The sequence below is a fragment of the Stenotrophomonas sp. FR010 genome (genome assembly GCF_047520755.2).
Classification (GTDB): domain Bacteria; phylum Pseudomonadota; class Gammaproteobacteria; order Xanthomonadales; family Xanthomonadaceae; genus Stenotrophomonas; species Stenotrophomonas sepilia.
In genome coordinates this window covers 167158-213697 of the sequence record NZ_JAXBQT020000006.1, presented here as the reverse complement: position 1 = coordinate 213697, position 46540 = coordinate 167158, and the positions used below count along the sequence as shown (strand labels likewise).

The window sequence follows — 46540 nt, the reverse complement described above, 5'->3', positions numbered from 1 at the left end:
CCACCCGATCCCATCCCGAACTCGGAAGTGAAACGCAGCTGCGCCGATGGTAGTGTGGCTCAAGCCATGCGAGAGTAGGTCATCGCCAGGGTTTACACCCAAAACCCCGCTGCTCGCGCAGCGGGGTTTTTCTTTGGGCGCAGGAATACAGGTAGTGCCAGCCGCTGGCCGGCAACCCGATGGCGTTACATCGCCCGCTAGATCCACGCCCTGCGTGGATGCCCTCTGCGAGGAAGCATGGCGCCAACCAAGGTTGGCCGCTACCAATCGATTGCCGGCCAGCGGCCGGCACTACCGGCAGATCCACACCAGTCGTGGATCTGCCGCCGACGGTATGCAAAAGAAAAGCGGCGCCCCGTGGGGCGCCGCTCTGCTCTCAACAATGCTCAGTCGAGCATGGCCCGACTTTACTTGACCGAAGCCTTGTCCTTCATCATCGCGTCGCGGGCCGCCTTGAACGGGTTGCCTGCATACCAGTTCGGCCAACGATCACCACCGGCCAGCTCCTTGCCGACGCCGTACATCAGCTGCAGGTCTTCGACGGTGCCATCCAGCTTCCAGGTGGCCGCGTCGAACTCGTCCTTCGGGCCATGGTAGCGGTTGGCGCCGTAGTCCGCCGCGGCCTTGCGGCCCGCTTCCACGCCACCCTCGCGCAGGTCCTCGCCGCCATCGGCGTACAGGGCCGGCACACCGGCCTTGGCGAAGTTGAAGTGATCCGAGCGGAAGTAGAAGCCGCTTTGCACCGAGGTCTCACCGTGCAGCGTACGGTCCTGGGCGGCCGCCAACGGCTTGAGGATGTCCTCCAGCTCCGAGCTGCCGAAGCCGGTGACGGTCACGTCCTTGGCACGGCCGGCCACCGACATCGCATCGATGTTGATCACGCCGGCGATCTTGTCCAGCGGGAAGGTCGGGTGGGCGACGTAGTACTTCGAACCCAGCAGGCCGGATTCTTCCAGGGTCACGGCTAGGAACACCACCGAACGCTCCGGCTTCGGGTCCTGGTGGGCCATGGCTTCGGCCACTTCGAGAATACCGGCGACGCCGGTCGCATTATCGACGGCGCCGTTGTAGATGTTGTCGCCGGTCTCGCCCTCATGCTTGCCCAGGTGATCCCAGTGCGCCATGTACAGCACCGCCTCGTCGGCACGCTTGCTGCCCGGCAGCACGCCGACCACGTTGCGCGACTGCTTCTGTGCGATCTGGCTCTTCAGGTCGACCGCAGCGGTGGCCTTCAGCGGCACCGGCTTGAAACCGCGCTTGCTGGCGTCCTTGTAGGCCTGCGCCAGGTCCAGGCCGGCACCGGCGAACAGTGCCTTGGCCGCGTCGGCGCTCAGCCAGCCCTGCACCGGGATACGCGCTTCCGGATCATCCTTGGCCGGCAGGTCGTACTGCGGGCCCGCCCAGGAATTCTTCACCACGTCCCAGCCGTAGGAGGCGCCGGCGGTATCGTGCACGATCAGCGCGGCGGCGGCGCCCTTGCGGGCGGCTTCCTCGAACTTGTAGGTCCAGCGGCCGTAGTAGGTCATGCGCTTGCCGTCGAACAGCTTCTCGTCCTCGACGTGGAAGCCCGGGTCGTTGACGAACATGACGACCGTCTTGCCCTTCCAGTCCTGGCCGGCGTAATCGTTCCACTTCTGCTCCGGCGCATCGACGCCATAGCCGACGAACACCAGGTCGCTGGCATCGACCTTTACCTCGGCCTGGCCGGTGCGGGTACCCACCACCATGTCGGTGCCGAACTTCAGCTCGGTGGTCTTGCCGCCCTGGGTGATCTTCAGCACGGTCGATTCGTCGGCCGTGGTCTCGGTCATCGGCACATCCTGGAACCAGCTGTCGCCGTTGCCGGGCTGCAGGCCGATGCGCTGCATCTGGTCGCGGATGTAGTTGACCGTCAGCTCTTCGCCCTTGCTGCCCGGCGCGCGGCCTTCGAACTCATCCGAGGCCAGCGTCTTGACCATCTCGGCGAAGTCGCCGGCATTGATCTCCGGGGAGAACGAATGGGCGGCCGGCTTCGCCGCAGGGGTGTCGGTGGCCGGCGCGGCGGCGGGCGTGTTTTCGCCTTTGCAGGCACTGAGCGCGGCCGCGGCGGCCAGGCACAGGAGGAGTTTGCGGGGCATCGTCGATTCCTGGAGAACAAAGGGCGGCCGCACCTGATGCGCGACCGGTAACAGTGAGTATTACCGAACCGGCAGGTCCGGCGGGTTCAGTCCGCCGGGGCGGTATCGGTGTCGAACGGGATTGGCTCGGCGCCGGTCACCGGGCCGATGCGAGCGGAGCGATGCACGTACAGCACCACTTCGCGTTCGAACTGCAGGGGGCCGGTGACCACCGCATTCGGGCCGATGATCACGCGCGGCTTGCGGCTGGCGGTCAGCGAGACACTGAAGTTCGGCTTGCGCACATGCACACCGCCGTTGACCTGCGAACCGATACCGACGGTGATGTCACCATTGACGGTCTCCACGTCCTTGCCGACGCGGCTCTCGACCAGGCCGATGCCGCCGTTGACGGTCTCGACGCCGCCTTCGATCTGGCTGCCGCGATCGGTGAAGATGCTGCCGTTGACGGTGCTGACGCCGCCACTGGCGATCACTTCACGACCCAGGCGCACACCACCGTTTACCGTTTCGATCTTGCCGGTGCGCGCGCGGTCGGCGACCTTCACCCCGCCGTTGACGGTGTCGATGCTGCCGGTCTCGACGCCCTCGCCGACGCGGATGCCGCCGTTGACGGTGTCCAGCTTGCCGTAGCGTTGACCGGGTTCGGCGCTGATGCTGCCGTTGACCTTGCTGATGTTCTCCTGCGCACAGACCGGCCCGGTGGCCAGCAGTACGCCCAACAGCAGCGGAATGGAAAGAGTTTTCATGGCGACCTCGATGGATGTGCGGCTGGCAGGCCGCGTGCGGAGATGTCACCATTCCCCGGTAGCCCCCGCAACTGCCTGAAGTCACTGGAAAGCCCTTGCGCGACAACGCCTTCCCATCACGCCGACATCACATCGCCGCTGCCCGCGGCGGTCGCTGCCTGCTGCTGGGGCTGGCGTTGGCGCTGGCCCTGCCGCTGCCCAGCGGTGCGCAGACCACCCGCGAGACCGAGCGCAAGCTGCAGAAACTGCGTACCGAACTGAAGGGCGTGGCGCAGGAGCGACGGCAGATCGAGGGCCAGCGCGGGCAGGCGTCGCGGCAGCTGCGCGAGGCCGACGAGAAGGTAGCCCGCACCGGTCGTGCACTTGCGCAGACGGAAGCCGCGCTGCGCGAGCAGGGCCGCGCCCTCGCCGAAGCCGAGCAGCGCCGCAGCACGCTGCAGGGCAACCTGGCCCAGCAGCACCGCGAACTGGCCGGGCTGTTGCGCGCGGCGTATCAGTTGGGCAACCACGCACCGCTGAAGCTGCTGCTGTCGCAGGACACGGTGGCCGATGCCAACCGCGCCCTGGCCTACCATCGCTACCTGCAGCGCGAGCGTGCGCAGCGGATCACCACGCTGACCGCCGACCTGAAGGAACTGGAAGCGCTGCAGGCGCAGATCGCCGAGCGCAAGCAGAAGCTGCAGGGGATGCAGCAGGACCAGAAACAGCAGGCAGCCGCCCTGGAAGCGGACCGCCGCGATCGCGCAAAGACCGTTGCCTCGCTGGAAGAGCGCTTCAAGGACCAGCGCGAGAAGGAACAGGCATTGGGCCAGGACGCCAAGGCACTGGAAACGCTGCTGGCCAACCTGCGTGCCGCTGCCGCGCGGGCCGAAGCCGAGCGGCGCGCCGCTGCACGCCGGGCCGCTGCCGAGAAAGCCGCTGCCGAGCGCGCCGCACGCCAGGCCGCCGCGCAGGGCCGTCCACCGCCGCCCACCAAGGTTCCACCTGCGGTGGCGTCGGCACCGGCGCCGAAGGTCGGCGGCCTGGGGTGGCCGTTGTCCGGCAACCTGCTGGCCCGCTATGGCGGCAAGCTGCCCGATGGGCGCACCAGCAGCGGTGTGCTGATCGGCGCGCCAGCCGGCAGCACGGTCACGGCCGTGGCCGATGGCACCGTGGTGTTCTCCGACTGGATGACCGGCTACGGCATGATCCTGATCGTCGACCACGGCAACGGCTACATGAGCCTTTACGCGCATAACGACACCCTGCTGAAGGATGCTGGCGCGCGGGTCAGCCGCGGCGATGCCGTGGCCAAGGTCGGCAATTCCGGCGGCCAGGGCGTCACCGCGCTGTACTTCGAGCTGCGCCGTGGCGGGCAGCCGGTCAACCCGGACAGCTGGCTGCAGCGGCGCTGAATCCTGGCCCGCCGGATGCGGTCCGGATTCAACGGGAATTTAGCTGTGCTTCGCGCATAATCGGTGCATGTGCCTTGGGCACCATGCCACCGTCGACAGGAGTGATCCATGCGCGCAGCCCGTACCGCCACCCTCTTGCTGGCCCTGTTGCCAGCGCTGTCCTGGGCGCAGCAGACCGCGCCCGCCCCAAGCCAGGAAACCAGCGGGCAGGCAGCGAACAGCGAGGAGGCGGTGACCTCGAAGGTGCCGCTGGAGGAAATCCGCCGTTTCGTGGCCGTGTACAACGCGGTGCGCGCCGCCTATGTCGACCCGGTCGATGACAAGAAGCTGATGCAGTCAGCCGTGCGTGGCCTGCTGCTCGACCTTGATCCGCACAGCACCTACTTCAACAAGGAAGACGCGCAGGCCTTCGACGAGCAGGCCAACGGTGCCTACGAGGGCATCGGCGTGGAGCTGCAGCAGCAGCCGGACAACGCCAGCATGAAGGTGATCGCGCCGATCGACGACACGCCGGCAGCCAAGGCCGGCATCCTTGCCGGCGATTTGATCATCGCCATCGACGGCAAGCCGATCAGCGCGATCGATGCGAGTGAACCGCTGCGCGGCCCGGCCGGCAGCAAGGTGGTGCTGACCATCGTGCGTGACGGCAAGCCGAAGCCGTTCGATGTCAGCCTGACCCGCCAGACCATCCGCGTGACCAGCGTGCGCAGCCGCCTGCTCGAGCCGGGCTATGGCTATATCCGCCTGAGCACCTTCCAGGCCGATACTGGCTCGGACTTCCAGAAGCACGTGCAGCAACTGCAGAAGCAGTCCGGTGGCCAGCTCAAGGGCCTGGTGCTGGATCTGCGCAGCAACCCGGGCGGCCTGCTGACGGCCGCCGTGCAGGTCGCCGACGATCTGCTCGACAAGGGCAACATCGTCAGCACCCGTGGCGGCATCAGCATCAGCGATGCCCGGTTCGACGCGACCCCGGGCGACCTGCTGAAGGGCGCACCGGTGGTGGTACTGGCCGATGCCGGTTCGGCCAGCGCCTCGGAAGTGCTGGCTGGCGCGCTGCGCGACAACAAGCGCGCACGCGTGGTGGGCAGCCGCACCTTCGGCAAGGGCTCGGTGCAGACCGTGCTGCCGCTGGACAACGGCGATTCGGTGAAGCTGACCACCGCGCGCTACTACACGCCCAGCGGCAAGTCGATCCAGGCCACCGGCATCGTGCCGGATGTTGAGTTGAAGCCCGCCGCCACTCCGGCGGAGGATGCCCTGCCGGCCAGCCTGAGCGATTACAGCGAAGCGACACTGCCGGGCCATCTGCGCGGCGATGACGAAGGCACCGAGGGCTACCACGCCGGTGCGGTGCTGCCGGGCGACGGCCCGATCAACGACGCGCTGGCCGAGCTGAAGAACCCCGGTTCGGTGGCCGCACGGTTGAAGGCCGAGGCCGCGAAGGCCGCTGCGGTGAAGCCCGAAGCCAAGCCGGAGGCGAAGGTCGAACCGAAGGCAGACAGCACGCCGGAAGCCAAGCCCGCTCCTGTGCCGGCCAAGCCTTGATTCCTGGTCTACGAACGAGCGGGTGAGCGTGGAGCCGGCCAGCGGCCGGCTCTACCTGGATCAGAAGCCGTGCCGCTTGCGCAGGCGGCGCGCGATCGCGGCGCGTACATAGACCCCGTACACGACGCCGAACACAAAGCCGCCGATGTGCGCCCACCAGGCCACCATGCCGAAGCTTGGGCCGATGTGGGCGAACACCACTTGCAGCGCCGCCCAGACGCCGATCAGCAGGTACGCCGGGGCGCGCACGAACTCCAGGAACAGGCCGAGCGGGATCACCACGCCCAGCCGCGCGCCCGGGAACAGGGCCAGATACGCACCGATCAGGGCCGACACCGCGCCGCTGGCGCCGATGATGATCTGGTCCGGGCTGCCCATGGTGTAGATCGCGACCAGGTTCGACACTGCGCCGCCGACCAGGAACAGCAGCAGCAGCCGCCACGGCCCCAGCACCCGCTCGGCGGGCAGGCCGAAGATCAGCAGGAACACCAGGTTGCCCAGCAGGTGCGACCAGTCCGCGTGCAGGAACAGGGCGGTGAACAGGCGCAGCACGCTGCCGTCCTGCAGCGTCGCCCACCAGTCCAGCGGGTGGGTCAGGCCGGTGGACAGGGCGCCCCAGTCCAGCCAGAGGCTGCCGCGGGCATCGTCCGGACGCGAGATCGACCACAGGAACGCCAGCCACAATGACGCGAACAGCACGGGCGTGGCCCAGCGCAGGGCCGCCTTCTTGCGGGACGGGAGCGAGACGAACATGCCAATAGCCTAGCGTGCGGCCACTTTCAGTGGGGACGGTCCTGTTCAGCTTTTGAGACGAAAAAACCGCCTGCGCTGTTATTGTTTCATTAACAGCTCTGGGTAATACTCGCATACGGCGTCGTATGTCGGGAGGGGAATCCGGCGCGCTCCGATGGGTCCCAGGACCCGGCGGGCGCAGGCGCACTCAGAGCACCATCACCGCTTACCGGAGAGAGAGAACTACGATGCAAACCGCTTCCACCATTGCCCGACTGACCCTGCTGGCCGTCGGCGTTGCCGGTGCGCTGGCCGCCGCCGATGCCAATGCTGCCGCCTTCCAGCTGAAGGAAAACAGCGCCAAGGGCCTGGGCCGCGCGTTCGCCGGCTCCACCTCGACCGAAGGTGACGCCTCGGTCATCGCCACCAACCCGGCCTCCATGCGCCTGCTCGACGGCACCCTGGTCCAGGGCGACGTCAGCGCCATCAGCTTCGGCGCCAAGTTCCGCGGCCAGGGCCAGTACGGCAACGGCGCGCCGATTTCCGGTGGCAACGGCGGCGACGCCGGCATGATCGCCCCGGTTCCGGCCGCGTACTTCCACGTGCCGTTCGGCGAGAACGACAACATGCACTTCGGTGCTTCGCTGACCGTGCCGTTCGGTTTCAAGACCGAATACGACCGCGACTGGGTCGGCCGCTACAACGGCGTCAAGACCGAGCTGCAGGCCATCGACCTGGGCGTGGCGTTCTCCTATGACGTCAACCCGTACCTGTCGTTCGGTGCTTCGGTGTTCGCCGAGCGCCTGAACGTCGACCTGACCAGCGCTGTCGATACCGGCACCGCGATCAACGCCACGGCCCAGCGCACCGCTGCGGCGCGTGTGCTGGCTGCAGGCGGCACCGCAGCCCAGGCTGCGGCGGCGTCGCAGGCCGCTGCACGCCAGGCCGCCCAGCTCGGCTTCTCGCCGGGCACCGCCGATGGCTACCTGCGCATCAAGGGCGACGAAGTGTCGGTCGGCTACACCCTGGGCATGACGGTCACCCCGGTGGAAGGCACCAACATCGCCTTCAGCTACCGCTCGAAGGTCGAGCACAAGATCACCGACGGCAAGGCCGACTTCACCATCCCGCAGAACGCTGCCGCCTTCCTGGCCACTGCCGCCCCGGGTACCTTCATCGACAGCAACGGCCGCGCCACCATCACCCTGCCGGCCAGCGCCACCATGGGCTTCACCCACCGCGTGAACGACCAGTGGCAGATCATGGCCGAGGTCACGCGCACGGCGTGGAGCAAGTTCGACCAGGTCACCGTCGACTATGACTCCAACCAGCCGGACAGCGTGCTGCCGTTCCACTACCGCGACACCACCTTCGCGTCGATCGGTACCGATTTCCGCGTGAACGACAAGCTGACCCTGCGTGGCGGCCTGGCGTACGACCAGACCCCGACCACCGACGCCCACCGTGACGTGCGCGTGCCGGACACCACCCGCAAGTGGCTGTCGCTGGGCCTGACCTACGCCGCTTCGGACAAGATGGAATACAGCGTGGGTTACACCCACCTGTTCACCAAGGATCCGAACATCACCTCGACCTCGGCCACTGCCAACACCGTGACCGGCAAGTACAAGGTGAGCGGCGACGTGCTGGCGGCGTCGATGCAGTACAAGTTCTGATTCGGGCGATTGCCTGAAGCAGTACGAGGAGAGCCCCGCGCAAGCGGGGCTTTCTTTTTGCGGAGGGTATCCACGCATGGCATGGATCTGCTGGTCCGACGACGCAGGGCGTGGATCTACGCGACAATGGTGCGATGAACCTGTCCGACCCGAACTTCCAGCTGGAGCTGGCCGCCAACATCGCCGTCGCCGGCTCGATCCTGCTGGCTGGTCGCAACAACGTGCACACCTGGTGGCTGGGCATCGTCGGCTGCGCATTGTTTGCGGCCGTGTTCGAGCGCTCGCACCTGTATGCGGACATGGTGCTGCAGTTCTTCTTCATCGCCATCAGCGTGCTGGGCTGGTGGCAGTGGCTGCGCGGCGACCATGGCGCGCCGCTGCCGATCACTGCGCTGCGGCCGCGTGCGTGGGCCTGGCTGGCGCCGCTGGCGATGGTGGCCACGTTCGGCTACGGCTGGATGCTGACCCGACTGACCAACGCCTATGCGCCTTACATCGATTCGGCGGTGCTGGTGCTGAGCGTGATCGCGCAGATCCTGATGATGCGGCGCAAGCTGGAATCGTGGTGGGTGTGGCTGCTGGTGAACACCGTGGCAGTGCCGCTGTACTACAGCCGTGGCCTGCATCTGACCTCGATCCTCTACATCGGTTTCTGGATAAACGCGCTGGTCGCCCTGCGCCATTGGCGCCATCTGATGCGGACCGAGGCCAAGGCAGCCGATGCCGCCGCCTGAGCGCGTCGCGCGGGGGTTGGTGGTGGGCAAGTTCTGCCCGCTGCACCTCGGCCACGAACGCCTGATCGACTTCGCCGCCACGCGCTGCCGGCAGTTGCTGGTGATCGGCTGGTCGCAGCCGGGTTTTGCCGGTTACAGCGCTGCTCGCCGCGAACGCTGGTTGCGTGCGCGCTTCCCCCGGGCAACGGTGGCGGTGCTGGATGATGCGCGGTTGGCAGCGCTGTGTGCCGAACATGGCGTGCCGCCACGCGTGTTGCCGCACGACAGCGACAGCGAGCACGTGCAGCGCGAGTTCACCGCCTGGCTGTGCCAGCACCTGTTCGGTGGCCCGGTGCAGGCGGTATTCACCGGCGAGGACTACGGTGACGGCTTCGCGCAGGCGCTGGCCACGCACTTCGGTGCGCCGGTACGCCATGAGCGGCTCGAACGCGCATTGGACGCCGGGCAGGCGTGCGGCACCCAGCTCCGCGCCGATCCGCACGCGCACCGCCATGGTCTCGCACCGGAGGTGTACGCCGGATACGTGCAGCGCGTGGCCTTCATTGGTGGCGAGTCCAGTGGCAAGACCACGCTGGCGCGGGTGATGGCCGAGCGCCTGCAGACCGCCTGGGTGCCGGAGTATGGCCGCACGCTCTGGGAGCATCAGGGGGGCGACCTGATGCCGGACGATCTGCTTCGCATCGCAATGACCCAGCCGCAGCATGAAGACAAGGCTGCGCGGCGGGCGCATCGCTGGCTGTTCTGCGATACCACGCCACTGGTGACGCTGGGCTACAGCGGCTGGATGTCTGGTACGGCGCCGGAGGCACTGCGGCAGGCTGCATTGCGGCCGTATGACCTGCTGTTCCTGTGTGCGCCGGATATCCCTTTCGATCAGGACGGCACTCGGGTGGGCGAAGCCTTCCGGGCGCAGCAGCATGCGTGGTACCTGGAGCAGCTGCAGGCAGAGGGTGTCGAGTATGTGCTGCTGGAAGGCGACCTGGAGACGCGCATCGCGCGCGTGCAGGGCGAGCTGGTGAAGCGTGCGGACAACCGGTTCAGTGTCGCCCAGCCTCTGTAGCGCCGAGCCCACGCTCGGCTGCGCCGGAAAAGCCGAGCATGGGCTCGGCTCTATAGGAAGCAAAGCACAAAAAACCCCGCATTCGCGGGGTTTTTTGTTTACTGCATCAAGCAGGCGATCAGTCGCCCAGGGTCAGCAGCGAGGCGTTGCCGCCGGCGGCGGTGGTGTTCACCGTCACCGTCTTTTCGGTGGCAAAGCGCAGCAGGTAGTGCGGGCCGCCGGCCTTCGGGCCGGTGCCGGACAGGCCCTGGCCGCCGAACGGCTGCACGCCGACCACCGCGCCGATCTGGTTGCGGTTGACGTACACGTTGCCGACATGGACGCCGTTGCTGATGCGGTCAACGGTCTCGTCGATGCGCGAATGCACGCCCAGGGTCAGGCCGTAGCCGGTGGCGTTGATCTGGTCGATCACCGCGTCGAGCTGGTCGCCCTTCCAGCGGATTACGTGCAGGACCGGACCGAAGACTTCCTTCTGCAGCTGGCCCAGGTCCTTCAGTTCATACGCGCGCGGTGCGAAGAAGGTGCCATTGGCGGCTTCGGCGGACAGCTCGGCGGCGGCGATCAGGCGCGCTTCGCGGTCCATGCGCTCGGCGTGGTCCTGGAGGATCTTCAGCGCGTCGGCATCGATCACCGGGCCGACGTCGGTAGACAGCAGGCCCGGGTTGCCAACCTTCAGCTCCTTCATCGCGCCGGCCAGCATGGTCATCACCTTGTCGGCGATGTCGTCCTGCACGAACAGCACGCGCGCGGCCGAGCAGCGCTGGCCAGCGGAGGTGAAGGCCGAACCGATCGCGTCCTTGACCAGCTGTTCCGGCAGCGCCGAGGAGTCGGCGATGAAGGCGTTCTGGCCGCCGGTCTCGGCGATCAGCACGCCGATGGCGGCGTCACGCGCGGCCATCGCGCGGTTGATCGCACGGGCGGTCTCGGTGGAGCCGGTGAAGGCCACGCCGGCCACGCGCGGGTCGGCGGTCAGCGCCGCACCCACGGTGGCGCCGTCGCCCGGCAGGAACTGCACCACCTCGGCCGGCACGCCGGCATCGTGCAGCAGCTTCACCGCGTAGTAGCCGATCAGGTTGGTCTGCTCGGCCGGCTTGGCGATGACGCTGTTGCCGGCGGCCAGGGCAGCGGCGACCTGGCCCAGGAAGATCGCCAGCGGGAAGTTCCACGGGCTGATGCAGACGAACACGCCGCGGCCATGCAGCTGCAGTTCGTTGGACTCGCCGGTCGGGCTGGGCAGCTTCTCGGCGTGGCTGAACTGCTCGCGTGCCTGCTTGGCGTAATAGCGCAGGAAATCCACGGCTTCCCGCACTTCGGCGATGCTGTCGGGCAGGCTCTTGCCGGCTTCCTTCACGCACAGCGCCATGAACTCCGGCATGCGCGCCTCCAGCTGGTCGGCGGCGTGCTCGAGGATGGCGGCGCGGCTGGCGGCCGGGGTGCGGTTCCAGGCCGGCTGCGCAGCCACGGCGTTGGCCAGGGCCTTCTGCACGGTGGCGGCATCGGCGGCCAGCCACTGGCCGACCACCTCGCGGGTGTCGGCCGGGTTGGTCACCGGCAGCGCGGCGCCGGCCGGGTTGGCACCCGGTACCAGCGGCGAGGCCTGCCACGGCTTCACGGCGGCGTTGAGCTGCTCGGCCAGGGCGCGCAGTTCGTTGTCGTTGGCGAGGTTGGCGCCCATGGAGTTCTTCCTGTCGTGGTTCTGGCTGCGCAGCAGGTCAACCGGCAGCGGGATCTTGGGATGCGGAATCGATTCGAACGAGGCGACCATCTCGACCGGATCGCGGATCAGGTCGGCGATCGGCACGCGCTCGTCGGTGATGCGGTTGACGAAGCTGGAGTTGGCGCCGTTTTCCAGGAGGCGGCGCACCAGGTACGGCAGCAGGTCTTCGTGCGAACCGACCGGGGCGTACACGCGGCAGGGCAGGTTCAAGCGGTCGGCCGGCACCACTTCGGCGTACAGGTCGTCGCCCATGCCGTGCAGCTTCTGGTGCTCGTACACGCCGCCGTTGGCGATGTTGCGCACGGCCGCGATCGTGTGCGCGTTGTGCGTGGCGAACATCGGGTAGATCGCGTCCGCATGGGTGAACAGCCGCTTGGCGCAGGCCAGGTAGGACACGTCGGTGTTCTGCTTGCGGGTGAACACCGGGTAGCCCGGGTAGCCTTCGATCTGCGCACGCTTGATCTCGGCATCCCAGTAGGCGCCCTTGACCAGGCGCACCTGGAGGCGGCGACCGGCACGGCGTGCCATGTCGGCCAGGTGGTCGATTGTGTACGGCGTGCGCTTCTGGTAGGCCTGTACGACCACACCGAAGCCATCCCAGCCAGCCAGAGAGGCGTCGGAGAACACCTGCTCGATGATGTCCAGCGACAGTTCCAGGCGGTCGGACTCTTCGGCGTCGACGGTGCAGCCGATGCCGTAGCTCTTGGCCAGCTGTGCCAGTTCCAGCACGCCCGGCACCAAGTCCTTCAGCACGCGCTCACGCTTGGCGTGCTCGTAGCGGGGGTACAGCGCCGACAGCTTGATCGAGATGCCCGGAGCGTTGTTGACGTCGCCGTCCGGGCGGCCGCCGCGGGCCTTGTGATCACCGCCGATGGCGTGGATCGCGCGACGGTAATCTTCCAGGTAGCGCAGTGCATCCTTCATGGTCAGCGCGCCTTCGCCGAGCATGTCGAACGAGTAGCGGTAGCTGGCGTTGTCGCCCTTGTGCGAGCGCGACAGCGCTTCGCTGATGGTGCGGCCCATCACGAACTGGTGGCCCATGATCTTCATCGCCTGGCGTACGGCCAGGCGCACCACCGGCTCACCGACGCGGCCGACCAGGCGCTTGAATGCGCTGGGCGCATCGGCGCGCGTGGCGTCGTTCATCTGCACCAGCTTGCCGGTCAGCATCAGGCCCCAGGTGGAGGCATTGACCAGCACCGAGTCGCTGCCACCCAAGTGCTTTTCCCAGTCGGCATCGGCCAGCTTGTCGCGGATCAGCTTGTCGGCAGTGTCCTGGTCCGGAATGCGCAGCAGGGCCTCTGCCACGCACATCAGCAGCACGCCTTCTTCGCTGCCCAGGTCGTACTGGCGCATGAAGGCTTCGATCGCGCCCTGGTCCTTGGCACGCACGCGCACGCGGCCGACCAGGTCGGCGGCCAGCGCCTGCACCCTGGCCTGTTCCTCGGCGGGCAGGCGCGCCTGCGCCAGCAGCTCGCGGACGTGGCTCGCCTCGTCCTTCAACCAGGCATCGGTGATGGCCTGGCGGAACGGGTTGGGGGGCGCCGGCAGTTCCGGCGACAGCAGCGCGCCCGGACGCGGGGCGTCGTGGGCGGCAGGGGAGGAGGTAGGTGCGTTCATGCCGGTCCGGCCAGTGGAAAACTTGGCGATTTTAATCATTTTTGCGGCCTTCGGAAGTGCCACGCAGACACCTTCATGAGGGGCTGATAGCCACTAACGGTGGTGGATTCGGCGTGTTCAGCAAACCCGGCGAGATTTGTGCTGAATTCGTCATCCGTGCCGCCGACCGCATGCTGTGTTGCAGCATCGGAAAAAGTGTGAATGCACCCTTGCTACCGGCGAGAGGGCGGGGCTACCATCGAGACGTTTCCCGCGGCAGGAACGCGGTTGCGACATGATCGAGGTGCTTCCAGCTCCGGATGGGTCAGGTACGCAGCTGCGGCTGCGTCCCCCACGGGCGCTCGATGCCCGGCAGTTCGTCCTGTTGTTCACCGTGTTGTCGGGTGCGATGTGGCTGGTGTCCGCCCTCGGGTGGTGGGCCGGCAATGCATTCGCCCCCCTGTTCGCGCTGCTGTACAGCCTGGTGCTGGCAGCGGCGCTGCGTGCCTTGTGGCGCAGCGGTGAACGGCAGGAGGAGATCCGGGTAGTGCCGGCGTACGTGGAGGTCATCCCCGTACCCGGTGGATCGCCGGTGTTCCGGGCCCACCCGCACTGGGTGCGCCTGCTCACCGACGATGAGAGGGTCCGGCTGGCATCCAGCGGCCGGCAGGTGGAGGTGGGGAGTTTCCTCGCGCCGGCCGAACGCCAGACGCTCGCAGAGACACTTGAAAGCTTGCTCGCCGCCAGCGATGGCGGCAACCGACGACGCTAAGGGTCTAGGCAATGAAGCAAAGCAGCAGGTGGGGCACGAAGTGCGTGAACGCGGTTGCCGCGATGCTGGCGACCGGGGGACTGATTCCGGCGTTGGCCTGGGCCCAGGCGGCCGATCCCAAGCCGTGGCAGCTGAACATGGGCAAGGGGGTGACCCAGACCTCGCGCCTGGCTTGGGAATCGAACAACCTGTCATTGATCATCTGCACGGTGATCGGCGTCATCGTATTCGGCGCGATGGCCTACGCCATCTTCAAGTTCCGCAAATCCAAGGGCGCAGTCGCCGCCACCTTCAGCCACAACACCAAGGCCGAGATCATCTGGACGGTGATCCCGGTGATCATCCTGATCGTGATGGCGTGGCCGGCCACGGCCAACCTGATCAAGATGTACGACACCCGCGATGCCGAGATGACGGTCAAGGTCACCGGCTACCAGTGGATGTGGAAGTACGAATACCTCGGCGAGAACGTCACCTTCACCAGCCGCCTGGACCGCGAGTCCGACCGCGTGCGGCAAAGTGGCATCGTGCCGACCCGTGAAAGCCATCCGCACTACCTGCTGGACGTCGACAACCGGCTGGTGTTGCCGGTCGATACCAAGGTGCGTTTCGTCATCACCTCCGACGACGTGATCCACGCCTGGTGGGTACCGGCGCTGGGCTGGAAGCAGGACGCCATCCCCGGCTTCATCAACGAAGCCTGGACCAGCATCGAGCAGCCCGGGGTGTACCGCGGGCAGTGCGCCGAGCTGTGTGGCAAGGACCACGGCTTCATGCCGATCGTGGTCGAGGCGGTGTCCAAGGAGGACTTCAAGCAGTGGCTGGCGCAGCGCAAGCCTGCACCGCCGGCCGAGCCCGCCCCCCCTGCGGCACCTGCAGAACCGGCTGCCCCTGCGGGCGAAGCACCGGCGGCACCTGCTGCAGCCGAAGCCGGCAACGCACCTGCGGTTGCGGCCAGCGGCGCGTGATGTAAAGCCCGCGGCCGCTCGCGGCCGTGGTGACAACCGATTCTGAGAGGTGTTTTGCAATGGCGCACTCGGCAGTTGGGCACGACGATCACCATCACCACCAGAGTTTCTTCGAGCGTTGGTTCTTCTCGACCAACCACAAGGACATCGGCACGCTGTACCTGGGTTTCAGCTTCATCATGTTCATCATCGGCGCGGCGATGAGCGTGGTAATCCGCGCCGAGCTGGCGCAGCCGGGCCTGCAGTTCGTCAAGCCCGAGTTCTTCAACCAGATGACCACCGTGCATGCGCTGGTGATGATCTTCGGCGGCGTGATGCCGGCGTTTGTCGGGCTTGCCAACTGGATGATCCCGCTGCAGATCGGTGCGCCGGACATGGCGCTGCCGCGCATGAACAACTGGTCGTTCTGGCTGCTGCCGGTGGCCTTCAGCCTGCTGCTGCTGACGCTGTTCCTGCCCGGTGGTGCACCGGCCGGTGGCTGGACGCTGTATCCGCCGCTGTCGCTGCAGGGCGGCTACAACGTGGCCTTCAGCGTGTTCGCCATCCATGTGGCCGGCATCAGTTCGATCATGGGTGCGATCAACATCATCGCCACCGTGCTCAACATGCGCGCGCCGGGCATCGACCTGCTGAAGATGCCGATCTTCTGCTGGGCGTGGCTGATCACCGCCTTCCTGCTGATCGCGGTGATGCCGGTGCTGGCCGGTGCGGTGACCATGCTGCTGACCGACAAGTTCTTCGGCACCAGCTTCTTCAATGCCGCCGGTGGCGGTGACCCGGTGATGTACCAGCACATCTTCTGGTTCTTCGGCCATCCCGAGGTCTACATCATGATCCTGCCCGCCTTCGGCGTGGTCAGCGAGATCATCCCGACCTTCAGCCGCAAGCCGCTGTTCGGCTACCAGGCGATGGTGTACGCCACCGCCGCGATCGCGTTCCTGTCGTTCATCGTCTGGGCCCACCACATGTTCACCGTGGGCATGCCGCTGGGCGGCGAGATCTACTTCATGTTCGCCACCATGCTGATCTCGATCCCGACCGGGGTGAAGGTGTTCAACTGGGTCAGCACCATGTGGCGGGGCTCTCTGACGTTCGAGGCGCCGATGCTGTGGTCGGTGGCCTTCGTCATCCTGTTCACCATCGGTGGCTTCTCCGGCCTGATGCTGGCGATCGTGGCGGCCGACTTCCAGTACCACGACACCTACTTCGTGGTTGCGCATTTCCACTACGTGCTGGTGACCGGCGCGGTGTTCGCGCTGATCGCGGCGGTGTATTACTGGTGGCCGAAGTGGACCGGGCGCATGTACAGCGAGAAGTGGGCCAAGGTGCACTTCTGGTGGTCGATCGTGTTCGTCAACCTGCTGTTCTTCCCGCAGCACTTCCTCGGCCTGGCCGGCATGCCGCGTCGCATTCCGGACTACAGCGTAGCGTTTGCCGACTGGAACCTGATCAGCTCGATCGGTGCGTTCGGCATGTTCGTCACGCCGTTCATGATGGCCGCGATCCTGCTGTCCTCGCTGCGCAACGGCGAGAAGGCCGAAGCACGCAGCTGGGAAGGTGCACGCGGGCTGGAGTGGACGCTGCCATCGCCGGCACCGGCGCACACCTTCACCACGCCGCCGACCATCCGTCCGGGGGATCTGGCGCATGACGACATCACGCATTGAGGTGGGGCATGCATAACGAGAGCCCACTGCAGACCTGTAGAGCCGAGCCATGCTCGGCTGACGAAAAGCAGCCGAGCATGGCTCGGCTCTACAACTACGAAGAGCAGCCGACCAGCGGTCGGCCCTACCAGGGCGGAAGCATCGAACAGCAGCGCCAGCGTGCCCGGCGCACGGCGATGTGGGTCGGCGCCATCGCGGTGCTGGTCTACGTCGGCTTCATCCTCAGCGGGGTGATCGGCCGATGAGCGAGGCACCGGCCAGCACGCGGTCACCCAGTGCCGGGCTGCCGCGCCTGATCGGCGTGGCAGTGGCGGTGTTCCTGCTGACCTTCTCGCTGGTGCCGCTGTACCGCATTGCCTGCGAGAAGGTATTCGGCGTGCGCCTGGAACGCGGCCCGGGTGGTGAAGCCAGTACGGGTGCCGCAGCTGGCAAGCGCACCGTGCGGGTGGAGTTCGATGGCGGCGTCAATTCGCGCCTGCCGTGGTCGTTCCATCCCGAGCAGCTGACCATGGATGTGGTGCCCGGCGAACTCAACGAGGCGCTTTACTTCGCCCGCAACGACAGCCAGCAGGCAGTCGTTGGCAGCGCGGTGCCTTCGGTGGCGCCGGCACGCGCGTCGGGCTTCTTCAGCAAGACCGAGTGCTTCTGTTTCACCGCGCAGACGCTGCAGGCCGGCGAGAAGCGCGACATGCCGGTGCGCTTCATCGTCGATCCGGACCTGCCGCCGGAAATCAAGACGATCACCTTGTCCTACACCTTCTACCGCAACGACGCGTTGTCCGATCGGCTGGCCCCGGCCGCCACCTCGGACGGCGCGCACGCCGCACCCTGACCCGGATACCGACATGGCCCAGACACCGACCGACGCCAACGTGTACTTCGTCCCGGCCCAGAGCAAATGGCCCTTCGTGGGCTCCATCGCGATGATGGTGACCATGGTGGGCGTGGCCAGCTGGCTCAACGATGCCAGCTGGGGGCGCTGGACGTTCTACATCGGCATCGCGATGCTGGTGTTGACCCTGTTCTGGTGGTTCAGCGACGTGGTGCGCGAATCGCAGGCCGGCAGCTACAACCACCAGGTCGATGGCTCGTTCCGGATGGGGATGATCTGGTTCATCTTCTCCGAGGTGATGTTCTTCGGCGCCTTCTTCGGCGCGCTGTTCTACACCCGCAACCTGGGCCTGTCGTGGCTCAGTGGCGAAGGCCGCGGGGTGATGACCAACGAGCTGCTCTGGCAGGGCTACTCCGCCGGATGGCCGACCAATGGCCCGGCGGCGATCGGTGGTGCCTTCCAGACCATCCCGGCGTGGGGCCTGCCGCTGATCAATACGCTGATCCTGCTCACCTCAGGCGTGACCCTGACCATCGCCCATCACGCGTTGAAGGCCGGCAACCGCCGCCAGCTGCTGATCTGGCTGGGCCTGACCGTGGTGCTCGGCCTCGGTTTCCTGACCCTGCAGGCGGAAGAGTACATCCACGCCTACAAGGAACTGAACCTGACGCTGGGCTCGGGCATCTACGGTTCAACCTTTTTCATGCTGACCGGCTTCCACGGCGCGCACGTGCTGCTGGGCACGATCATGCTGATCGTGATGTGGCTGCGTTCGGCCAAGGGACACTTCACCCGCGACAACCATTTCGGTTTCGAAGCCGCCGCGTGGTACTGGCACTTCGTCGACGTGGTGTGGCTGATGCTGTTCCTGTTCGTCTACGTGCTTTGACCGCGCACGCATCGGTGGCCTCAGCCGCCGACGCCGTGCGGCTTGATCCAGCCCATGTAGATGCTCACGATCACCAGCAGGATCAACGCGACCGACACCGCGATGCGGCGTGTCAGTGCGTTGACCGTGCGCTTGGTCTGGCCGCGGTCGACCAGCAGGTAATACAGGCCGGCGCCCAGATTCCAGACGATGACGATCAGAAACGCGATTACCAGCAGGGTCTTCAGCGAATCACTCATGCGCGGCTCGAGGGCAGGGTGGATGTGCCTATCTGACCGCGTTTGCGCGGACTTGTCATGATGCGCCAGCACACGCGCGTGCTCGGATGGCTGCTGGCCGTGCTGGCCATGGCCGGTTTCACCGCATTGGGGCTGTGGCAGCTGCAGCGCATGCATGCCAAACAGGCAATGTTGGATGCACAGGGTCCAGCCGTGGCTCAGACGCTGTCGCTGGCCCAGGCGCTGGCAGCGCCCGGTGCGTTGCACGGCGTGGCCGACCACGGTCGCTTCCTTCCCGGCGTGGTGCTGCTGGACAACCAGATCCGGCATGGCCGCGCCGGCGTGAAGATCTATCGCCCGTTCCGCAGTGACGAGGGCAGCGTGCTGCTGGTCGATCTGGGCTGGCGCGCGCTGCCGCCGGATCGCACGCTTCCTGAGGTGCCGTCGCCGCCTTCGCCGGTGGCCGTGCGCGGGTTGCTGGCGCCACCGCCTTCGGCGGGGCTGGTACTGGGTCCGCCGTTCTCCGCCACCGGTGAGGCGGGGCGCTGGCTGGCCAGCCGCTTGCCGGCCGAGGGCCTCGCCGCAGCGCTGGGCCTGCCAACACTGCCCGAGCGGGTCCTGCGACTGGACCCGGCGCTGCCCTTCGGCGACGAGCGTGACATGGACCTGCTGCCAAATACGCTGCCACCGCAGCGACACCTGGGCTACGCCGTGCAGTGGTTCGGCCTGGCCCTGACCGTGCTGGTGGTGGCGCTGGTGCTGGAGCGGCGCAGGAGACGGCCCATCGCCCGGTAGTGCCGGCCGCTGACCGGCAATTCCCGGATTCCCGGATGCCGGCCAGCGGCCGGCACTACCGGCATCGTTTACCCAACCATGAGAAAATGCCCCACATGAACACTGCTACGTCCCCGCAGGCGCGCGGCTCCGGCCGCCGGACCCTGGTGCTGCTGTTTGCCGTGTTCTTCGGGGCGATGGCGCTGGCCGCGGTATTGCGCTTCTCCGGCTGGCAGCCCACCGGCCACCGCAATGCGGGACAGCTGCTGAAGCCGCCGGTCGATCTGCGCCAGCAGACGCCGACCCTGGCCAGTGGCCAGCCCTATCCTTGGAACCCCGAGGCCCGCACCTGGCGCCTGCTGGTGGCACCGGCCGGTGCCTGCGACGAGCAGTGCGTCACTTTGTCGCAGGGACTGGGCAAGGTGTGGCAGCTGTTCGGCCATAACGCCGATAATGTCGAGATCCTGTGGCTGGGTACGCCACCGGCGTCGATCGCCTCGCTGCCCGCGCTGCGGCCGCTGGCTCCGTCGCCAGCCCTGCGCGCGGCGTTGCCGGGCGTCGATGATCCGGCGGGACTGCCGGTCTACGTGATCGATCCGAACGGCTTCGTGATCATGCGCCATGCCCCGGGTTCCGACCTGGGTGGCCTGCGCAAGGACATGGCCACGTTGCTGAAACTGAAGTGAGTCCCGTTTGATGAGCCTTTCCGCGCGTCCGGCGCTGCACCGCAATTTCCACCGCCTGGCGTGGTTCGCCATGATCATGACCGCGAGCACGATCATGTTCGGCGCGTTCGTACGCCTGTCCGATGCCGGCCTGAGCTGTCCGGACTGGCCGACCTGCTATGGCCAGGCCACCTGGCCGCAGCACGTGGAAGAGACCATCGGCCACCCGGCGGCGGAGATCCGCCCGCTGGAGACCCACAAGGCCTGGCGTGAGCAGGTGCACCGCTTCCTGGCCGGCGCGCTGGGCATCGAGATCCTGACCCTGGCCCTGCTGGCCACGCGCAAGCGCCGCTTTGGAACCACGGCAGTGGTGACCGCCTGCGTGCTGGTGGCCGCTGGCATACCGCTGTACATGATGGGCTGGCATGGCACCGCCAGCGCATTGGCTCTGGTCGGCGAGGCGATCCTGCTGATCGCCGCGCTGCGCTGGAGCAACATCGACCTGGCACGCGCTGCACTGCTGACCCTGGCGGTGGTGATCTTCCAGGCCCTGCTGGGCATGTGGACGGTGACCCTGCTGCTCAAGCCCATCGTGGTGATGGGGCACCTGCTGGGCGGCATGCTGATGTTCGCGCTGCTGGCTTGGATGGCGTGGCGTGCCACGCACATGCCGATCACCCTGGCCGAGGCGCCGAAGCTGAAGTGGCTGCTGCGCATCGGCCTGGCCGTGCTGGTCACCCAGATCGCCCTGGGCGGCTGGGTCAGCGCCAACTACGCGGCGCTGGCCTGCGGCGGTGGCAGCGCCTCGCTGGACAACTTCCCGCGCTGCGCCAACCAGTGGTGGCCGCAGCACAACTTCGTCGAAGGCTTCACCCTGTGGCGTGGCATCGGCGTGGACTACGAAGGCGGCGTGCTGGATGGCGCCTCGCGTATCGCCATCCAGATGGCGCACCGCTTGTTCGCGGCGGTGGTGGCCATCTACCTGCTGTGGCTGGGCGTGCGCCTGTTCCGGTTGCCGAGCATGCGCGGCTGGGCCAGCGCGCTGATCGCGCTGCTGGTGCTGCAGGTCACCCTCGGCATCCTCAATGTGAAGCTGGCGCTGCCACTGGAAGTGGCCGTGGCCCACAACGGCGTGGCCGTTGCCCTGTTGTTCGTGCTGGTCAGCCTGCTGGCCCGCCTGCGCGCCCCGGACTGATTCCATGTTTTCCAACTACCGCCAGTACTGGGACCTGACCAAGCCCAAGGTCGTCGCCCTCATTGTCTTCACTGCCCTGGTCGGCATGGTCCTGGCTGTCCCGGGCGTGCCCAGCTGGGAGCAGGTGCGCGCCGGCCTGCTCGGCTTCCTCGGCATCTGGCTGGCCGCTTCGGCGGCCGCTGCGATCAACCAGTTGCTGGATGCGCACATCGATGCGCAGATGGCACGCACGTCGTGGCGCCCGCTGGTGGTCGGCAAGGTCAAGCCATGGCAGGTGCTGGTGTTCGCCGGCGTGCTGATCGTGCTGTCGATGACCATCCTGGTGCTGTGGGTGAACCTGATCACTGCGGTGCTGACCTTCGCCTCGCTGATCGGCTACGCGGTGATCTACACCGTGTACCTGAAGCGTGCGACCTCGCAGAACATCGTCATCGGTGGCCTGGCCGGCGCGATGCCGCCGATGCTGGGCTGGGCTGCGGTGACCGGCATGCAGGGCTCGTCGGACTGGGCATACTCGTCGCTGCTGGTGCTGATCATCTTCATCTGGACGCCACCGCATTTCTGGGCGCTGGCGATCTTCCGCCGCGAGGACTATGCCAAGGCGGAGATCCCGATGCTGCCGGTGACCCACGGCGTGGCGCACACCCGCAAGCAGATCATGGTGTATTCGGTGGTGCTGGCGCTGGTCTGCCTGTTGCCCTACCTGGTGGGCATGAGTGGTGCGTTCTACCTGGGCGGCGCGATCGTGCTCAATGCCGTGTTCCTCTGGTACGCCTGGCGCATGCTCGACCCACCGGATGAGCTGTTCTCGATGAAGATGTTCTATTACTCCATCGTGTACCTGATGGCGCTGTTCGCCTTCCTGCTGGTCGACCACTGGATCCTGCCCTGGTTGTGAAGCACCACCTGTAGAGCCGAGCCCATGCTCGGCTGAGGGGGGATTGGAAGAGCAGCCGAGCGTGGGCTCGGCTCTGCACTTGATCTCTTCCAGCGGCGTCGCCATTGCTGTTCCTGACCTCAAGGAAAGGAGCGAGCAGGGATGCATACGATCTTCCGTTGGACCACCGCGCTGATTCTGGCGCTGGGCATGGCCGTGATCGCGCATGCCGACGACACCGCCGCGCAGATCCACCAGCACGCCGGTGATCACCGCCTGCTGGAGCTGGGCGAATTCCATGGAACCCGCGAGACGCCGCTGCTGGTGCGGCAGCTGGTGGATGACTACAGCCGCACCGGGCCGGTCCTGCTGGCGCTGGAACTGCCACGCGGGGAAACCTCCACGCTGCGCGATTACCTGGCTTCCGATGGCGGGGAGAAGGCACGCCAGCATCTGCGCGGGCGTGCGTTCTGGACCGTGCGCGATGACCAGCATGATGGCCGTCGCAGCCGCGACATGCTGGCAATGATCGAAAGCCTACGCGTGCTGAAGTCGCAGGGACGTGTGATCGACGTCGTTGGCTATGACGTCAACGCCAGCAAAGGCGGCAACCAGGTACGCGATGACCTCATGGCAGCCGAGTTGCGGCGGCTCTATCGAGGCCTACCGGCCAATGCGCGCATGCTGGTGCTGACTGGTAACGTGCACGCGATGCTGCAAAGGCCGCAAGGTGTGCCGCCAGAAATGCAGATGCATCCGATGGCGTCGCAGCTGCGGGACCTGGATATCTACAGCGTACGGTTGGGCGCGCAACGTGGTCAGACGTGGGGATGCGCGGGCGGTTGCATGGCGCGGCCACTTCGAGAGCAGGTTGCCACGGGGCCGCGGGTCGCTGCCGGTGCGGAACGGCCGTACGACCTATGGGTATGGATGCCGGAACTGAGCGTCGGGACGCTGGTGGATCCGTAGCGTCAGGCAAACCATCCACGCATGGCGTGGATCTACTCCGGATCACAGGTGTCAGCCGAGCGTGGGCTCGGCTCTACAACAGATCCACGCCATGCGTGGATGTCCTCCCGTCGGGTCAGGGCGCGCGCTTCGCGTACCGCTGCGCGATCACGCCGCAGACGATCAGCTGGATCTGGTGGTAGATCATCACCGGCAGCACGATGGCGCCGAGGCTGCCGCCGGCGAACAGCACCTTGGCAATCGGCACGCCGGTGGCCAGGCTCTTCTTCGAGCCGCAGAACACGATGGCGATCTCGTCCTCGCGGTTAAAGCGCAGGCGGCGGGCGATGAAGGTGATCAGCGGCATGGCGATGCCCAGCAGCACGGCGGCCACCACTGCTACGGCCAGCAACGAGAGCAGCGGCGTCTTGCTCCACAGTCCTTCGGTCACCGCCTCGCCGAACGCCGAATACACCACCAGCAGGATCGTGCCCTGGTCGGTGTAACGCAGCAGCGCGCGCTGCTTTTCCACCCAGCCGGCAATCCACGGCCGCAGCAGGTGGCCGGCCACGAACGGCACCAGCAGCTGCAGCATGATGCCGCCGATCGCATGCAGCGGGTCGTGCACGCCGCCGGAGGTGCCCGCCAGCGCGGTCAGCAGCAGCGGGGTCAGGAATACGCCGAGAATGCTCGACAACGAGGCACTGCACACCGCTGCGGGCACGTTGCCATGCGCCATCGAGGTGAACGCGATGGACGACTGCACGGTGGAGGGAAGGGTGCACAGGAACAGCACGCCCAGGTACAGCTCCGGGGTCAGCAGCCAGCCCGATAGCGGCTTGAACATCAGCCCCAGCAGCGGGAACAGGAGGAAGGTGCAGGCCAGGATGGTCAGGTGCAGCCGCCAGTGCAGCATGCCGCCAATGATCGACTCACGTGGCAGGCGCGCGCCATGCAGGAAGAACAGTGCAGCGATGGCGACGGTGGTGACATCGTCCAGGACGATGGCGGCGGCGCCCTTCATCGGCAGCAGGGAGGCCAGGCCGACGGTGCACAGCAGGGCGAGGGTGAAGTTGTCCGGTCGCAGGCGCGACCACCAGCGGGTCATGGTGGGCAGAGTCCTTGGTGCGGAGGGTTCAGGGCGAGGTGACCGGCGTGGCCAGGCGTTGGCGGGTGGCGGCTTCCAGCGAGGTCAGGCCAGCACGCGGGCCCAGCTGAAGGGCCTGTTCGGGGCTGGCATGTTCGTAGCGTGCGTTGACCAGGCCGAGCACGGCGCCAGCGCGGTTGCCGGACGCACAGTGCAGCAGCACAGGCCCCTGGCTCTGCCGCAGGGCCTGGTGCACGGCGCGCACATTGGCCGCATCGAGGCCCTCGGCACCGGCCACCGGAATGCGCACGTAGCGCAGGCCCAATGATTCGGCAACGCGCGTTTCATCGAACCCCCGGTCCTCGCCGGGCTGGCGCAGGTCGATCACGGTGCGCACGCCCTGCGCGGCAAGTTCGCCCAGTTGTGCGGCGGAGGGCTGGCCGCCGGCATACAGGCCCGGCCGGACTTCCCTGAGCGGGCCATCTGCGGCCAGGGCCGCCAGTGGCAGGCAGAGCGACAACAACAGCAGGCAGGTCAGGCGCAGCAGCATGGTCCTCTCCGTGAAAACGTTCTGCCGCTACAGGCGCAGCCCGGCGCGGGCCTTCAGCAGCTCGCGCAGTTCGTATTTGTCAGTATCATCCAGGCCCTGCTGGCGCTGCTTTGCCAACAACTCCTCCAGACGTTGCACCAGCAGCTGTTTCTCCAGCTGTGCCACCGCGTCGTGCAGTTCCTGGGTCCAGCTGGCCTCGGTGCCAGGCAGCGTCTGTGCCGCCAGAGTGTGCAGCGACGCCTGTTCCTCGCGGCCGTCGAAGTGTTCCAGCAGGGCGCCGGTGCTGATGTCCGGGCGCTGTTCGACCAGCCCCAGCAGTTCCAGCAGCAGCTCCACGCCCGGCAGTCGCAGGCCCTGGAAGTGATGCTTTCCGCCCAGGGTCAGCGCCAGCGACGGCTGCTGCAGCAGCACGGCGATCGCGCCGCGCACCAGGCTGCGCTTGGCCACCGGCTGGATCGTCCGCTGTGGCTGGCGTTGCGGCATCGGCGCGCGCGTGGCCTGGGCAGTGCCGCCCAGGCCGGTCAGCTGCGCCAGCTGCTGCTTCATCAGGTCGCCGAAGGCACCGTCGGGAATCTGCGCCAGCATCGGCTTTGCGCGTTCGGCCAGGCGTGCCTTGCCGTCCAGCGTGCCCAGGTTGATCTCGCGGGTCAGTTCATCGAAGAAAAACTGCGACAGCGGCGTGGCCTGCTTCAGGCGCTCGTTGAAGGCCTCGGCGCCTTCCTTGCGCACGATGCTGTCCGGGTCCTCGCCATCGGGCAGGAACAGGAAGAACGCCTGGCGGCCGTCCTTCATGCGCGGCAGCACCGACTCCAGGGCCTTCCAGCCGGCGCGGCGGCCGGCGGCATCGCCGTCGAAGCAGAAGAACACGTCCGGCGCGTTGCGGAACAGCAGCTCGGCATGGTCCGGCGTGGTCGCCGTGCCCAGCGTCGCCACCGCCTGGGTGACCCCGAACTGGAACAGCGAGACCACGTCCATGTAGCCTTCGACCACGATCAACCGCTCGATCTTCTGGTTGGCCTGGCGCACCTGCCACAGGCCGTACAGTTCGCGGCCCTTGTGGAACAGCGCGGTTTCGGGCGAGTTGAGGTACTTGGGGCCGTCGTCCTTCTCGAACACGCGCCCACCGAAGGCGATCACCCGGCCACGACGGTCGAAGATCGGGAACATCACCCGGTCGCGGAACTTGTCGTAGACGTGGCCGCGATCGTTCTTGGAGAACAGGCCGGCGCGGTCGAGCAGCTTCATGCGGCGCTCGTCCTTGCCCAGCGCATCGCGCAGGCCGCTGTAGCCATCCGGTGCGTAGCCGATCTGGAAGCGCGCGCGGTTCGCTTCGTCCACGCCACGGCTTTCCAGATACGCGCGTGCCTTCTCGCTGCCATCCAGATTCTTCTGGAAGAACCTGGTGGCGGCGTCCAGCGCCGAGTACAGCTCGCGGCTGTCGTCCTGCTGCTGGGGGCTGCGCGGGTTTTCGTTGCGCGGCACGTCCATGCCGGCACGCTTGGCCAGTTCATCCACCGCGTCGAGGAACTCGAGGCGGTCGTAGTTCATCAGGAAGCTGATCGCGGTGCCGTGCGCGCCGCAGCCGAAGCAGTGATAGAACTGTTTGGTGGGCGAGACCGTGAACGAGGCCGAGCGCTCGTCATGGAACGGGCAGCGTGCGGCGTATTCCTTGCCCTGGCGCTTCAACGGCACGCGGCTGCCCACCACCTCGACGATGTCGGTGCGGGCCAGCAGGTCGTCGATGAAAGCGTCGGGGATACGGGCCATGGGCAACAGGGCAGGGCGCGGTACAGGACCACGCGACGGAACCGGGGGCGGTTGCCCTAGTTTACCCCCTGTCGGGCACCTGGCTGGCGGTGGCCGGATCGATGCCGGCGGCGGCCAGGTGATGGCGCGCGCGCAGGCGCTCATCGATCACCGCGGTCATCAGCGCGCCAACGAAGAAGACCACGGTCGCGTAATAGATCCAGACCAGTGAGATCACCAGCGCGCCCATCGAGCCGTAGGCACTGCCGGGGGCCACGGTGGCGATGTAGACGCCGATGCCGTAGCGGCCCAGTGCGAACAGTGCCGAGGTGATGACGCCGCCGATGAAGGCCTGGCGCCACGCCACGCGGCGGTCGGGCAGGTAGTGGTACATGAAGGCGAACCCCACCGCGTACAGCAGCAGGCTGGTGACGTACCCTAGCGCGGGGAGGATCGAGGGCAGTTGCGCGAAGGCCACCTGCAGTACCGTGGTGGCAGTCATCGACAGGATCAGCAGGAAGCCCAGGGCCAGCACCACGCCGAACGAGAACACACGCTTGCGCAGCCAGGCCTTGATGCCCTCCAGGCGCTCGCCACTGGTGCGGAAGATCAGGTTGAGCGCGTTCTGCAGCTGCGCGAACACGGCGGTGGCGCCGACGAACAGCAGCAGCGTGCTCCACAGCCCCGCCAACGAGCCGACGTCGGGCTGGTTGTCGGCGTTCTTCAGGACGGTTTCGGCCACCGTAGCCGCGCTGCTGCCAGCCACCGAGCTGATCTGGTCGATCAGCGCCTGCTGTGCCGGCGGGTACAGCGACGCGGTCAACCACAGCAGCAGCACCAGCAGCGGGGCCATCGACAGCAGGGCGTAGAAGGAAACGGAGGCGGCCTGGGTCAGCACGTCGACGTCGATGAAGCGCTTGGCCACCGCCATCGGAAAGCTGTCCTGCAGGCGCTTGAGGTACTTGTGCAGGGACACGGGAACGTTGGGCTCGGGTTCAACCATGGGTGTGGTTGTAGCAGGCGACCGACGAAGGTGCGGTGAAGCGGGTGCATCAATGGGGTCAGAGCCCTTTCGCGTTGCGAAAGGGATCCGACTCCGTGTACCGGATTACGCCAGCTGCTGCTTGACCAGCTTGGACACCAGGCCCATGTCGGCCTGGCCAGCGAGCTTGGGCTTCAGTGCGCCCATCAGCTTGCCCATGTCGGCCGGGCCGGAGGCGCCGGTCTCGGCGATGGCGGCCTGGATGGCGGCCACGATCTCGGCTTCGCCCATCTTGGCCGGCAGATAGGCTTCGATGACCACGATCTCGGCGCGCTCGATCTCGGCCAGGTCTTCGCGGTTGGCCGCTTCGTACTGGCTGACCGAGTCCTTGCGCTGCTTGACCATCTTGTCGAGCACGGCGATCACGGCGGTGTCATCCAGCTCGATGCGCTCGTCCACTTCGCGCTGCTTGATGGCGGCATTGATCAGGCGGATCACGCCCAGCTTGTGCTTCTCGCCCGCCTTCATGGCGGCCTTCATGTCTTCGGTGAGCTGCTGCTTCATGCTCATGAGGAACCTCGTGGTGGTAGGTGGGGCGGGGCGGATGCCCGAACCCGGAAACGCAAAAAGCCGGCGACGCTCGCGCGTGCCGGCTTCGGCTCCATCGCGACGGGCAGGCCCGCCGCAATGAAGATGCGTCCGATCAGTACAGGCGCTGACGCTTGGTGACGTCGCGCGACGAGCGGCGCAGCTGACGCTTCACAGCAGCGGCGGCCTTGCGCTTGCGCTCCTGGGTCGGCTTTTCGTAGAACTCGCGCTTGCGGGTTTCGGCCAGCACGCCGGCCTTTTCGCAAGTGCGCTTGAAGCGGCGAAGAGCAAACTCGAAGGGCTCGTTCTCGCGGACTTTGACGCTGGGCATGGAATCTCCGGGACACAGTAGAACCGGGTCACGCCCGGCGAGCCGCACATTATAGCGGCGAATCGACAAACTGCAAGCGGCCAACCCTGAATACGGGCCGGCGGTTCGAAAGCAGTGAGATCTGCACGTCCCCCGAGGGAGCGGCAGGGGCGTCATAATAGCAGGCATGCGAGTCCTTGGCATCGAATCTTCCTGTGATGAGACCGGCGTGGCGGTGTATGACACCGACCTGGCCGGCAGCGCGGCCCTGCGCGCCCATGCGGTCTACAGCCAGATCGCCCTGCACGCCGAATACGGTGGCGTGGTGCCCGAACTGGCCAGCCGCGACCACGTCCGCAAGCTGCTGCCACTGGTACGCCAGACCCTGGCCGACGCCGGCCTGGGCGTGGGCGATATCGATGGTGTGGCCTACACCGCCGGGCCTGGTCTGGTCGGCGCGTTGCTGGTCGGCGCCGGCGTGGCCCGATCGCTGGCCTGGGCGCTGGAGGTACCGGCCGTCGGCGTACACCATATGGAAGGCCACCTGCTGGCTCCGCTGATGGAAGACGACCCGCCGGAAGCGCCGTTCGTGGCGCTGCTGGTGTCCGGTGGCCATACCCAGCTGGTGGCGGTGGACGCGATCGGCCAGTACCGCCTGCTGGGCGAAACCCTGGACGATGCGGCTGGCGAGGCCTTCGACAAGACCGCCAAGCTGATGGGCCTGCCGTACCCGGGCGGCCCGCAGCTGGCCAGGCTGGCCGAGCAGGGCACGCCGGGCGCGTACCGCTTCGCGCGGCCGATGACCGACCGCCCGGGGCTGGATTTCAGCTTCTCCGGCCTGAAGACCCAGGTCCTGATTGCCTGGCGCGACAGCGACCAGAGCGAGCAGACCCGCGCCAACATTGCCCGGGGCTTTGAGGACGCGGTGGTCGAGACCCTTTCAATCAAGTGCGAGCGCGCGCTGGAAGCGGCCGGGACCAACGTGATCGTGGTTGCCGGCGGTGTAGGTGCCAACAAGCGCCTGCGCGCCCGCCTGCAGCAGATGGCCGAGCGCCTCGGCGGCCGCGCCTGCTTCCCGCGGCCTGCACTGTGCACCGACAACGGCGCGATGATCGCCTTCGCTGGCGCACTGCGGCTGCAGGCTGGCCAGCACAGCCCGCCGAAGGTGGATGTGACCCCGCGCTGGGACATGGCGACCCTGCCGGCGGTCTGAGCCGGTAGCGCCGGGCCACGCCCGGCGGACGCTTTACGGACGCCCGGCCAACGGCGACGCCGCCCATACCGTCGTCGCCCGCTCATGGCGCTGCAGCCACCCGAGGGTGTGCGGGCAGCGCGCATGGATCAGCCGCCCGATCGCGGCCAGATCGGCGCCGATGTCGCGCTCGAGGATGGGCTCGTGATGGGCGATGCGGTTGCGCAGGTGGCGGATGCGGCCAATATCCGCGTGGATGGCTTTCCGGATGACACTGGGGTGGGCGCAAGGCGCATGGCGCAGGACTCCGCTGAGTGCCGGTATCCACAGCGTGGAATCGAAGCGACATGTGAATAGCTGCTGCCAGAACACCATAGGCAGGTTGGCGACGATTTCAGGTGTATCGCTTACGCGACTGGCAAGTTGTTCCAGTGCCGTGCGTGGAGAAGTACTGGACGAAGTTGGCAGCCTGCGTCTAAAGGCATCATTCCAGGGCCAACGTGGACCGTGCTGCCGAACAAGAACCATTGCCGCGGCGTTGCGGGTGACCACCTCGCACAGATGGACCGGCATCATCAGTGCACCGCACAGCCGCATATTCCAGAGGTAGAGGGATTCGGCTGTGACGTCGGGGCCGCAGGTCGATGCGATTCTCTCGTAAGTGGACAGACGCTCCGCTGACAACGCGCGCCGCAGTGCATCGTATGAAGCCATCGTGATGTGCGGTGGTGAAGAATGGATCGATGTTGGCCAGTCAGGCGGGCAACAACCATAAGGGAACGTCGTTGTCCGTGCGGCCGATTCTCTGTGTTTCGCCTCGGACGAATACCTGAGCTTGCCTGTCGGAATTGGCCTTGACCGACGATCTGATCCTTGCCTACTCTGCGTGCCTGCGCCACCGGGACTCGCGGCTGTTCAACAGCCCCCCCCGGGGACAAACGGTAGTACCAAAGGGCCCTGCTAGCGGGGCCCTTTGTTTTTTCTGGGCCGCCCCGTGCCGGCCACCCGTCGCCCGTTCCGGGCAGGGTCACCGCCGTGCCGTTACCATGGCCGCCTGTATTGGCGCTGGTAACCGCAATGGACAAGGTTTTCATCGAGGGGCTGACGATCGACGCCCTGATCGGTATCTACGATTGGGAGCGACGGATCCGCCAGGACCTGGTGTTCGACCTGGAAATGGGCTTCGACAACCGTCGCCCTGCGGCCACCGACGACATCGCCCACACCCTGAACTACAAGGCGGTGAGCAAGCGCCTGGAGCAGTTCGTGCGCGAGTCGGAGTTCGGCCTGGTCGAGACGCTGGCCGAGCGCTGCGCGCAGATCGTGCTGGACGAATTCGACGTGAAGTGGCTGCGCCTGAAGCTGAGCAAGCCGGGCGCGGTGCGCGGCGCGCGCGCGGTGGGCGTGATCATCGAACGCTCGCGGGACTGATCCGGTAAATCCGGCCGCCGGCCGGCAACCCCAACAACAACGAAACAGACAGGAGACAACTGATGGTGGATGCGGTGGTGGCGGTACAGTGGCTGGAACGGCTGCAGAACACACTGGAACCCTATCCCGGCGCCTACCTGGCGTTGATGATCTCGGCGCTGCTGATCGCCGCCGGCCTGGCCAATTGGGTGACCAAGCGCATCCTGCTGCGTGGCCTGCGGCGCCTGTTGCAGCGCCTGCCAGGTGCCGAGTCCGGCCGCGGCAGCCACTTGATGCGGGTGATTTCGCGCCTGTCCAACGTGGTGCCCAGCCAGGTGATCGCTTCGGGCATCACCCTCATCCCCGACCTGCCGCCCAGCCTGGTCAACGTCATCATCAAGCTGTGCATCGTGTGGGCCGTACTGACGGTGTCGATGGCGTTCTCGCATGCGCTGGACGCGGCCAACAGCCTGTACGAGCGCAAGCCCGATGCGCGCAACAAGCCGATCAAGGGCTACCTGCAGGTGGTCAAGATCGTGGTGTTCGTGGCCGCCGGCCTGTCCATCGTCGCCACCCTGCTTGGGGTGAAGCTGGGCCCGCTGGTGACCGGCCTTGGCGCCGCCACCGCGGTGCTGATGCTGATCTTCCAGGACACCATCCTGTCACTGGTGGCCAGCGTGCAGATCAGTGGCGATGGCCGCGTGCGCATCGGCGACTGGATCGAGATGCCCAGCCAGAACGCCGACGGTGACGTCATCGACATCGCCCTGCACACCATCACCGTGCAGAACTTCGACAAGACCATCACCACCATCCCGACCAAGAAGCTGGTGACCGAGTCGTTCAAGAACTGGCGCGGCATGCAGGAGGCCGGTGGCCGCCGGATCAAGCGCGCGCTGTACCTGGACCAGCACAGCGTCGGCTTCCTGGACGAGGGCGACCTGGCCTTCCTCGGCGAATTCGCGCTGCTGCGCGACTACCTGCGTGAGAAGGAACAGGAGCTGGGGCAGTGGAACGGGCGCCTGCGCGAGCAGGGCGTGGCTGAGGTCAACAGCCGCCGCGTGACCAACCTGGGCACCTTCCGCGCCTACGTGGAGCGCTACCTGCGCAGCCACCCGGGCATCCATACCGACATGACCCTGCTGGTGCGGCAGCTGCAGCCCACCACCGAAGGCCTGCCGCTGGAGCTGTACTGCTTCACCCGCAGCACCGCCTGGAGCGAGTACGAGGCCGTGCAGTCGGACATCTTCGACCACCTGCTGGCGATTCTGCCGGCGTTCGGCTTGCGGGTGTTCCAGGCCTCCAGCGATGCCATGTTGATGGCCGGGCAGCGCCAGATGGCCGGCTCGGAGTAAGCTGCGGTGCTCCCGGTGGGACCATACGGGCCCCGCTGTTGGCTGAAACTGAACGAAGAAACCTCTCGCCAAATGGCTCGGGATCGCTAGAATGCCGGGCTTGTAAACGTTTTCATCAAGGACTGCCGGTGGCCTCCGATCGCATCGAATCCCTCATTGCCCAGATGACCGTCGAGGAAAAGGTCGGCCAGCTGGGTGTCTTCGCGGACATGGTCCGCCCGTTCGCCCCGGACGTGAACCCGGAAGCCAACGTGCGCAATGCCGACCAGGTGCTGCAGCAGGTGCGCGAGGGCAAGGTCGGCTCGCTGTTCAATGGCGTGGGCGCCGAGTTGGGCCGCCGCATCCAGCAGGTCGCCACCGAGGAGAGCCGCCTGGGCATCCCGGTGATCCTGGCCGCCGACGTCATCCACGGCATGCGTACCGTGTTCCCGATTCCGTTGGGCGAGGCCGCCAGCTTCGAGCCGGACCTGGCCGAGCGCACCGCGCGCGCCACCGCCATCGAAGCCACCGCTGCCGGCCTGCACTGGACCTATGCCCCGGCCGTGGACATCGCCCGCGACCAGCGCTGGGGCCGGGGTGCCGAAGGTGCCGGTGAGGACGTGGTGCTGGGTTGTGCGTTCGCCGCCGCCCGCGTGCGTGGCTTCCAGGGCAGCGACCTGCGCGCCGCCGATTCGCTGCTGGCCACGCCGAAGCACTTCGCCGCCTACGGCGCGGTGATGGCCGGCATGGAATACAACATGGTGGACATCTCGCCGCAGACTCTGCGCGATGTGCACCTGCCGCCGTTCAAGGCCGCCTTCGAGGCCGGCGCGATCACCGTGATGTCCTCGTTCAATGACATCAACGGCGTGCCGGCCAGTGCCAACGCTGAACTGCTGACCGACATCCTGCGCGGCGAATGGAAGTTCCCGGGCGTGGTGATCTCCGACTACACCGCCGACATGGAGCTGGTCGCCCACGGCTATGCAGCCGACGACCGCGATGCCACCGCCAAGGCGTTCACCGCCGGCCTGGACCTGAGCATGCAGAGCGGCTTCTACGCCGAGCACCTGCCGGGCCTGGTCGAGAGCGGCGAAGTGCCGATGGCGGTGCTGGATGAAGGCGTGCGCCGCATCCTGTGGCTGAAGGAAACCATCGGCCTGTTCGACGACCCGTACCGTTCGCTGGACCCGGCGCGCGAAGCGGATACCTCGCATATCGCTGCGCATGATGAACTGTCGCGCGATGCCGCGCGCCGTTCGATCGTGCTGCTGAACAACCGCGACAACGTGCTGCCGCTGCAGAAGACCGGGCAGAAGATCGCGCTGATCGGCCCGTTCGTGCAGGACCGCGAGAACATCGAAGGCTGCTGGACGCTGTTCGGCGACAAGCAGCGTTACGTCGACCTGGAAACCGGCGTGCGTGCCGCCATCGGCGACGAAGCGCTGCTGGAAATCGTGCCGGGCTGCGAACTGGAAGCGGCCATTCCGGGCGGTACCGAAGCGGCGGTGGCTGCCGCGCTGCGCGCCGATGTGGTGGTGCTGGCGCTGGGCGAACCGCAGCGTTACAGCGGTGAAGCACAGTCGCGCGTGGAGATCACCCTGCCGCCGGCACAGCAGGCACTGGCCGAGGCCGTGGCGATGACCGGCAAGCCGCTGGTGGTGCTGCTGCGCAATGGCCGCGCGCTGGCGCTGCAGGGCGCGGTGCGCAATGCGCAGGCCGTGGCGGTGACCTGGTACCTGGGTACGCAGACCGGCCATGCCGTGGCCGATGTGCTGTTCGGTGACTACAGCCCGTCCGGCCGCCTGCCGGTCAGCTTCCCGCAGGTGTCCGGCCAGCAGCCGTACTTCTACAACCACCCGCGCACCGGCCGTCCGGAGCTGCCCACCATGTCGGAGTTCAAGGCCCGCTGGCGCGAGATTCCGAACGAGCCGCTGTACCCGTTCGGCCACGGCATCGGCTACACCACCTTCGCCTACGGCGTGCCGCAGCTGAGTGCTGTGCAGCTTGGCTGGGACGACACCCTGACCATCACCACCACGCTGACCAACAGCGGTGATGTGGCCGGGGAGGAAGTGGTGCAGTTGTACATCCACGACCGCGTGGCCAGCCGCGTGCGTCCGGTGCGTGAGCTGAAGGACTTCCGCAAGGTGGCGCTGCAGCCGGGCGAGTCGGCCGACGTGGTGTTCACCCTGACCCGCGAGCAGTTGGCGTTCACCGGCCGCGATGGCGTGCTGCGTGCCGAACCGGGCCAGTTCGACCTGTGGGTCTGCGCCTCGTCGGCCGCCGGCGAAGCCGTGCAGTTCGAACTGCTGAAGGCCTGATCAGAAAAAGGGGACGGAGGGGATTAAGTCGTTTGTGCCACTAACGACTTAATCCCCTCCGTCCCCTTTTTGTTGCCGTCACTGCGGCGGCGCTACCATCGGGCTTCCTGTTTCGATGGAGTGCGCGTATGCGCCGGATGGCCTACCTGATTCCCGCTCTGCTGCTGGCGGCCTGTTCGCAGCCTGAGCCGCCGGCGCAGCCTGCGGCGGATGCGCCGCCGCCGATGGAAGCGAACGCGGCAGCGACGCCTGCCGCTGAACCGGCGGCGCCGGCCGCCGAACCTGCCGCCGCCGCACCGGCGGCACCGGCCGCGGAGGCGCCAGCCGAGGACGCGCGTGCGCGCATCGAATCGCTGCTCGGCGATGCCGCGCAGTTCGAGAAGGTCTTCAACGCGTTCAAGACCGCCGTGGTCGGCGGTGATCGTGCTGCGGTGGTCGAGCAAGTGCGCTTCCCGTTGAACATCAGCGGTGGAAAGAAGATCTCCGGCCCCGGTGAGTTCCAGCGCAACTACGAGAAGATCATCACCCCGGCGGTGGTCAAGGCGGTGTCCGGGCAGGACTTCGGCAAGGTGTTCGTCAACCAGCAGGGCGTGATGATTGGCGATGGACAGGTGTGGTTGAACGGAAAGTGCCTGGACAAGGCCTGCACGCAGACCGAGGTGAAGGTCATCACCATCCAGTGAACGCAGACGGCCCCGCACGCGGGGCCGTTGCGGAGAAACGTGCCGGCCAGCGGCCGGCGGCACCTCATGCCTTCGGCGTGAGCTTCAGCAGGCGCGCCTTGCTGCCGTCTTCCAGCAGCCACAGGGCGCCATCCGGGCCCTGTTCCACTTCGCGGATGCGCTCGCCCATGTTGAAGCGTTCGGCTTCGCGCGCGCTGTCGCCATCAAAGGCCACGCGCACCAGCGAGGTCGACGACAGGCCGCCGATGAAGCCGCTGCCCTTCCACTGCGGGAACAGGCTGCCGCTGTAGATCATGAAGCCGGCCGGCGAGATCACCGGCGTCCAGGTCACCTTCGGGGCGGCGAATTCCGGGCGGGTGTCGTGGTCGGGAATCGGACGGCCGTCGTAGTGGTCACCGTTGGAAACGATCGGGTAGCCGTAGTTGGCGCCACGCACGATCAGGTTCAACTCGTCGCCACCGGCGGGCCCCATCTCATGCGCCCACAGCTTGCCGTTGGCGTCGAAGGCCATGCCCAGGATGTTGCGATGGCCCAGCGACCACACCTGTGCGGCAACCCCGCCCTGTGAGGCGAACGGGTTGTCGGCGGGCAGGCTGCCATCGTCGTTGAGGCGGATGATCTTGCCGAGGTTGCCGCCCATGTCCTGGGCCGGATCGAACTTCTGGCGCTCGCTGGAACTGATCCACAGCTTGCCGTCCGGGCCGAACGCGAGGCGATGCCCGTAGTGGCCCTCGCCGCTGACCTTGGGGCTCTGCCGCCAGATCACTTTCAGGTTCTTCAGCTGGCCACCCCCGTTCGTATCCAGCGCCAGCGTGGCCCGGGCCACGGCCGCACCGCGGGTATCCAGCGTGCCTTCCTCGGCATAGCTGAGGTAAACGACGTGATTCCGGGCAAAGTCGGGGTGCAGGATGATGTCGCCGAAGCCACCCTGGCCACCGTAGGCGACCTTCGGAACGCCGGTGATCTCATGCTTCTGGCCGCTGGCCAGATCCAGGTGCTGCAGCTTGCCGCGCTTCTCGGTGACCAGCAGGCTGCCGTCCGGCAGGAAGGTCATCGCCCAAGGCTGGTCAAAACGGCTGACTTCGGTGGCGGTGAACGGACGCTGGTCGGCGGCGGAGGAGACTGCGGGCGCTGCGGTCTGGGCGCCGTTGGCGCCAGGATCGGCGGCGTTGCAGGCGGAGGTGGCGAGGATCGGCACGAGGCCGAGGGCGAGCAGCAGGGGCGTACGGGTCATGGGTATCTCCAGAGCGGGGATGCGGATGGCCGGGCTGTCCCTTGTATACCACTGGTAGCGTGAGCGTCGTGGCCCGAAGGTCCTGCGCCCCCTGTGCGAGCGCGGCGGGATCGTCTAGGGTGGGCACGCCCGGGCAAAGCGTGCCCGTCTGCCTGCCAAGGACCTGCAATGAACACTGCCATGCCCCACAAGCCGTCCACCGCCTTCATCGCCGCCTCATGGGTGGCCCTGCTGCTGGGTGCGGCCGCCTACCTGATCGGCCTGTTCAACGCCACGATGGCGCTCAACGAGAAGGGCTACTACCTGACCCTGCTGCTGTTCGGCCTGTTCGCGGCGGTGTCGCTGCAGAAGAGCGTGCGCGACCGCGTCGAAGGCATTCCGGTGAGTGGCCTGTACTACGCGCTGTGCTGGTTCGCGTTGCTGTCGGCGCTGATGCTGCTGCTGATTGGCCTGTGGAATGCCACGCTGGCACCGAGCGAGAAGGGCTTCTACGGCATGGCATATGCGCTGTCGCTGTTCGGTGCAGTGGCTGTGCAGAAGAACACCCGCGACCTGATCGCCGCCGGTGGTGGCGAGCGCAAGCTCAGCGCGATCGTGCCGCCGCTGCCGGAACAGGAATGATCGAGCCGGTGTAGAGCCGAGCCATGCTCGGCTCAGTCGAGCATGGCTCGACGTTACAGACGTGGTGCGGGAGCCGAGCGTAGGCTCGGCTCTACAGCAGCCTGGCGCTATCGCTTCAAGCGCGGATCTGCCAGCTGCGCTTCGTCCCAGCCGCGGCGCACGGCGTTACGTGCCTGCGCCCATTCCAGCCGGCTGCGGCCACGCTCGCTGGCCCAGCGCGACTCCAGTTCAGCTTCGACCTGTTCGTAGGCGCGGATCATGTCCTGCGCACGCGCGGCATGGCCGATGCGGTAGGCCGGTTCATAGTCCTCGAAGAACAGCTGGTCGTCGTCGTACGGTTCGGCGGTGTAGCGTTCGCGCCAGTAGTTGCTGACCGCATCGCGCGGCGTGCTGTCGTCCGGTACGCGGCCGGGGATCTGGTACTCGGTCATGGAAGGCTCCGTTGTGGACGAAGCCTGATCCTGCCTGTGTGGCGGTTAACGGCCCGGTCCGGCAGCGTGATCGCCAGATCAATCCGCCGGGCATGGCCCGGCGCTACCGGTCATCCGGCGTCGGCGTCCTTGCGCGGCAGCTTGTAGATCACCGCGCCGATGGCAAACGCCACCAGTGCCGCGGCGATGTTCTGCCAGCTGGCACTGGCGAACAGGGCCAGGCACAGCAGCAGCGCGAGCACCGGAATCAGCGGGCCACCCGGCAGTTTCAGTGCGCCCGGCCGGTCCGCATAGCGCTTGGCCAGCACCAGTACCGCAGCGGCCGTTCCGATGTAGGCGAACAGGCGCGTGGTCATCGACAGCAGGGCCAGCTGCACGAACGAACCGGACAGGGCCAGTCCGAGCGCGATCAGGCCTTGGCACAGGATCGACGCGGCCGGCGTATGGAAGCGCGGATGCACCTGCGCCAGGATCTTCGGCCCGTAGCCATCGCGGGCCAGTGCGAACAGGAAACGCGGGCCCATCATCATCGTGTTGCTGTTGGTACCCAGGATGGAGATGGTCGCGCCGATGGTGAGGATCAGTGCCAGGGCCTCGCCGCCAAAACCGGCTGCGGCGTCGGCCAGCGGCGTGGCCGAGCTGGCCAGGCCGGCCAGCGTACCCTGCGCCACCACCTGCACCGCGCCATAGATGACGGTGACGGTGATGATCATGGTGATCAGCGCGAACGGAATATCGCGGCGTGGATTGCGGTACTCGCCGGCGGCGGCCGGGATGTTCTCGAAGCCGGCGTAGGCGTACAGCAGCAGCAAGGCGGCCTCGCCCATCCGTTGCAGGTCATGCGGGTCCGGGCGCTGGCCGGAGAAGGCCAGCTGCGGGTCGATATAGAACGCACCGATGGCCACGAACAGCAGCAGCGGCAACATCTTGCCGATCACCAGCACCACGCCGGTGCGCGCGGCCGAGCGCACGCCGATGATGTTGACGCCGGTGAGGAAGCCCAGCGACACCACGATCACCGCGATGCGCCCCATGCCGGCACCGGCCCACGGCCAGAAACGCGCGACCGCATCGGCCAGCGCGTTGCTGAGTGCGGCCGCCGAGCTGATGCGGGTCAGCCAGATCATCCAGCCGATCTCGAACCCGGCGAAGCGCCCGAACGCCTCGCGTGCATACAGGTAGCTGCCACCGGGCTCGTCGAAATAGCTGGCGGCCTGCGCGTAGCACAGCACCAGCAGCGCCACGACGATACCGGCGGCGACCACGCCCCACAGGCTGAAGGGGCCGAGCAGGGCGACGGTGGCGGCCGGCAGCAGGTAGATGCCGCTGCCGATCACATCGTTGATCGACAGGCCGACGATCTGCCAGCGGCTGACCGCGCGCTGCAGCTGCGGTTCGTCCTGCGCGCTCAACGGGCGTCTCCGCGCAGTGCGGGCAGTTGCCACTGGGCCTGCAGGCGCGTGTACTCGGCGCGCGGCAGCAGCACGAAGCGCGGCGCATCCTGCGGCCGCAACCAGTCCAGCAGGGCCTGCATGCGGGCCTGCGGCATGGCGGTGCAGCCGGCCGTGGCCTCACCGGGTTGGCGCCACAGATGGGCGAAGATGCAGCTGCCCTTGCCGGGCTGGTTGTCCGGGTTGTGGGCGATGACGAAGCCTTCCTGGTAACGCACGTCGCCCTTGTTGTGCAGATCCAGCCGCATCGGCTCGGTGGAGCCCTTGACCGCTGCGCTGCCGACTTTCTTCTCATCGACGATGCGGTTGTAGAACGGCGAACCGGGCACGTCCATGCAGTAGCTGCTGTCCAGCATCGGCTGGTAAGGCATTGCGGTGCCGGGGCGGGTGACGGCATAGCCGAACGCACTGCCGAGCGCGAATACGCCGGCCGGGCTGCGACCGTCTCCTTCCTGCTTCTGCGGGCCATCGGCCTGTGCCGGATGCAGGCCCAGGCCCCAGGCGCTGCCGGTACGGCCGAGCGCCACAGGGAACGCCTGTCCATGTGCGTGCCAGCCCTTGCCATCGCGCACATAGGCCTGCAGCTGCCCCTGGGTGCTGTCCCAGCCTTCGCTGGTGACCACGATCAGCTGGCGCGCGCCATCCAGCGGCGCCGCGTGAACGGACACCGTCGCAGCAAGCAGCAGCGCAGCGGTAGCGAGGCGAACCAGCGATTTCATCAACAGGTGCTCCGGTCAGGAATCCAGCAAGTGGTCGATCCGCTCCAGGTTCACCGCCAGCTGCTGCTGGCGGTCCGGATTGGTGTGGCAGAGCAGCACGAACAGGAAATCGAGCAGGGCGTGCATGGCGCTACGGTACAGCAGCTGCGCGACCTGCGGCGTGCGGTCGTGCGCGCAGACCGCCAGTGCCGCATCAGCATGCGCGCGCAGCGGGTTGGCAGTGTGGCGGGTAATGGAAATCACCTTGCCACCCATGTCCTGGAACTGCCGCGACAGCTGCGAAAGCTGCGGCAGGTTGCCGAATTCGGAGAACACCAGCAGCGCATCGCCGGGGCGTGCGGCCGACAGGTTGGCCAGCATCAGGATCGGGTCGGTGTGCGGCACCACCAGCAGCCCGAGCAGCGACAGCCGCATGGCGAACTCGCGGGCATACAGGCCATCGTCACCCAGGCCATGGACGAACAGCTTCGGTGCGCCGTCGAGCAGCTGCACGATGCGCTCGATCTCCTCGCGCGGATTGGCCTGGCGTGTCTCCTCCTCGGCCTGCGCCTTGCTGCGGCGCAGGGCCTCGCCCAGGCGCAGGTAGTCATCGCCGCTGTCGGGTTCGCTGGGCAGCTGTTGTGGATCGGCACCGGCGCGGGCCACGTCCTGGCCGATCGAGTACTTCAGGTCCGGGTAGCCCTTGAAGCCGAGCTTCTGGCTGAACTTCACCACGCTGGATTGGCTGATGCCCAGCGCACTGGCCAGCTGCTGCGACGAGTAGTCGCGCAGCAGGTGGGCGTTGTCGAGGATGAAGTCGGCGATGCGGCGCTCGATGGCCGACATCTGCCCGCGCTCGGAACGGATCTTCAGCAGGGGCGGCATGCGGGGTGTCCGAGGGGTGTGCGTTGGAGCATAGGGGAACGCGTTGCGGTTGGCCGCGAAGAGCCGGTCATGGGGTGGGTCAGGCGAGTGGGGATTGCGGGGGACGCCGCAAGTACGTCCGTGTAGGCTTGGCCGCGCTTGCGTGTTTGCGCTGTCCTGCGCAAACGGCAAGACCGGGGCTGGGCGTCCTGCCCAACCCGCCCGAGGCATGCCTCGGGCCCATGCGGCGGACACCCCCGCAATCCCCACCCGCCTGACCCCGGACAGATCGCGCGCGTGCCAGCCGCGAAGAGAATACGAGGTAGAGCAGAAGCAGGAGCATCCACGCATGGCGTGGATCTACCCGGAGCTGCCGTTGAGTCCGCCTTCAAGCGAGCCGAGCACCGCAGGTGCGGCGAGGGCGAAGAGGCGCGGGTGTCTGAGCGTAGCGAGTTCCCGCGCCGTCCCTCGACGGGCCGAGGAGCGCAGGGAACCGGTGCGTAGCACCGGCTCGCGGCCGGCGGAGCGTTTCTTTTGGTTACTTTTCTTTTCGCGAACAGAAAAGTAACGCGCGACCCAACGTCAGTGGCACGCAACGTCAGCCGCAAGGCAGAAATCAACCCAGCATCTCCAGCCCACGCACTTCAGTAATACCCAGCCCCGGCACGTCGCTGATGCTGATCTCCGATTCGTTGAAATGCACACCACCGCTGACCGGGTCGAACTGGCCCAGCGAGGGGCCGTCCAGATCAACCTTGGTGATCACATCGCTCTTGGCCACGGCCAGGTGCACGGCCGCAGCCACGCTGATGCTCGATTCGATCATGCAGCCGATCATGCACGGCACGCCGTAGATGCCGGCGATGTCGGCGATGCGGATCGCATTGGACAGGCCGCCGGTCTTCATCAGCTTGATGTTGATGATATCGGCCGCGCGCTGCTGGATCAGGTCCATCACCTGGCTGGGGCTGAACACGCTTTCGTCGGCCATCACCGGCGTGTTGACGCGGTCGGTGACGTACTTCAGGCCACTGATGTCCGCGGCCTTCACCGGCTGCTCCAGCAGCTCCAGTACCACGCCGGCTTCCTCCAGCGTGCGCATCGCATGCACCGCCTGCTTGGCAGTCCAGCCCTGGTTGGCATCCAGGCGCAGCAGGGCACGGCCTTCCACGGCGGCGTGGATGGCCTTGACCCGTTCGATGTCCAGTCCGATGTCCTTGCCGACCTTGATCTTCAGCGACTCGAAGCCGCGCTCGATCGCCGACAGCGAATCGGCCACCATCTTGTCGATGTAGTCCACGCTGATGGTGATGTCAGTGGTGATCACCGGGTCGCCGCCACCGAGCATCTGGTACAGCGGGGCACCGTGCAGCTGCGCCCACAGGTCGTACAGCGCGATCTCCACCGCGGCCTTGGCGCTGGTGTTGCGCTCCATCGCGGTCTGCACCAGCGTGCACAGGTGGTTGAGGTTGACCACGTCCTGGCCGATCAGGCGCGGTGCGATGAAGTGGCGGATCGCTTCGATGATCGAGCCGTGCGTATCACCGGTGATCACCGCTGTAGCCGGTGCCTCGCCGTAACCGGTGTGACCGGTGTCGGTGCGGACCAGCACCACCACGTCTTCCACGGTCTCCACCGTGCGCAGCGCGGTCTTGAACGGTGTCTTCAACGGCACGCGCAGCATGCCCAGTTCGATGGCGGTGATCTTCATTCAGGAGTCTTGGCCCGCAGGCGCTGGATGTTGGTGATGCGGTCGATGTAGCGGACGGTGTCGCTGGCCATCATCGGCTCCAGCGGCGTGACCGAAACACCATTGAGATGGGCCTGCACACGTCTGCCGTCGGCACCGAACCAGCTGCCGCCCGCCGTATCGTGGATCACCCAGGTGCGGCCGTCGACGTGGCCGATGGCCATCATCACATGACCGGGAATGTAGACCAGGTCGCCCACCTGCAGGCGGGTGACGGCACGGTCGCGCACCGCCTTGCCGTCCTTGCCGGTGAACGGCAGGCGATCCAGCGCCGGACTGACCGCCTGCGCGCTGGTATTGCGTGGCAGCAGCACGCCGAAGCTGCGGTAGATCTCGGAGACGAAACCGCTGCAGTCGCGGGTGTCGTAGTCGTGACCCCAGCCGTAGCGCTCGCCCAGGAACTTGAAGGCCTGCTGCAGCAGCAGGCGCGGGGTCAGCGGCAGGTAATCGGCGGCGGTGTCCTGCGAGCGCGGCAGCAGCGCCGGCACCAGCTTCAATCGACCATCGGCTTCGCGTACCGGCAACTGCACCACCCACGAAGCGTGGGCCTGCTGGCCGTTCACCGGTTCGGCGGCGGGCCAGTCGGCCAGCACCGGCAGGCGCACGCCCATGTCCAGCTGCAGGCGCGAGACGCGCGGCTCCTCCGGGGTATAGGCGGTCTGCGCGGTGGCACCGGTGACGATCCGGTACGGTCCCCTCGCGCCGTAGCCGAGCACCGTGGCCTTGTCGCCGCGGGCAATGGCGTCGGCTTCGATCCACGCGCTGTAGCGCTCGCTGTGCACGAACAGCCAGCGGCCGTCGGCACTGCGATGGACCACGGCGACCTTGTCACCGGGGAATAGTGCCGATTCCTGGAAGCGGTCGATGTCGGTGTCACCGACGCTGCTGAAGACGCGCTCGCGGGTGGGGAAGGTGCGCAGCGCGGCACGCTTCACCACCAGCCCATACTGCGCTGCCACCTGTGTGGGAATCGCATCGAGGCCGAGGTTGGCTTCGATCGCGCTGCGCAGCGCGGGTGGGATCGACTGGCCCTTGTCGTTGTAGAGAGCGCGGGTGGGCCAGCTCGACAGCGCGGTGATGCTGGCACGCACCGCCGCCGCATCAAGCTGGGCGGGCAGTGCGGCGATGTCCTGGATGTGGCTGTCCTGCGCCCGCATGCGCGCGTTCTGTGCTTCGATCTGCGCGCGATCCAGAATCGGCGCATCGGCGTTGTCCAGGCGCGCGGCCCAGTACTGCGGGGTCAGATAGGCCTCGTACAGGCCGATCACATAGGGCAGCGGCGCACCCGGGTCGGGCGGTGGGGCTGCCTGTGCAAAGGCCGGAGCGGCCAGCAGGCACAGGGCCAGGGTCAAGCGGCGCGGCCAATGCCGGTGCCGTTCGCGGAAAGCCAGGCTCATGCGGTGCACACCCTCCTCGAATGCCTGTTGGAATATTTATTCCTTTTGGCTACGAAAGCAAGAATAAATTATTGACCGACATCCCGGCCCGTGTTACACAGCCGTTACCACCCGCGCTGGGGAAGTGTCGCTGTGGATCCTGCCGTTCGCAAACCACGTCTGCCTGCTGCTGCCGGCCTGTGTGCCGCGCTGCTGCTGTGGGTGTCGGCCACGCAGGCGGCAGACGGGCGCAGCAGCCAGCAGCGCGCGCGAGGAGTGCAGGTGATCGACCTGATCGACAGCGGCCGTTTCCGCGACGCCGACGCGCTGCTGGCCACTGCACCCGCCGCCACTGACGAAGCGTTCCAGCGCGAGCGCATGCGCCGCATCCGCCTGGATTTCGCCCTCGACGAAAGCGCCGCCAAGGACGCCGTACGGCGCGGCATTCCCGATCTGACCGACGAGGAATTTGCGCGCTGGGACCAACTCGGCCTGATCGAGCATCTCGATATCGATGGCGAGCGTTGGTACTTCAAGCGCGCACCCTCGAACCTGTTCCTGCTCAGCGACGAAGCACGCGCGCGTCGCCGCGCGGATGCACCGATGCCGCCTCCGGGCCCCAACGAAGTGCTCAATGCCCACCACGCAGGCGTGGTTGCTGCGGCCGAACAGAGTGGCCAGGCGTCGGTTCTGCCGCAGCGCTATGAATTCACCCAGTCGCTGACGGTGAAGGCCGATGCGGTGCCGGCCGGCGAGACCGTGCGTGCCTGGATTCCGTACCCGCGCGAGATCCCCGGCCAGCAGGAGCAGGTGCAGTGGCTGGGCAGCACCCCGGGCAAGGCGCGCGTGGCTCCGGCCCATACCCAGCAACGCACCGCCTACCTCGAAGCCAAAGCGGTTGCCGGGCAGCCGACCCGTTTCGAGATCCGTTACGCGGTCACGATCTTCGCCCGGCATACCGCGATCGATCCGGCCAAGGTGCAGGCGACACCGAACGATCCCGCATTGAAGCCCTACCTGGCCGAACAGCTGCCGCATGTGCGTTTCACCCCGGCATTGAAGCTGTTCTCCGACCAGGTGCTGCAGGGCGAGACGCGCCCGTATGAAGTGTTGCGCAAGCTGTTTGCCGCGGTCGACCGCATTCCATGGGCCGGTGCGCGCGAATATTCCACGCTCAGCAACATCAGCGACTACGCACTGCGTGCCGGCCATGCCGACTGCGGGCAGCAGACACTGTTGCTGATCGCGCTGCTGCGCCTGAACGGCATTCCCGCGCGCTGGCAGTCGGGCATGGTGTTCTCCGGCGACGGCAGCGGCTACAACAACCTGCATGACTGGGGGCAGGTCTACCTGGCGCCGTATGGCTGGCTGCCGATGGACGTGACCACCGGCGCACTGGCCAGTGATGTGCCGGCCCTCCGTGACTTCTACCTGGGTGGCCTCGACGGCTACCGCATCGCCTTCAACGACGATTTCGGCCAGCCCTTCGTGCCGGCCAAGCAGCACTTCCGCTCGGAAACGGTCGACTCGCAGCGCGGCGAGGCCGAGTGGGCAGGCGGCAACCTGTACTTCGACCAATGGAGCTACGACTTCCAGTGGCGGGTACTGCCAGCCAGGCAACGCTAGCGCGACACATCGCATTCCACACCATTCAATTCTTGCAGGAGAGAGCAGGGGATGAAGGCTTACAGCATCAAGCGGGCGGCATTGTGCGTCGCCCTTGGGGCGTGTCTGGGCGTAGTGCTGCCCGGCATCGCGATGGCACAGAACGTGAGCGGCGCAGTTGCCGGCCGTGCAACCGCGGGTGACCAGGTGACCGTGGTCAGCAACAGTACGGGTCTGACCCGTACCGTCACCGTCGGCGCCGACGGCAGCTACCGCCTCGGCCAGCTGCCGGTAGGTGACTACCAGCTGCAGCTCAGCCGCGATGGCCAGAAGCTGGGCGATCAGATTGCTGTCAGTGTGGCAGTAGGTGGTACCACCACGGTCAACCTGGCCAGTGGCGGCGGCGTCACCAATCTCGATGCCCTGCAGGTGGTCGGCACCCGAGTGGTCAACCGCGTGGACGTCTACTCCACCGAGACATCCTTCAACATCAACCGCCAGGAGATCTCGCGGCTGCCGGTGGCGCAGGACCTGTCTGCGGTCGCGCTGATGGCGCCGGGCGTGGTCGGCGGCAACTCGACATTCGGCGGCCTGTCATTCGCTGGTTCATCGGTGGCCGAGAATGCGGTCTTCATCAATGGCCTGAATGTCACCGACATGTATACCCGTCGCGGCTTCAGCACCGCGCCGTTCGCCTTCTTCAAGGAGTTCCAGGTCAAGACCGGTGGCTACTCGGTCGAGTTCGGCCGCTCCACCGGTGGCGTGATCAATGCGGTGACCCGTTCGGGCAGCAACGAATTCGAGGGCGGTGTTGAAGTCACCGCCGAGCCCAGTGCGTGGCGCGCCAGTGGCGGCGATCATTTCCACCGCGACGGCACCCCGCATTCCTACGGCAGCCGCGACAACAACTCCTTCCTGAAGACCAACGTGTGGGGCTCCGGCCCGATCGTCAAGGACAAGCTGTTCCTGTTCGCGATGTACGAAGACCGCAGCGACAAGGGACACAACACCTCGTCCGATGGCAGTACCTGGTTCAAGAACGATTCCGGCAACGGCTTCTGGGGCACCAAGCTGGACTGGAACATCAACGACAACCACAGCCTGGCGCTGCTGGCGTTCTCGGATGAGGGCGATGTCACCAATGCGTCGTACGGTTACAACTGGAACGCCGACCAG

Annotated in this window: 43 protein-coding genes and 1 rRNA gene (1 of these 44 cut by a window edge); 25 read left to right on the top strand and 19 right to left on the bottom strand. The window is 66.8% G+C overall.

The annotated features are described in order from the left end of the window. A 5S ribosomal RNA gene (gene rrf / locus ACM0PK_RS07985) occupies window positions 1-91 on the top strand; the annotation flags it as partial. A gap of 316 nt (window positions 92-407) precedes the next feature. Here the strand turns inward: rrf and ACM0PK_RS07980 are convergent. Both ACM0PK_RS07980 and ACM0PK_RS07975 read right to left on the bottom strand, forming a co-directional pair. Continuing rightward, on the bottom strand, window positions 408-2117 hold the full coding sequence (locus ACM0PK_RS07980) for a M28 family metallopeptidase (RefSeq protein WP_111201304.1): 1710 nt from the start codon (window positions 2115-2117) through the stop codon (window positions 408-410). Window positions 2118-2203: 86 nt separating this feature from the next. Beyond that, window positions 2204-2866 (bottom strand): DUF4097 family beta strand repeat-containing protein, encoded by a 663-nt coding sequence (locus ACM0PK_RS07975; RefSeq protein ID WP_088496639.1) that lies wholly within the window; start codon window positions 2864-2866, stop codon window positions 2204-2206. Between the two features lie 95 nt (window positions 2867-2961). Between ACM0PK_RS07975 and ACM0PK_RS07970 the strand changes: the two genes are divergently transcribed. Together ACM0PK_RS07970 and ACM0PK_RS07965 are read left to right on the top strand one after the other, a co-directional pair. Beyond that, complete coding sequence (locus tag ACM0PK_RS07970) at window positions 2962-4260, top strand: murein hydrolase activator EnvC family protein (RefSeq protein WP_414607768.1); 1299 nt, start codon at window positions 2962-2964, stop codon at window positions 4258-4260. A 108-nt stretch (window positions 4261-4368) separates the two neighbouring features. Next, window positions 4369-5805, top strand: a complete 1437-nt coding sequence (locus tag ACM0PK_RS07965; protein ID WP_414607767.1) for a S41 family peptidase — start codon at window positions 4369-4371, stop codon at window positions 5803-5805. A 60-nt stretch (window positions 5806-5865) separates the two neighbouring features. Here ACM0PK_RS07965 and ACM0PK_RS07960 read toward each other — a convergent pair whose 3' ends face one another. Next, window positions 5866-6558 carry a rhomboid family intramembrane serine protease gene (locus ACM0PK_RS07960; RefSeq protein WP_053498727.1) on the bottom strand — a complete coding sequence of 231 codons (693 nt, stop codon included), beginning with the start codon at window positions 6556-6558 and terminating at the stop codon, window positions 5866-5868. A 227-nt stretch (window positions 6559-6785) separates the two neighbouring features. On the opposite strand from ACM0PK_RS07960, the gene ACM0PK_RS07955 reads away from it, so the two are divergent. From ACM0PK_RS07955 to ACM0PK_RS07945, 3 genes are all read left to right on the top strand, one after another. Then, window positions 6786-8213, top strand: coding sequence for an outer membrane protein transport protein (locus ACM0PK_RS07955; RefSeq protein WP_019662229.1), 1428 nt, complete (start codon window positions 6786-6788; stop codon window positions 8211-8213). Between the two features lie 134 nt (window positions 8214-8347). Then, window positions 8348-8947 (top strand): nicotinamide riboside transporter PnuC, encoded by a 600-nt coding sequence (gene pnuC, locus ACM0PK_RS07950; protein WP_072169014.1) that lies wholly within the window; start codon window positions 8348-8350, stop codon window positions 8945-8947. Further along, window positions 8934-10007 (top strand): AAA family ATPase, encoded by a 1074-nt coding sequence (locus tag ACM0PK_RS07945; RefSeq protein WP_414607766.1) that lies wholly within the window; start codon window positions 8934-8936, stop codon window positions 10005-10007. Before pnuC ends, ACM0PK_RS07945 begins: the two co-directional genes overlap by 14 nt. A 118-nt stretch (window positions 10008-10125) precedes the next feature. Here the strand turns inward: ACM0PK_RS07945 and putA are convergent, their stop codons facing one another. Next, window positions 10126-13344: a bifunctional proline dehydrogenase/L-glutamate gamma-semialdehyde dehydrogenase PutA gene (putA, locus tag ACM0PK_RS07940; RefSeq protein WP_414607765.1), complete on the bottom strand. Its 3219-nt coding sequence runs from the start codon at window positions 13342-13344 to the stop codon at window positions 10126-10128. Between the two features lie 274 nt (window positions 13345-13618). On the opposite strand from putA, the gene ACM0PK_RS07935 reads away from it, so the two are divergent. From ACM0PK_RS07935 to ACM0PK_RS07910, 6 genes are read left to right on the top strand one after another with little or no spacing between them, the layout of a single operon-like run. Next, complete coding sequence (locus ACM0PK_RS07935) at window positions 13619-14095, top strand: DUF2244 domain-containing protein (protein WP_021202927.1); 477 nt, start codon at window positions 13619-13621, stop codon at window positions 14093-14095. Window positions 14096-14106: 11 nt separating this feature from the next. Further along, the gene (coxB, locus tag ACM0PK_RS07930; RefSeq protein ID WP_111201299.1) at window positions 14107-15063 is read left to right on the top strand and encodes a cytochrome c oxidase subunit II; all 957 of its coding nucleotides are present in this window, start codon (window positions 14107-14109) and stop codon (window positions 15061-15063) included. 59 nt (window positions 15064-15122) lie between these two features. Next, complete coding sequence (gene ctaD / locus ACM0PK_RS07925) at window positions 15123-16730, top strand: cytochrome c oxidase subunit I (protein WP_005407790.1); 1608 nt, start codon at window positions 15123-15125, stop codon at window positions 16728-16730. A gap of 8 nt (window positions 16731-16738) precedes the next feature. After that, the gene (locus ACM0PK_RS07920) at window positions 16739-16975 is read left to right on the top strand and encodes a hypothetical protein (protein ID WP_032953854.1); all 237 of its coding nucleotides are present in this window, start codon (window positions 16739-16741) and stop codon (window positions 16973-16975) included. After that, entirely contained in the window at window positions 16972-17562 is a 591-nt protein-coding gene (locus ACM0PK_RS07915) for a cytochrome c oxidase assembly protein (RefSeq protein WP_053498717.1), read from the top strand. The genes ACM0PK_RS07920 and ACM0PK_RS07915 overlap by 4 nt, the downstream gene beginning before the upstream one ends. A 13-nt stretch (window positions 17563-17575) precedes the next feature. After that, window positions 17576-18451, top strand: a complete 876-nt coding sequence (locus ACM0PK_RS07910) for a cytochrome c oxidase subunit 3 (protein ID WP_119706025.1) — start codon at window positions 17576-17578, stop codon at window positions 18449-18451. 20 nt (window positions 18452-18471) lie between these two features. On the opposite strand, the gene ACM0PK_RS07905 is transcribed toward ACM0PK_RS07910, so the two are convergent. Then, on the bottom strand, window positions 18472-18690 hold the full coding sequence (locus ACM0PK_RS07905; protein ID WP_005415003.1) for a twin transmembrane helix small protein: 219 nt from the start codon (window positions 18688-18690) through the stop codon (window positions 18472-18474). 57 nt (window positions 18691-18747) lie between these two features. On the opposite strand from ACM0PK_RS07905, the gene ACM0PK_RS07900 reads away from it, so the two are divergent. From ACM0PK_RS07900 to ACM0PK_RS07880, 5 genes are all read left to right on the top strand, one after another. After that, window positions 18748-19464 (top strand): SURF1 family protein, encoded by a 717-nt coding sequence (locus ACM0PK_RS07900; protein ID WP_414607764.1) that lies wholly within the window; start codon window positions 18748-18750, stop codon window positions 19462-19464. A gap of 95 nt (window positions 19465-19559) precedes the next feature. Beyond that, window positions 19560-20129: a redox-active disulfide-containing membrane protein gene (locus ACM0PK_RS07895; RefSeq protein WP_414607763.1), complete on the top strand. Its 570-nt coding sequence runs from the start codon at window positions 19560-19562 to the stop codon at window positions 20127-20129. Window positions 20130-20139: 10 nt separating this feature from the next. Continuing rightward, window positions 20140-21303 carry a COX15/CtaA family protein gene (locus ACM0PK_RS07890; RefSeq protein WP_065179434.1) on the top strand — a complete coding sequence of 388 codons (1164 nt, stop codon included), beginning with the start codon at window positions 20140-20142 and terminating at the stop codon, window positions 21301-21303. 4 nt (window positions 21304-21307) lie between these two features. Beyond that, the gene (gene cyoE / locus ACM0PK_RS07885; RefSeq protein ID WP_053498710.1) at window positions 21308-22201 is read left to right on the top strand and encodes a heme o synthase; all 894 of its coding nucleotides are present in this window, start codon (window positions 21308-21310) and stop codon (window positions 22199-22201) included. Between the two features lie 141 nt (window positions 22202-22342). Then, window positions 22343-23149 (top strand): calcium-binding protein, encoded by an 807-nt coding sequence (locus ACM0PK_RS07880; RefSeq protein WP_414607762.1) that lies wholly within the window; start codon window positions 22343-22345, stop codon window positions 23147-23149. Window positions 23150-23264: 115 nt separating this feature from the next. Here ACM0PK_RS07880 and ACM0PK_RS07875 read toward each other — a convergent pair whose 3' ends face one another. From ACM0PK_RS07875 to rpsU, 6 genes are all read right to left on the bottom strand, one after another. Continuing rightward, a complete protein-coding gene (locus ACM0PK_RS07875; protein WP_065179432.1) occupies window positions 23265-24236 on the bottom strand; it encodes a bile acid:sodium symporter family protein in 972 nt (323 codons plus the stop codon). A gap of 28 nt (window positions 24237-24264) precedes the next feature. Then, window positions 24265-24765 (bottom strand): protein tyrosine phosphatase family protein, encoded by a 501-nt coding sequence (locus tag ACM0PK_RS07870; RefSeq protein WP_414607761.1) that lies wholly within the window; start codon window positions 24763-24765, stop codon window positions 24265-24267. Window positions 24766-24792: 27 nt separating this feature from the next. Next, on the bottom strand, window positions 24793-26532 hold the full coding sequence (gene dnaG, locus ACM0PK_RS07865; protein ID WP_414607760.1) for a DNA primase: 1740 nt from the start codon (window positions 26530-26532) through the stop codon (window positions 24793-24795). A gap of 61 nt (window positions 26533-26593) precedes the next feature. Beyond that, window positions 26594-27514: a YihY/virulence factor BrkB family protein gene (locus tag ACM0PK_RS07860; RefSeq protein WP_005415012.1), complete on the bottom strand. Its 921-nt coding sequence runs from the start codon at window positions 27512-27514 to the stop codon at window positions 26594-26596. A gap of 105 nt (window positions 27515-27619) precedes the next feature. Beyond that, complete coding sequence (locus ACM0PK_RS07855; protein ID WP_005415013.1) at window positions 27620-28063, bottom strand: GatB/YqeY domain-containing protein; 444 nt, start codon at window positions 28061-28063, stop codon at window positions 27620-27622. A gap of 133 nt (window positions 28064-28196) precedes the next feature. Continuing rightward, entirely contained in the window at window positions 28197-28412 is a 216-nt protein-coding gene (gene rpsU, locus ACM0PK_RS07850) for a 30S ribosomal protein S21 (protein ID WP_002808376.1), read from the bottom strand. A 166-nt stretch (window positions 28413-28578) separates the two neighbouring features. Here rpsU and tsaD point away from each other — a divergent pair, with 166 nt between their 5' ends. Then, a complete protein-coding gene (gene tsaD, locus ACM0PK_RS07845) occupies window positions 28579-29604 on the top strand; it encodes a tRNA (adenosine(37)-N6)-threonylcarbamoyltransferase complex transferase subunit TsaD (RefSeq protein WP_414607759.1) in 1026 nt (341 codons plus the stop codon). Window positions 29605-29637: 33 nt separating this feature from the next. On the opposite strand, the gene ACM0PK_RS07840 is transcribed toward tsaD, so the two are convergent. Next, window positions 29638-30297 (bottom strand): hypothetical protein, encoded by a 660-nt coding sequence (locus ACM0PK_RS07840; protein ID WP_329843464.1) that lies wholly within the window; start codon window positions 30295-30297, stop codon window positions 29638-29640. Between the two features lie 363 nt (window positions 30298-30660). Between ACM0PK_RS07840 and folB the strand changes: the two genes are divergently transcribed. The 4 genes from folB to ACM0PK_RS07820 all read left to right on the top strand — a co-directional run bounded on the left by folB (window position 30661) and on the right by ACM0PK_RS07820 (window position 35334). Further along, window positions 30661-31014 (top strand): dihydroneopterin aldolase, encoded by a 354-nt coding sequence (gene folB / locus ACM0PK_RS07835; RefSeq protein ID WP_005415016.1) that lies wholly within the window; start codon window positions 30661-30663, stop codon window positions 31012-31014. Window positions 31015-31076: 62 nt separating this feature from the next. After that, window positions 31077-32348: a mechanosensitive ion channel family protein gene (locus ACM0PK_RS07830; RefSeq protein WP_053498700.1), complete on the top strand. Its 1272-nt coding sequence runs from the start codon at window positions 31077-31079 to the stop codon at window positions 32346-32348. A gap of 128 nt (window positions 32349-32476) precedes the next feature. Continuing rightward, window positions 32477-34651, top strand: coding sequence for a glycoside hydrolase family 3 N-terminal domain-containing protein (locus tag ACM0PK_RS07825; RefSeq protein ID WP_005415018.1), 2175 nt, complete (start codon window positions 32477-32479; stop codon window positions 34649-34651). Between the two features lie 128 nt (window positions 34652-34779). Beyond that, entirely contained in the window at window positions 34780-35334 is a 555-nt protein-coding gene (locus ACM0PK_RS07820; RefSeq protein WP_088496625.1) for a hypothetical protein, read from the top strand. A gap of 64 nt (window positions 35335-35398) precedes the next feature. Here the strand turns inward: ACM0PK_RS07820 and ACM0PK_RS07815 are convergent, their stop codons facing one another. Then, a complete protein-coding gene (locus tag ACM0PK_RS07815; RefSeq protein WP_414607758.1) occupies window positions 35399-36568 on the bottom strand; it encodes a PQQ-dependent sugar dehydrogenase in 1170 nt (389 codons plus the stop codon). Between the two features lie 168 nt (window positions 36569-36736). On the opposite strand from ACM0PK_RS07815, the gene yiaA reads away from it, so the two are divergent. Next, a complete protein-coding gene (gene yiaA, locus ACM0PK_RS07810; protein ID WP_111201288.1) occupies window positions 36737-37189 on the top strand; it encodes an inner membrane protein YiaA in 453 nt (150 codons plus the stop codon). Window positions 37190-37296: 107 nt separating this feature from the next. Here the strand turns inward: yiaA and ACM0PK_RS07805 are convergent, their stop codons facing one another. The 6 genes from ACM0PK_RS07805 to ACM0PK_RS07780 form a co-directional block, all read right to left on the bottom strand. Next, window positions 37297-37620 (bottom strand): hypothetical protein, encoded by a 324-nt coding sequence (locus ACM0PK_RS07805; RefSeq protein WP_414607757.1) that lies wholly within the window; start codon window positions 37618-37620, stop codon window positions 37297-37299. A 110-nt stretch (window positions 37621-37730) separates the two neighbouring features. Beyond that, window positions 37731-39032, bottom strand: a complete 1302-nt coding sequence (locus ACM0PK_RS07800; RefSeq protein WP_111201287.1) for an APC family permease — start codon at window positions 39030-39032, stop codon at window positions 37731-37733. Beyond that, entirely contained in the window at window positions 39029-39790 is a 762-nt protein-coding gene (locus tag ACM0PK_RS07795) for a L,D-transpeptidase family protein (protein WP_111201286.1), read from the bottom strand. Before ACM0PK_RS07795 ends, ACM0PK_RS07800 begins: the two co-directional genes overlap by 4 nt. 15 nt (window positions 39791-39805) lie before the next feature. Further along, the gene (locus tag ACM0PK_RS07790) at window positions 39806-40654 is read right to left on the bottom strand and encodes a MurR/RpiR family transcriptional regulator (protein WP_414607756.1); all 849 of its coding nucleotides are present in this window, start codon (window positions 40652-40654) and stop codon (window positions 39806-39808) included. A gap of 595 nt (window positions 40655-41249) precedes the next feature. Further along, window positions 41250-42344, bottom strand: a complete 1095-nt coding sequence (locus ACM0PK_RS07785; protein WP_414607755.1) for a dipeptide epimerase — start codon at window positions 42342-42344, stop codon at window positions 41250-41252. Continuing rightward, on the bottom strand, window positions 42341-43780 hold the full coding sequence (locus tag ACM0PK_RS07780) for a C40 family peptidase (protein ID WP_414607754.1): 1440 nt from the start codon (window positions 43778-43780) through the stop codon (window positions 42341-42343). The genes ACM0PK_RS07785 and ACM0PK_RS07780 overlap by 4 nt, the downstream gene beginning before the upstream one ends. A gap of 132 nt (window positions 43781-43912) precedes the next feature. On the opposite strand from ACM0PK_RS07780, the gene ACM0PK_RS07775 reads away from it, so the two are divergent. Continuing rightward, window positions 43913-45385 carry a transglutaminase-like domain-containing protein gene (locus ACM0PK_RS07775; RefSeq protein ID WP_151354759.1) on the top strand — a complete coding sequence of 491 codons (1473 nt, stop codon included), beginning with the start codon at window positions 43913-43915 and terminating at the stop codon, window positions 45383-45385. A 51-nt stretch (window positions 45386-45436) separates the two neighbouring features. Next, window positions 45437-46540 carry the start of a TonB-dependent receptor gene (locus ACM0PK_RS07770; protein ID WP_414607753.1) on the top strand. The gene runs 1920 nt beyond the window's last position, so the window shows 1104 of its 3024 coding nt (coding positions 1-1104); it begins with the start codon at window positions 45437-45439; its stop codon lies off the right edge, out of view.

What these genes read in the sequence shown, in the direction of transcription:
- ACM0PK_RS07815 (WP_414607758.1), bottom strand. Translation starts at nt 36,568, where the DNA reads ATGACCCGTACGCCCCTGCTGCTCGCCCTCGGCCTCGTGCCGATCCTC.
- ACM0PK_RS07855 (WP_005415013.1), bottom strand. Translation starts at nt 28,063, where the DNA reads ATGAGCATGAAGCAGCAGCTCACCGAAGACATGAAGGCCGCCATGAAG.
- ACM0PK_RS07910 (WP_119706025.1), top strand. Translation starts at nt 17,576, where the DNA reads ATGGCCCAGACACCGACCGACGCCAACGTGTACTTCGTCCCGGCCCAG.
- ACM0PK_RS07805 (WP_414607757.1), bottom strand. Translation starts at nt 37,620, where the DNA reads ATGACCGAGTACCAGATCCCCGGCCGCGTACCGGACGACAGCACGCCG.
- ACM0PK_RS07830 (WP_053498700.1), top strand. Translation starts at nt 31,077, where the DNA reads ATGGTGGATGCGGTGGTGGCGGTACAGTGGCTGGAACGGCTGCAGAAC.
- folB (WP_005415016.1), top strand. Translation starts at nt 30,661, where the DNA reads ATGGACAAGGTTTTCATCGAGGGGCTGACGATCGACGCCCTGATCGGT.
- ACM0PK_RS07880 (WP_414607762.1), top strand. Translation starts at nt 22,343, where the DNA reads ATGCATACGATCTTCCGTTGGACCACCGCGCTGATTCTGGCGCTGGGC.
- ACM0PK_RS07935 (WP_021202927.1), top strand. Translation starts at nt 13,619, where the DNA reads ATGATCGAGGTGCTTCCAGCTCCGGATGGGTCAGGTACGCAGCTGCGG.
- rpsU (WP_002808376.1), bottom strand. Translation starts at nt 28,412, where the DNA reads ATGCCCAGCGTCAAAGTCCGCGAGAACGAGCCCTTCGAGTTTGCTCTT.
- ACM0PK_RS07975 (WP_088496639.1), bottom strand. Translation starts at nt 2,866, where the DNA reads ATGAAAACTCTTTCCATTCCGCTGCTGTTGGGCGTACTGCTGGCCACC.
- tsaD (WP_414607759.1), top strand. Translation starts at nt 28,579, where the DNA reads ATGCGAGTCCTTGGCATCGAATCTTCCTGTGATGAGACCGGCGTGGCG.
- ACM0PK_RS07915 (WP_053498717.1), top strand. Translation starts at nt 16,972, where the DNA reads ATGAGCGAGGCACCGGCCAGCACGCGGTCACCCAGTGCCGGGCTGCCG.
- ACM0PK_RS07870 (WP_414607761.1), bottom strand. Translation starts at nt 24,765, where the DNA reads ATGCTGCTGCGCCTGACCTGCCTGCTGTTGTTGTCGCTCTGCCTGCCA.
- ACM0PK_RS07785 (WP_414607755.1), bottom strand. Translation starts at nt 42,344, where the DNA reads ATGAAGATCACCGCCATCGAACTGGGCATGCTGCGCGTGCCGTTGAAG.
- ACM0PK_RS07980 (WP_111201304.1), bottom strand. Translation starts at nt 2,117, where the DNA reads ATGCCCCGCAAACTCCTCCTGTGCCTGGCCGCCGCGGCCGCGCTCAGT.
- cyoE (WP_053498710.1), top strand. Translation starts at nt 21,308, where the DNA reads ATGTTTTCCAACTACCGCCAGTACTGGGACCTGACCAAGCCCAAGGTC.
- ACM0PK_RS07895 (WP_414607763.1), top strand. Translation starts at nt 19,560, where the DNA reads ATGAACACTGCTACGTCCCCGCAGGCGCGCGGCTCCGGCCGCCGGACC.
- yiaA (WP_111201288.1), top strand. Translation starts at nt 36,737, where the DNA reads ATGAACACTGCCATGCCCCACAAGCCGTCCACCGCCTTCATCGCCGCC.
- ACM0PK_RS07955 (WP_019662229.1), top strand. Translation starts at nt 6,786, where the DNA reads ATGCAAACCGCTTCCACCATTGCCCGACTGACCCTGCTGGCCGTCGGC.
- ACM0PK_RS07860 (WP_005415012.1), bottom strand. Translation starts at nt 27,514, where the DNA reads ATGGTTGAACCCGAGCCCAACGTTCCCGTGTCCCTGCACAAGTACCTC.
- ACM0PK_RS07795 (WP_111201286.1), bottom strand. Translation starts at nt 39,790, where the DNA reads ATGAAATCGCTGGTTCGCCTCGCTACCGCTGCGCTGCTGCTTGCTGCG.
- ACM0PK_RS07905 (WP_005415003.1), bottom strand. Translation starts at nt 18,690, where the DNA reads ATGAGTGATTCGCTGAAGACCCTGCTGGTAATCGCGTTTCTGATCGTC.
- pnuC (WP_072169014.1), top strand. Translation starts at nt 8,348, where the DNA reads ATGAACCTGTCCGACCCGAACTTCCAGCTGGAGCTGGCCGCCAACATC.
- ACM0PK_RS07945 (WP_414607766.1), top strand. Translation starts at nt 8,934, where the DNA reads ATGCCGCCGCCTGAGCGCGTCGCGCGGGGGTTGGTGGTGGGCAAGTTC.
- putA (WP_414607765.1), bottom strand. Translation starts at nt 13,344, where the DNA reads ATGAACGCACCTACCTCCTCCCCTGCCGCCCACGACGCCCCGCGTCCG.
- ctaD (WP_005407790.1), top strand. Translation starts at nt 15,123, where the DNA reads ATGGCGCACTCGGCAGTTGGGCACGACGATCACCATCACCACCAGAGT.
- ACM0PK_RS07840 (WP_329843464.1), bottom strand. Translation starts at nt 30,297, where the DNA reads ATGGCTTCATACGATGCACTGCGGCGCGCGTTGTCAGCGGAGCGTCTG.
- ACM0PK_RS07875 (WP_065179432.1), bottom strand. Translation starts at nt 24,236, where the DNA reads ATGACCCGCTGGTGGTCGCGCCTGCGACCGGACAACTTCACCCTCGCC.
- ACM0PK_RS07920 (WP_032953854.1), top strand. Translation starts at nt 16,739, where the DNA reads ATGCATAACGAGAGCCCACTGCAGACCTGTAGAGCCGAGCCATGCTCG.
- dnaG (WP_414607760.1), bottom strand. Translation starts at nt 26,532, where the DNA reads ATGGCCCGTATCCCCGACGCTTTCATCGACGACCTGCTGGCCCGCACC.
- coxB (WP_111201299.1), top strand. Translation starts at nt 14,107, where the DNA reads ATGAAGCAAAGCAGCAGGTGGGGCACGAAGTGCGTGAACGCGGTTGCC.
- ACM0PK_RS07960 (WP_053498727.1), bottom strand. Translation starts at nt 6,558, where the DNA reads ATGTTCGTCTCGCTCCCGTCCCGCAAGAAGGCGGCCCTGCGCTGGGCC.
- ACM0PK_RS07820 (WP_088496625.1), top strand. Translation starts at nt 34,780, where the DNA reads ATGCGCCGGATGGCCTACCTGATTCCCGCTCTGCTGCTGGCGGCCTGT.
- ACM0PK_RS07965 (WP_414607767.1), top strand. Translation starts at nt 4,369, where the DNA reads ATGCGCGCAGCCCGTACCGCCACCCTCTTGCTGGCCCTGTTGCCAGCG.
- ACM0PK_RS07900 (WP_414607764.1), top strand. Translation starts at nt 18,748, where the DNA reads ATGATGCGCCAGCACACGCGCGTGCTCGGATGGCTGCTGGCCGTGCTG.
- ACM0PK_RS07780 (WP_414607754.1), bottom strand. Translation starts at nt 43,780, where the DNA reads ATGAGCCTGGCTTTCCGCGAACGGCACCGGCATTGGCCGCGCCGCTTG.
- ACM0PK_RS07790 (WP_414607756.1), bottom strand. Translation starts at nt 40,654, where the DNA reads ATGCCGCCCCTGCTGAAGATCCGTTCCGAGCGCGGGCAGATGTCGGCC.
- ACM0PK_RS07890 (WP_065179434.1), top strand. Translation starts at nt 20,140, where the DNA reads ATGAGCCTTTCCGCGCGTCCGGCGCTGCACCGCAATTTCCACCGCCTG.